This window comes from Aurantibacter sp. UH7, assembly GCF_056839165.1.
Genome location: NZ_CM166388.1, coordinates 2,364,529 through 2,405,000, shown reverse-complemented (window position 1 = coordinate 2,405,000; position 40,472 = coordinate 2,364,529). Strand labels below are relative to the sequence as shown.

Annotated in this window: 31 protein-coding genes, 2 tRNA genes and 2 rRNA genes (2 of these 35 only partly in view); 19 read left to right on the top strand and 16 right to left on the bottom strand. The window is 35.4% G+C overall.

The window, feature by feature from the left end:
- From UH7x_RS10205 to UH7x_RS10185, 5 genes are all read right to left on the bottom strand, one after another.
- Positions 1 to 728, bottom strand: a 23S ribosomal RNA gene (locus tag UH7x_RS10205) (it extends 2,105 nt beyond the left edge of the window).
- 129 nt (positions 729 to 857) lie between these two features.
- Positions 858 to 931, bottom strand: a tRNA-Ala gene (locus UH7x_RS10200).
- Positions 932 to 1,072: 141 nt separating this feature from the next.
- A tRNA-Ile gene (locus tag UH7x_RS10195) sits at positions 1,073 to 1,146 on the bottom strand.
- A gap of 147 nt (positions 1,147 to 1,293) precedes the next feature.
- Positions 1,294 to 2,818: ribosomal RNA gene (locus UH7x_RS10190) — 16S ribosomal RNA — on the bottom strand.
- The 16S and 23S rRNA genes sit together here with 2 tRNA genes alongside, the layout of an rRNA operon.
- Before the next feature lie 672 nt (positions 2,819 to 3,490).
- Positions 3,491 to 5,476 (bottom strand): putative porin, encoded by a 1,986-nt coding sequence (locus UH7x_RS10185; RefSeq protein WP_482359831.1) that lies wholly within the window; start codon positions 5,474 to 5,476, stop codon positions 3,491 to 3,493.
- 357 nt (positions 5,477 to 5,833) lie between these two features.
- Between UH7x_RS10185 and UH7x_RS10180 the strand changes: the two genes are divergently transcribed.
- The 5 genes from UH7x_RS10180 (at position 5,834) to UH7x_RS10160 (ending at position 10,834) form a co-directional block, all read left to right on the top strand.
- The gene (locus tag UH7x_RS10180; protein WP_482359830.1) at positions 5,834 to 6,847 is read left to right on the top strand and encodes a zinc-binding alcohol dehydrogenase family protein; all 1,014 of its coding nucleotides are present in this window, start codon (positions 5,834 to 5,836) and stop codon (positions 6,845 to 6,847) included.
- A gap of 73 nt (positions 6,848 to 6,920) precedes the next feature.
- Complete coding sequence (gene yiaK / locus UH7x_RS10175; protein WP_482359829.1) at positions 6,921 to 7,925, top strand: 3-dehydro-L-gulonate 2-dehydrogenase; 1,005 nt, start codon at positions 6,921 to 6,923, stop codon at positions 7,923 to 7,925.
- Positions 7,926 to 7,948: 23 nt separating this feature from the next.
- Positions 7,949 to 8,551, top strand: coding sequence for a ribonuclease HII (locus tag UH7x_RS10170; protein WP_482359828.1), 603 nt, complete (start codon positions 7,949 to 7,951; stop codon positions 8,549 to 8,551).
- A 227-nt stretch (positions 8,552 to 8,778) separates the two neighbouring features.
- Complete coding sequence (locus tag UH7x_RS10165) at positions 8,779 to 10,122, top strand: OmpA family protein (RefSeq protein ID WP_482359827.1); 1,344 nt, start codon at positions 8,779 to 8,781, stop codon at positions 10,120 to 10,122.
- A 13-nt stretch (positions 10,123 to 10,135) separates the two neighbouring features.
- Positions 10,136 to 10,834: a TapB family protein gene (locus UH7x_RS10160; RefSeq protein ID WP_482359826.1), complete on the top strand. Its 699-nt coding sequence runs from the start codon at positions 10,136 to 10,138 to the stop codon at positions 10,832 to 10,834.
- Positions 10,835 to 10,839: 5 nt separating this feature from the next.
- Here the strand turns inward: UH7x_RS10160 and UH7x_RS10155 are convergent, their stop codons facing one another.
- From UH7x_RS10155 to UH7x_RS10140, 4 genes are all read right to left on the bottom strand, one after another.
- Positions 10,840 to 13,569, bottom strand: coding sequence for a CHAT domain-containing protein (locus tag UH7x_RS10155; RefSeq protein WP_482359825.1), 2,730 nt, complete (start codon positions 13,567 to 13,569; stop codon positions 10,840 to 10,842).
- A 67-nt stretch (positions 13,570 to 13,636) separates the two neighbouring features.
- Positions 13,637 to 14,971 carry a S8 family peptidase gene (locus UH7x_RS10150; protein WP_482359824.1) on the bottom strand — a complete coding sequence of 445 codons (1,335 nt, stop codon included), beginning with the start codon at positions 14,969 to 14,971 and terminating at the stop codon, positions 13,637 to 13,639.
- Positions 14,972 to 15,365: 394 nt separating this feature from the next.
- Complete coding sequence (locus UH7x_RS10145) at positions 15,366 to 16,103, bottom strand: tetratricopeptide repeat protein (protein ID WP_482359823.1); 738 nt, start codon at positions 16,101 to 16,103, stop codon at positions 15,366 to 15,368.
- Positions 16,104 to 16,670 (bottom strand): RNA polymerase sigma factor, encoded by a 567-nt coding sequence (locus UH7x_RS10140; protein WP_482359822.1) that lies wholly within the window; start codon positions 16,668 to 16,670, stop codon positions 16,104 to 16,106.
- A 330-nt stretch (positions 16,671 to 17,000) separates the two neighbouring features.
- On the opposite strand from UH7x_RS10140, the gene UH7x_RS10135 reads away from it, so the two are divergent.
- Positions 17,001 to 17,369 carry a hypothetical protein gene (locus UH7x_RS10135; protein WP_482359821.1) on the top strand — a complete coding sequence of 123 codons (369 nt, stop codon included), beginning with the start codon at positions 17,001 to 17,003 and terminating at the stop codon, positions 17,367 to 17,369.
- 116 nt (positions 17,370 to 17,485) lie between these two features.
- Positions 17,486 to 18,100 (top strand): hypothetical protein, encoded by a 615-nt coding sequence (locus tag UH7x_RS10130; RefSeq protein WP_482359820.1) that lies wholly within the window; start codon positions 17,486 to 17,488, stop codon positions 18,098 to 18,100.
- Positions 18,101 to 18,130: 30 nt separating this feature from the next.
- Here UH7x_RS10130 and lipB read toward each other — a convergent pair whose 3' ends face one another.
- Together lipB and UH7x_RS10120 are read right to left on the bottom strand one after the other, a co-directional pair.
- Complete coding sequence (lipB, locus tag UH7x_RS10125; protein ID WP_482359819.1) at positions 18,131 to 18,847, bottom strand: lipoyl(octanoyl) transferase LipB; 717 nt, start codon at positions 18,845 to 18,847, stop codon at positions 18,131 to 18,133.
- Positions 18,848 to 18,866: 19 nt separating this feature from the next.
- A complete protein-coding gene (locus UH7x_RS10120) occupies positions 18,867 to 19,022 on the bottom strand; it encodes a YqaE/Pmp3 family membrane protein (RefSeq protein WP_153755708.1) in 156 nt (51 codons plus the stop codon).
- Between the two features lie 116 nt (positions 19,023 to 19,138).
- Here UH7x_RS10120 and UH7x_RS10115 point away from each other — a divergent pair, with 116 nt between their 5' ends.
- The 8 genes from UH7x_RS10115 (at position 19,139) to UH7x_RS10080 (ending at position 30,666) form a co-directional block, all read left to right on the top strand.
- A complete protein-coding gene (locus UH7x_RS10115; protein WP_482359818.1) occupies positions 19,139 to 20,188 on the top strand; it encodes a response regulator transcription factor in 1,050 nt (349 codons plus the stop codon).
- A 119-nt stretch (positions 20,189 to 20,307) separates the two neighbouring features.
- Positions 20,308 to 20,868, top strand: a complete 561-nt coding sequence (locus UH7x_RS10110; RefSeq protein ID WP_482359817.1) for a thioredoxin family protein — start codon at positions 20,308 to 20,310, stop codon at positions 20,866 to 20,868.
- Positions 20,869 to 20,965: 97 nt separating this feature from the next.
- On the top strand, positions 20,966 to 21,706 hold the full coding sequence (locus tag UH7x_RS10105) for an SGNH/GDSL hydrolase family protein (RefSeq protein WP_482359816.1): 741 nt from the start codon (positions 20,966 to 20,968) through the stop codon (positions 21,704 to 21,706).
- Between the two features lie 38 nt (positions 21,707 to 21,744).
- A complete protein-coding gene (gene lysS / locus UH7x_RS10100) occupies positions 21,745 to 23,433 on the top strand; it encodes a lysine--tRNA ligase (RefSeq protein ID WP_482359815.1) in 1,689 nt (562 codons plus the stop codon).
- A 58-nt stretch (positions 23,434 to 23,491) separates the two neighbouring features.
- The gene (locus UH7x_RS10095; RefSeq protein ID WP_482359814.1) at positions 23,492 to 26,230 is read left to right on the top strand and encodes a PSD1 and planctomycete cytochrome C domain-containing protein; all 2,739 of its coding nucleotides are present in this window, start codon (positions 23,492 to 23,494) and stop codon (positions 26,228 to 26,230) included.
- A 12-nt stretch (positions 26,231 to 26,242) separates the two neighbouring features.
- The gene (locus UH7x_RS10090; RefSeq protein WP_482359813.1) at positions 26,243 to 27,754 is read left to right on the top strand and encodes a DUF1501 domain-containing protein; all 1,512 of its coding nucleotides are present in this window, start codon (positions 26,243 to 26,245) and stop codon (positions 27,752 to 27,754) included.
- A gap of 3 nt (positions 27,755 to 27,757) precedes the next feature.
- Entirely contained in the window at positions 27,758 to 29,152 is a 1,395-nt protein-coding gene (locus tag UH7x_RS10085) for a c-type cytochrome domain-containing protein (RefSeq protein WP_482359812.1), read from the top strand.
- Positions 29,153 to 29,235: 83 nt separating this feature from the next.
- Positions 29,236 to 30,666: an SLC13 family permease gene (locus UH7x_RS10080; protein ID WP_482359811.1), complete on the top strand. Its 1,431-nt coding sequence runs from the start codon at positions 29,236 to 29,238 to the stop codon at positions 30,664 to 30,666.
- Between the two features lie 58 nt (positions 30,667 to 30,724).
- On the opposite strand, the gene UH7x_RS10075 is transcribed toward UH7x_RS10080, so the two are convergent.
- The 5 genes from UH7x_RS10075 to UH7x_RS10055 all read right to left on the bottom strand — a co-directional run bounded on the left by UH7x_RS10075 (position 30,725) and on the right by UH7x_RS10055 (position 37,884).
- On the bottom strand, positions 30,725 to 31,123 hold the full coding sequence (locus UH7x_RS10075) for a hypothetical protein (RefSeq protein ID WP_482359810.1): 399 nt from the start codon (positions 31,121 to 31,123) through the stop codon (positions 30,725 to 30,727).
- Between the two features lie 455 nt (positions 31,124 to 31,578).
- Positions 31,579 to 33,006 (bottom strand): TolC family protein, encoded by a 1,428-nt coding sequence (locus tag UH7x_RS10070; protein ID WP_482359809.1) that lies wholly within the window; start codon positions 33,004 to 33,006, stop codon positions 31,579 to 31,581.
- Between the two features lies 1 nt (position 33,007).
- Positions 33,008 to 36,259, bottom strand: a complete 3,252-nt coding sequence (locus tag UH7x_RS10065) for an efflux RND transporter permease subunit (RefSeq protein WP_482359808.1) — start codon at positions 36,257 to 36,259, stop codon at positions 33,008 to 33,010.
- Positions 36,260 to 36,283: 24 nt separating this feature from the next.
- Positions 36,284 to 37,360, bottom strand: a complete 1,077-nt coding sequence (locus UH7x_RS10060) for an efflux RND transporter periplasmic adaptor subunit (protein ID WP_482359807.1) — start codon at positions 37,358 to 37,360, stop codon at positions 36,284 to 36,286.
- A gap of 128 nt (positions 37,361 to 37,488) precedes the next feature.
- Complete coding sequence (locus tag UH7x_RS10055) at positions 37,489 to 37,884, bottom strand: hypothetical protein (protein WP_482359806.1); 396 nt, start codon at positions 37,882 to 37,884, stop codon at positions 37,489 to 37,491.
- Positions 37,885 to 38,005: 121 nt separating this feature from the next.
- Between UH7x_RS10055 and UH7x_RS10050 the strand changes: the two genes are divergently transcribed.
- The 4 genes from UH7x_RS10050 to UH7x_RS10035 form a co-directional block, all read left to right on the top strand.
- Positions 38,006 to 38,383 (top strand): hypothetical protein, encoded by a 378-nt coding sequence (locus UH7x_RS10050; protein ID WP_482359805.1) that lies wholly within the window; start codon positions 38,006 to 38,008, stop codon positions 38,381 to 38,383.
- Positions 38,384 to 38,503: 120 nt separating this feature from the next.
- Positions 38,504 to 39,301: an MbnP family protein gene (locus UH7x_RS10045; protein ID WP_482359804.1), complete on the top strand. Its 798-nt coding sequence runs from the start codon at positions 38,504 to 38,506 to the stop codon at positions 39,299 to 39,301.
- Between the two features lie 56 nt (positions 39,302 to 39,357).
- Positions 39,358 to 40,407: a cytochrome-c peroxidase gene (locus UH7x_RS10040; protein ID WP_482359803.1), complete on the top strand. Its 1,050-nt coding sequence runs from the start codon at positions 39,358 to 39,360 to the stop codon at positions 40,405 to 40,407.
- Positions 40,394 to 40,472, top strand: partial view of a transporter family protein gene (locus UH7x_RS10035; protein WP_482359802.1) — the 5' end (the start) only. The gene runs 914 nt beyond the window's last position; 79 of the gene's 993 nt are visible here — the first part of the coding sequence; it begins with the start codon at positions 40,394 to 40,396; its stop codon lies off the right edge, out of view. The genes UH7x_RS10040 and UH7x_RS10035 overlap by 14 nt, the downstream gene beginning before the upstream one ends.

Below are 40,472 nucleotides of genomic sequence, written 5' to 3'. Positions count from 1 at the left end.
CTGCCCATGGGTAGATCGCACGGTTTCGCGTCTACTACTACTAACTATGGCGCCCTGTTAAGACTCGCTTTCGCTACGGCTCCGGTCCTGAAGACCTTAACCTTGCTAGTAAAAGTAACTCGTAGGCTCATTATGCAAAAGGCACGCCGTCACAGTGCAAGCACTGCTCCGACCGCTTGTAAGCGTATGGTTTCAGGATCTTTTTCACTCCGTTATTCACGGTTCTTTTCACCTTTCCCTCACGGTACTGGTTCACTATCGGTCTCTCAGGAGTATTTAGTCTTGGCGGATGGTCCCGCCGGTTTCATACAAGGTTTCACGTGCCCCGCACTACTCAGGATACCACTACATATACAATCTTTACCTATACCGGACTATCACCGTCTATGGTTCCTCTTTCCAAAGGATTCTAGTTCATTATGCACACGATATTGTGGTCCTACAACCCCGATTTTGCCGAAACAAAATCGGTTTGGACTAATCCAGTTTCGCTCGCCGCTACTCCCGGAATCACTTTTGTTTTCTCCTCCTCCGGCTACTTAGATGTTTCAGTTCACCGGGTTTGCTTCCTTGCGGATGACATATCTTCAATATGCCGGGTTGCCCCATTCGGATATCTACGGATCATATCGTGTGTGCCGATCCCCGTAGCTTTTCGCAGCTTATCACGTCCTTCATCGCCTCTGAGAGCCTAGGCATTCCCCATACGCCCTTTTCCAGCTTGTCGCCAGACCTTTTATATTCTAATTCGTACTTCTTACTTAAAAAATTCGTGTTTCTTTTTTCAAAGTATATACCTAAGTATATACCCTGTCCCAATATGTCAATGAACGTTTTTCAGAACTAATTCTGAATTGTGGAGAATATCGGAGTCGAACCGATGACCTCCTGCGTGCAAGGCAGGCGCTCTAGCCAGCTGAGCTAATCCCCCAATTACTAGTAGTTAGCAATTAGTAGTTAGTAGTTAGTACTCTAACCACTACTCAACTTCTAGAATTTCCAATACTTTTATTCTCAATGAACGTTTTTCAAACCCAAAACCCAATCTCTTGAACTTACAATTTGAAAATTGTAGTCCCGGGCAGACTCGAACTGCCGACCTCTACATTATCAGTGTAGCGCTCTAACCAGCTGAGCTACGGGACTGTCCCGGATGCACCATAAGCACACCGTTCCTTTATATTATGATTATAGAGACTACAAAAAATAAAACTTAAATAAATCGAAAAAAACAGGACTGTTAGACTTTCAAAAGTCAAATCTATGTCCACCGGATGGTGAACAATGCTCTAGAAAGGAGGTGTTCCAGCCGCACCTTCCGGTACGGCTACCTTGTTACGACTTAGCCCTAGTTACCGATCTTGCCCTAGGCCGCTCCTTACGGCGACGGACTTCAGGCACTCCCAGCTTCCATGGCTTGACGGGCGGTGTGTACAAGGCCCGGGAACGTATTCACCGGATCATGGCTGATATCCGATTACTAGCGATTCCAGCTTCACGGGGTCGAGTTGCAGACCCCGATCCGAACTGTGACCGGTTTTGTGGATCCGCTCTGCGTTACCGCATGGCTTCCCGCTGTACCGGCCATTGTAGCACGTGTGTGGCCCAGGACGTAAGGGCCGTGATGATTTGACGTCGTCCCCACCTTCCTCACGGTTTGCACCGGCAGTCCCGTTAGAGTCCCCATCATTACATGCTGGCAACTAACGGCAGGGGTTGCGCTCGTTATAGGACTTAACCTGACACCTCACGGCACGAGCTGACGACAACCATGCAGCACCTTGCAAATTGCCCGAAGGAAAATCTATCTCTAGACCTGTCAAAATGCATTTAAGCCCTGGTAAGGTTCCTCGCGTATCATCGAATTAAACCACATGCTCCACCGCTTGTGCGGGCCCCCGTCAATTCCTTTGAGTTTCATTCTTGCGAACGTACTCCCCAGGTGGGATACTTATCACTTTCGCTTGGCCGCCCAGAACTCAAGGTTCCGGACAGCTAGTATCCATCGTTTACGGCGTGGACTACCAGGGTATCTAATCCTGTTCGCTACCCACGCTTTCGTCCATCAGCGTCAATGAATGGTTAGTCACCTGCCTTCGCAATCGGTGTTCTATGTAATATCTATGCATTTCACCGCTACACTACATATTCCGGCAACTTCACCATTATTCAAGACCATCAGTATCAAGGGCAGTTCCACGGTTGAGCCGTAGTATTTCACCCCTGACTTAATGGCCCGCCTACGGACCCTTTAAACCCAATAATTCCGGATAACGCTCGGACCCTCCGTATTACCGCGGCTGCTGGCACGGAGTTAGCCGGTCCTTATTCTTACAGTACCGTCAGCTATCTACACGTAGATAGGTTTCTTCCTGTATAAAAGCGGTTTACGACCCATAGGGCCTTCTTCCCGCACGCGGCATGGCTGGATCAGGCTCTCGCCCATTGTCCAATATTCCTCACTGCTGCCTCCCGTAGGAGTCTGGTCCGTGTCTCAGTACCAGTGTGGGGGATCCCCCTCTCAGGGCCCCTACCCATCGTAGCCATGGTAAGCCGTTACCTTACCATCTAGCTAATGGGACGCATAGTCATCCTTTACCGTAACCTTTAATATTCTAATGATGCCATAAAAATATACTATGAGGTATTAATCCAAATTTCTCTGGGCTATCCCTCAGTAAAGGGTAGATTCTATACGCGTTGCGCACCCGTGCGCCGGTCGCCGGCAAGTAGCAAGCTACTCCCGCTGCCCCTCGACTTGCATGTGTTAGGCCTGCCGCTAGCGTTCATCCTGAGCCAGGATCAAACTCTTCATTGTCGATTCTTAAATATGTTAAAGCTTCAACCTTTGAATAATTCTCCCAGCCCTGTTTCTCGATCTAATTCTTAACTTCTCTAAAATAAATTTTAGAGCTGCTGTTTATCTTTTTAACTCAACTTTATATCGAAATATAAAACTTAAGTTGTCTCTACAATATGTGAATGAACTTTTATATTTTGCTCCGAAACCTTTGCCTCAAAGCGGGTGCAAATATAAAACTGTTTTTTGATCTGACAAACTATATTTTGAAAAAAATTAATCCTCCTTTTCTAATACAATTCAACAAGACTTTTATGAACGTTTACTTTGACCTTTCCACCAAATTCAATACCTAAATATCTCGCTAGCGGGGCGCAAATGTAACACTGTTTTTTAGTTATCAAACAACTATTTGAAATTTATTTTTCAAATAAATTTCAACCCCTTACATTACAGCCTGTTACACATCGATAAAAATTGAAAAAAAATTACGCGATGTATCCACACTCTTTTAAATCCCCATTCCACCCATCAATCTACCGAACATAAGAACTAGAGAATTATTAGCTAAACATAATTAAATTACATGTAGTTTTATTTAAATACACATAAGCAACAGAATAATATCCTTAATTATTTTTCTAAAAAATGATTATTGGAAGACAAAAAAAGCTAATAGGGACAAAATATTTACGAAAAGAAATTCCAAACCAGCCCAAAACGAATTACAAAATCTCGATATGGATAGTTCGGTGCAGCATAAAAATTATTAGTCTTTCCAAAGCTCGAATTAAAATGTTCCGCTTTTAAGTAAATTCTGGTTTGCTGTACTCGTGCATTTATAAAAAAATCGAGCATAGGAAAATTACCCAACTCCTCATCGTTCTGAATATAAAATTCCCCGAGAACGGCATTATAAGAATCCATATTATATGCTGTAAAATATTTTAGGGTTACACCTGTTTGTATATACATTGCTTTTTTAAATACATCTGAAGAGAAATAAAGCGTATTTCTTGTTACCACCTGCGGCAGATTTAAAACTTGATTCGCTTGAGAAACATTCTGATACATTACAGTGTTGTTTAAAGCGAAAGCTCCCAATCTAAATTCTTTATTATACTTAACCTTTGTATAATTAATTACATTACTCTCTTGAAACGGCTTTATAGCAGATTGCTCAAAGTCATCTTGTATTTCATTTTGATCAACACCGAAATACGAATAATTATCAATTGTGGAATAATCTAATGAAAGGTTACCCCAGAACTTTGATTCTAAATCAAACTGAATACCGTTGACCTTTTCATTTTCAAAAACATCAGTATTCTGCCAATTGTAATTTGAATACTCACTCTGATACAATAAAAAATTAAAATCAGGCATTCTTGCAGAAGTATGAACAGTAGCTTTTACATTATTGTTTTCATTTAATTGATATTGTGCAGTAGCCTTCATCATGTTATTTGTTAACTGACCTGAAAGCGTATACTTTACATCTGCATTTAATTTAAAACCTCCTATTTGATTTCTATACTTAGCACCCAAAATGACTTCTTCTCCTTTTAATTGACTATCAATTATTTGGTCTTCAGTAATCAACTTACTATTAAAATAATAGTTATAATTATATAAGGATAAGTTTCCCTCCAAAACACCAAGGGTTGCGTTACTGAATTTCATATTAAATTCATTGTTCATTGTTTTTAGTCTAGCTCTATCGCTAATAACACCTAGAAATGCGGAGCCATAATATGCATTTTCTGCACCATCGTCGAATTGATAATAACGGGTTTCATAATTAAAACCATGACCAATAGCTAATGAAGTCTTCTCTGTTCTGCTCGAATCTTTCGTTTTTCGTAGCAGCTTATACTGATGGTCGATATAATATCTCTTGCCTAATATCTTGTTGCTAACATCTGCAAACAAGACATCGATTCGTTTTCGATCGGAAAATTCGGTATTACCAGATTCAAATTGCTCAACCTTACTATTAATACCACCATTTTCTTCCCCTTCTATATCTTGTGCAACTATGTGCCCTCTTATATTGTAACGTCTATTTTTGGTTTCATAATTAATAGTGGTTCTAAAATTACCAGACTCAGCCTGATTATATTGATACTTACCTAGCGAACGAAACCCTTTATATGCTATTGAAAAATTCAATCGTCTTGATGTATTGAAGGTTAACATGGCATCCAACAGTTGACCTTGCTCAAGTGTTGTTTTAAAAAACAAATCTGTAACCGGAGTAGGCACATTATAATAGTCAATATCTTCAGTTTCAAAATAATTGTAATGCTTCGCTTTTGCTCCAATCTTAGGAAACATATTATTCCGTTCAAAATCTACTCCTAATTTATTATAAGGTTGACCAATATTTGCGAATGGCATTAACTCAAAATTGTCTTTTCTCAGATAATTGTATTTGTATTCTTTCTGAATGGTTAATGAAGTATCAAGAAAGGTAGTATCGCGAGCATGCGAAATAATCTTATAATCTTTAATTGAGATTTCTATTTCTTCTTTTTCTTTAGACTCCCCTGGAGAACGTCTTATTTTATTTTCTGCTTGTGTAGAATCCTTTTCTTTCCTAGGCGCACGAGGACCTTCTTGCGCAAATAGAGAAACTCCGAAAAAAAAGGGAATTAAGAATAAGAAATATCTCATTAATATAAATGAATCCTCATTTGGAGGAAATTAGACTCGACCTGCTCTTCTAGCAGATTTTTATAAGACAGCACAAATACATTCTATCTATAAATTTTGAAATGCTATCTCTGGAACAAAGTTAATTTTTTTGATGTTAATGCGGTGTGAAAGTTTTACTAACTAATTTCATACAATTGTATCTCGAGTCAATTCTCTATTTTAGTAACGCTAATTTTAGTCAATCTAAACGAATTCTGTTTTGTTTCAAACTTATTTTGCGACTTGATGCATAAACCTATAATTTAGACATTCTAAGAATTTGAAGTCAAATCATATTTAAAGACATCAAATCTTTAATCAAAATAGAATAAGCATATGAAATATATTGTCTGTAAAGAACCTGGTACATTTTTAATGGAAGAAAAAGAAGCTCCATCACGTAAGTCTGGAGAAGCTTTACTTAAAATCACTAAAGTTGGTATTTGCGGAACTGATCTTCATGCCTTTCAAGGTAATCAGTCCTTTTTTACGTACCCTAGAATATTAGGTCACGAATTAGCGGCCGAAATTCTAGAAATTGATGCGAACGAACAAAACCTAAAAGTTGGTGACCATGTTATCATCATGCCTTATTTAAGTTGTGGAAATTGTGTTGCCTGTAGAAACGGCAAAACAAATTGCTGTACCGATATTGCAGTTTTAGGAGTTCATACCGATGGAGGTATGCAAGAGATGGTTAGTTTACCAACAGACATTTTAATACCTGCTGGGACTTTAACGGACAAAGAAATTGCAATAGTTGAGCCGTTAGCAATTGGCGCTCATAGTTTAAGAAGGGCAGATATTAAAAAAGGGGAGTCTGTTTTGGTTATTGGATGCGGCCCTATAGGATTTGGCATAATTAAACTCGCACAAGTAGCAGGGGCAAATGTAATTGCTATGGATGTAAATGATCAGCGCTTAAATTTCGCCAAAGAGGCATTTGGTGTTGAGCATTTGGTTAATGCTATTGACAATCCGTTGGAGAACTTATTAGCTTGCAACAACAATGAACTTCCTACGGTTGTAATTGATGCTACTGGCAACAAAAAAGCTTTGGAGTCTGGAGTTAACTATATGGCGCATGGAGGTAAATATGTTCTCGTTGGTCATCATAAAGGTGATTTAACTTTTAACCATCCTTTTATACATAGTAGAGAGACTACACTAATGTGCAGCAGAAATGCTACTATTGAAGATATGCTGAAAGTAAAAGAAGTATTAGAAAGTGGTGTTTTCCCTACTGATGCATACGTTACACATGAAGTTTCGTTTGAAGAAATGATTGAAAATTTCGATTCGTGGTTGAAACCTGAAACCGGAGTTGTAAAAGCGATGCTTAGTTTATAATATAATAAGGTATACCTTTCACCCAATTTTCTTTATACGCTTTCATTATTTATTAATTTAGAACTACTATTTTATGGCTCTTGTTGCTTATAAAAAACTCGTTGATGTTTTTGAAAAAATTCTTTCTGATACCGGATTCTCAAAATCTGAATCTGAATTATGCGCAAAGATATTTGCAGATTCAACCGCAGACGGATATCACTCTCACGGAATTAATCGCTTTCCTGTTTTTATTAAAACAATTACGGATGGCTATGTTCAACTAGGAGTAAAACCAGAACGAGAATTAGCACTTGGTAGTTTTGAAAGATGGAATGGCAAATTAGGGGCTGGCCCTTTAAATGCAGATTTCTGTATTAAGCGCGCTATTGAATTAGCTAAAGAATCTGGAATGGGTTGTGTTGCGCTACAAAATGGAAGTCATTGGATGCGCGGTGGAACGTATGGTTGGCAAGCTGCAGAAGCCGGTTGTATTGCCCTATGTTTTACAAACACCTCACCCAACATGCCTACATGGGGTGCAAAAGAAGCAAACACTGGTAACAATCCACTAATTGTAGCTGTACCAAAAGAAGAAGGTCACATAGTTCTTGATATGTCTTTATCTCAATTCTCTTATGGAAAAATGGAAAATTTAGCCATGAATGGCAAAGACCTTCCTTTTCCTGGAGGATATACTTCTGAAGGTGAACTTTCTACGGATCCACAAGCGATTTTAGATTCTAAAAGATTATTACCAACCGGATATTGGAAAGGGTCTGGACTTTCAATCTTAGTTGACCTGCTTGTAACCTTATTATCATCTGGAAAGTCTACTGCTAAAATTGGTGAGATGGAAGCTGAATACGGACTTTCACAAGTCTTTATTTGTTTCGATGCTAAACAAATGAATAGTGACAATAAGCATAAAGAATTGGTTGATGAGATTATTAATCATGTCACTAATGCAATGCCTGAAAAGGAAGGCGGTACTATTGAGTATCCAGGTAGCCAAACCAGGAAAAGAAGAGCGCAACACATGAAAGATGGAATTGTTGTAAATGATGAAGTTTGGAATAAGTTATTAGCTAGAATTTAACTTCAGAAGGTTATCAACCGAGAATGCTAAAAAGATATTTTAAATATTTTGATGAAGTAGGCACAGATGAGGCTGGTCGTGGCTGTCTTGCAGGTCCGGTTACTGCTGCCGCTATAAAACTTCCGCGTGGATTTAAAAACGAAATTCTTAACGACTCCAAACAACTATCAGAAAACAAACGAAATCTATTAAGACCTTTATTGGAGGATTTAGCAATTGAATATGGAGTAGCACATATTTACCCCACAGAAATAGACGAAATCAATATCTTAAATGCATCCATTTTGGCAATGCATAAGTCTATAGCGCAGTTCAAAACGGAAACTAAATTCATTATTGTTGACGGTAATAGATTTAAACCTTATAAAGAAGTTCCTCACCAGTGTATTATTAAAGGCGATGCTAAATACTTAAATATTGCTGCCGCCTCAGTTTTAGCAAAAACGTATCGTGATGCTTACATGGAAAAAATTCATTTGGAATACCCAATGTATAATTGGAAAAAAAACAAGGGATACCCGACAAAAGAACATCGAGAAGCCATTAGAAAATTTGGCATTACAAAATATCATCGAAAAAGCTTTCGAATGTTACCAGAACAGCTAGAACTCAAAATAAACCAATAAGCCCCTGTATTCTTACATGTAGGAAAAAGTACTTTTTTACCATTCACACATATTCTACTACCATCTAGACAATTTTCAAGTCCAATAAATACAAGTTTTTATTATTAAAAGACTTCATCTTTTAGTTTTGATGTTAACCTTTTACAGGTTTTGTCATTAATTCATATAACTAGTTAAGCTTCTATGAGCTTAACATTAAACTATAGATTGACTAAACCCCGATTAAAATGAAAAAACGAAAACACTTATTTAAACAATTATTATTAATTACTGGCCTTCTTTTAGTATGCCAAACTAGTGAAGCTCAATTTTTAAAAAAATTAGGCAAAGCCGCTGAAAGAGCAGCCGAGAGAACAGTTGAACGCAGAGTAGAACAAGAAACGTCAGAAAAAACAGACCAAGCGTTAGATAGTATTTTTGAATCTGGAGAAGGTAATGGAAATCAAAAGCAACCATTACCAAAGAAACAAGAAACATCTAAACAAACTGATGATTCTGTATCAAATAAACAAAACGAGTCTAACCCATCGATTAATCAAAAAGACGATACTCCTCAAACCATAAAAGTTTATAGTAAGTTCGACTTTGTACCTGGTGATACTCCGATTTTTGTAGATGATTTTTCTAATGATTTCATAGGGGACTTCCCGGCACAATGGAACACAAATGGAAGTGGAGAATTAGTAACGCTTGATGAGTACCCTAACAAATGGCTTAAAATTCTTCCTGGTTATAATACCGCATATATTCCGGATGCGACAAATTTACCTGAAGAATTCACACTAGAATTTGATGTAATTGCTACAGGCTTAGATAACAAAACCTCATCACAATCGTATCTCGGCATCGTAGTAAGCGACAATAACACCTTTAAAAAAGGAGCAAATTTTGGAATAGTGGAATACTCTTTTTGTCAATTTATTGGACGAGGTGTAGTCGTTGAAAACAACATTGCTTCAAAAAGGGTTATCCGAAATGAAGTAAGTGCAGATATTCGAAACATCATAAATAAAAAACACCATATCTCTGTAGCCGTAAATAAAGAACGATTTAGATTATGGATAAACGAAAATAAATTTATTGATGTTCCAAGACTGCTTCCTACGAATACACAAATGCAGGGTATTAAATTCAAGCTTCGCGGTACGGATACCGAAAAAGAATCCATATTTATTGGAAATATCAAGATTGCAAAAGGAGGCGTGGACTTGCGGAGAAAACTACTTGCTGATGGAAAAATATCAACAAATGGTATTTTATTCGATAGTGGGTCAGCTACTATTCAACCGCAATCTATGGGAATAATTCGTCAGATTTATCAAGTACTACAACAAGATAACTCACTTAATCTAAAAATTGTAGGTCATACAGATGCCGATGGTGATGACAGCAAGAATATGCAATTATCTAAAAAAAGAGCCGATGCAGTAAAAAATGCTTTAGTTTCCGTTTATAATGTATCTTCCGAAAGATTATCAACCGATGGAAAAGGTGAAACAGAACCGGTAGGGGACAATTCTTCCGCAGATGGAAAGGCGCAAAACCGACGCGTAGAATTTATTAAACTTTAAAAAACACAAAACCATGAAAAATATCTCATTAACAATAATTCTATCCCTTTTATTTATTGGCGTAACATTCGCTCAAGACAGTTGTAGTAAATTTTATCCATTAAAAGAAGGCAGCACTTTCGAATACACAAATTCAGATAAAAAAGGAAAAGTTGAAGGAACAATAAACTATCTCATTTCAGATGTTCAGTCAGATGGTGCTGCTTCAGTAGCAACTTTCAATCTCAAATTTCACGACAAAAAAGGCAAACAAGCTTTTGAAACTGACTACACTTTTAGCTGTGAAAATGGCATAGTAAAAGTAGATTATCAATCATTATTCCCTTCACAAATGATGAAACAGTATACAGAAATGGGCCTAGAAATGGATATTTCGGGAACTGACATTGAGTTACCAAATGACTTAAATGTAGGGCAAGAATTACCAGATGCTAACGTTACCGTAGCAATGAGCATGTCTGGTATTAATATGAGCGTATCTGTAGACCAAACCAATCGAAAAGTTGAGAAAAAAGAAAGTGTCACAACAACTGCGGGTACTTTTGATTGTTATGTTCTAACGGAAAATTCCACTTCAAAAGTGATGGGAGCCAATATAGAAATGCAAACAAAGACTTGGTTAGCAGAAGGAGTAGGAATGATTAAGAGTGAAACATATAAGAAAAACGGAAATTTAGAAAGCAAATCAGAATTGACTAAGTACAGTAAATAGATGAATTAGGCCTTTCGTTTTTTCACGAATATAATGATAGCTACAACTATAAGTAGAGACAGTATCACCCATTTTAAATTACCTGTCAAGAAACTCGTATTTCGAATGGGTGAATTATCACCAATAACAATTAGCGCACCCCAATAGGCAGGTGAAATATTTGTGACCCTATATTTATTAATATACTCCACTTTGGCATTTCGAAGCGCAGCTGATTTCGTTAAACCTTTATCTAATTCTTTATAAAAGGCAGTCATAATATCTTTACTAGCCTTGTCATTTGTTGTCCATAGTGATGAGACTACACTTTTGGCTCCAGAGTGAAAAAAACCTCTTGCCAAACTCATTACGCCCTCACCTTTTTTAAGTTCACCTAACGACGTATTACATGCACTTAAAACTACCATATCTGCCTGGTTTTTATTTGCATAAATCTCATTTAGATATAATTTTTCATCATTTAGTGCTATCCAGTGGTTCTGTTTCTCACTAATATCAGCATGAGTAGAAAGATGAATAATCCGATAATCATTTAAATTATCAAGCAACCGCTGTTTTGTGGCCGCTTCTCGTAAGAAAGATTGCCCTTCAAATATTTTTTGCACTTCCGTAACTTCTTCGCCGCTAAATGCCAAATCCGGAAGAAGCAAAGCTGCAAAACTAACAGGTGCTATGCCTAACAGTTCCTTTTCTGGATGAATAGCAATTTCATTTTTAGCTTGTAAATAAGACATGGAATATGCGTATCGAATATCTGAATCTTCTATCAAATAATGACTTGTGTCCACATTAGTTACTAAAGTTTCGAAAGGAAGCTGTTGTAAAATATAATCACTAACAATAGTTAACTTTTTACCTTTAATTTTTTCATAAACAGTATCAGGAATCAACTCCTTAAAAACAAAATTAGAATTTGTATTAAATTCTTTTATTTTTTCACGACTAGACTTTAAATCTGTTAATTGCCCATACAACTCTATTATTCTCTCATTTATCACTTCGATATTTTCTAACTCATAAAAAACAGTTTCTGCATTAGTTGTCAATAACCCAAAACCTTGTTCGTCATTTAAAATGTATTGTAAAACAACCTCATCTTCAGAAATAAAAGCATTCTTAAAAGTCTGATGTGATAGTATTTCTACATTCTTCTTCAGGTTAGCGTAATTCGGAAAATTTGTTGCCAATGAATCTGAAAATTGTTCGAACCGTCTTTTACTTTTATAAACTTCATCCTTCAGTTCAGATACCTTGTTCGCGGTCAATTCGCTATTCTGTAAATCGTTTTCAGCCAGAAAAATAGCGCGCTTTAATTCAAATTCTCGTTTGGCAATAGAATCTGGCAGGCTTGCAATTTCTTTTGCTTGTTCGTTAGTCACGTTTTCCAATAATAGTAGTGCCTTATTTCGTTCCATAAAGTAGTATGCTCGCTCAGGCTTTTTAAGTAGAAAACAAGCTTCAACTGCTTTCATATATAACGAAGATCCTTTTTCACGCCAAAAAAGTTTCGATTGTTGTTCGGTACTCAATGCCCGAATGATATCTACTAATTGATCCGCTAGATCAAATGTCTCCAAAGCATGTTCAAGATGGTTTTTATTACCATCATATTCATGGTATTGTAGCCAACCATTTGCTTTGGTCACGATATGGTTTAAAAGTGAAACTTTATTTGCTGAGAGTTCCAATTCTTCTGTTGTAAGCAAGTTGTCATAAACAACCTCCTTATTTCTGTCACTTGCCCAGACCAATGCTTTTTGATAAAAATAAAGCCCCTCTTCAAATTTGTTTTGTGCAATGTGCCAATCGCCAAGATTTTCATAAGGGTCACTGTAGGTCGAATCTAGTTCAATTGCTTTATCTAGATATTTTTTTGCGAGGTTATATTTTTCTAATTTCAATTGAGAGAATGCGATGCTATTAACAACACGAGCTAAGTCATATGAAGATAATTCCATAGAATCAACAAGAATTTTAGAATGATATTGAATAGCTACCTCATATTTTCCAATACTTAGAAGTCGATTACCTTCTATTTGATTAATTTGCTCTTTAAAACCATAATTATCATTTTGAGTAAGTGTTAATATAGAATCAGCTTTATTTAGATAAGTACGTATTTCGGATGAATTTTCTTCAAGTCCCATTTCAGCATAGGTCACTGCTAGTCCAAAATAAGAATCAAATAATTCGTTTAAATTTTCATTATCGTTCTCATAAAACGATTTTACTTCATTGAAACTTTTTAGTGCTTTGTGAAAATCTCCAATAAAACTATAACTTTTACCTAATTCTCTATTGGCATTTTGAGTCCGTCTGTCTTCATAACCAATATCCAATATACTTATATAAGCCTCAATAGATTCAAATATATTATCATTTATAGAATAAAAACGCCCCAGATTGTACAATGTTTTCTTTAAGGAATCATGGTCTAAATTATCTAACTCTTTTTTAAGAGTTGCAGCTTTCTGCGTTACCATAATGGCATCTTGAATATCGTTCTTCCGATAAAGAGACCTCCAATTTTTAAAGTACCATTTACTACCTAAATCGTGGTAGCAGTCTGCCAAAATACTTTTTGATAGACTTTTTTGATGTACTAATAAAAACGAATCTATCTTCTTTTGTATCACTTCAATTTCAGCATCCGAATTTATAATGCTCAATAATTCATCATGTTGTCCGTAACAAAAAGTAGATATCAATAAAAAAGGTAAGAATAAGTTCTTCATATGTTAAATATAATAAACGTAAAAAGCCCATGCAATTTGCACGGGCTTAATACTTTGTATGAAAAAATCAATTTACCTCAATGGCTTTACTGTCTTTTATTTTACCATCTAAACCAGATTCAGTTTTTGTAACATTACCATCATTTAAAATTTCGTTCTTCAGTTCTACTCCCTCTGGACCTCGCATGATATAATAATTACCAGCAAAACCACTAATATATGCTGCACCGTAAGAGGTCCCCGTTAACATAGCTTGTACAACTTCATTCGAAGCATTAACAAGCTCTACCCCATAGCCTCCAAAAGGAACAGCTACGTCAATACTTTTATTACCGAAATTTGATTCTGATGACACCTCTATGGTTCCACTAGTATCATCATAGCCACCAACTGCAAAAATATTGTCCGCAGAATTACCCGAAATAAAATGTCCCATTGCTCCTGCATCATTATCTTCCCCTTTATTCCCGGCAGAGGCTACTACTAGCACACCCTTATTCTTCAGATTATCCAGAATTTGATTCAAAACAACGTGCTTTTCAATGTCTTCTTGTAACATAGCTCCACCGAAACTAGCATTTACAATATTAATATCACCACCTTTATCTTGTATGTCACGTACATAACCTAATGCACAGATTACATTAAATAACGAGCCTTCGCCACTACCATTGAAAACCTTTAGCGGTAAAATATTATAGCCGACCCCCGCGTCTTCCAAAACGGACATCGCTAACTTGGTAACATAAGTACCATGCCCATGCTGATCCAAAACATTATCCGTTCCTTCAGTAAAATTCCATCCTGAAAAAGTGCCAAAACAAACTGAATTTGGCACCCCGTATAACAAATCAGTTCCAAAATCATAGTTCAAATAATCTAGACCTGTATCAATCACCGCAATGTTAACTTCATTAGCCATTGGTGTAAAATTCACTATTACTTCCTGATTATTAGGATCAAAGTCGTTAGGACCAGCAAAATTTCCTAATACTCTTGGTAGCACGATATCAAAATCTTGATCACCTTCTACATCTTTATCTCCCGAATTATCTTTTAACCTACTTACGGCTCTTTCAATTTCAAGCACATCTGTATCTATGGTCCAACGTTCAATATTGGTATCGCCACAATTACAGCTTTCTGTTACAATTACTGAAAAATCATCACGAATTTCTTGTCTTTGATTAGGATTTAAACCAGAATCAAAACTAATAACTAATTTATTGGGAGACATAATGATATTTGGACCTTGGTCTTCTAATCCTTCATCAACAACAACTCTAATAATATCATCATCGTCATGACCGTGACCATGTCCATGATGTTTCCAAAAATCTTTAGTACAACTTTGTAGACAAATAGCCCCAATTGCAAGTACTACTAATACACTCTTTCTCATAATTTAATTTTTAGGTTGACTTATTTCAACAAACTTAAAATGACATATTTATTCAGCACAAAATAGCATGACCAAAGGCATTATAGCACTACTATGTAGGCCACTATTTTGCAGTTCGATATATAGTTAATTTTAAGAATGCTACTACTTAATGGGAGAATCTTTGTGGGGTTAACAAGTAGTGCATCGAAATATAAGAAATCTTAAGAAACTAGTGGTTTAGAAATCATTATTTTTCATTATTTGAAGGTATAATCTTTCAAAAGAGACAGAAAATTAAATTTAAAAGTGTATATATTGCAAAAAGACTTCTTAAAAAGAAGCCTTTTAAATACCGAAGTAACTTAAAATCATTACTTTAATAATTATTCAATAAAGTAAAAACACTTTTAGATTATTCTAATTCTTGAATTAACTCAAGAGCCTTATCTTTTTGAAAATCATACTTAGAAGTGAGTGCTTTTAAACTATTCACAGCACTTTCTTTATCTTTTTCTTTGATAGCAATTAAAGCTGAATACCAAAGTGCCTCAGGCGTATATTCCGAATTTGATGAAATTAAATTATTAAAATAAATTCTGCTTTCCTGTAAATCACCTAGTCCTAAATAGGACAGACCTATATATAAGGTCAAATATTCTTCGCGATTATCAGAAGGAATTTTATTAAACTCATCAATAGCTTTTTGATAATTTCCAGATTCATAAGCCACAAAAGCATCTCGCTCAATAGATTCTATTGTTTCCCCTCTGGTTATCGCAAAAACTGTATTCGGGTATTCTTGATAGTTCTCATCGAACATCGAATTATAATTAGGACCAGAAAAGTTGTTATATCCTAACCAACCAAGTGTTACGACTAAAGCTATTGAAGCCGCCATAGCCCATTTTCGATAATTGGGCTTTAGTGTCCGTACTGGCACTTCTTTTACGCGCTCATTTTCAAAATCTACTAGTTTCGATTTTAAATCGTTAGATTCTTTTTCACGTATAACAATTTGCAAATCTTTTTCAAAATCGAATTGTTGCTTGAATTCCGAATCAGTTGACAACAGTTCATTGAATTGTTGTTCTTGTTCGGGGGTCAAGTTTTTTGCGAAATAATCTAAAAGCAACTGTTCTTTATCCATCATTTACCTATTTTCTGTAATTCTTTCTTTTAAGGTTTTCATACAACGAGACTTTTGACTTTTTACGACATTCTCGCTATTGTATCCGCCAGTTTCCATAATCTCTTGTATGGTAAAACCACGGTAGTAAAACAGGGTTAATAATTCTTGACATTTCTTTCCGAGCGTACTAAAGTATTTTTTCAATAGCTGCTGCTCTGTAGTTAGACCTGGCTGCTCCATTTCAAAAGTACTTACCAACTCGTCGGACTCTCCAACTCTAGATAAATCAAAATTACTGCCCACTGTTTTTTTATTCTTTCTCATTTGATCAAAAATCAAATATTTACCAACTCCGAATAGATAAGTAGAAATACTACTAGTAAGGGTTTCTAACTTTCCACTCATTACATTATCATAAAAAATGACGTATGCATCTTGATAAACATCTATGTTCTCTTCCTCTGTTAAATTATAACGTCTGGCAAAATTTAAAAACTTGTCTCGGTTCTCTTCATATACTTTCTTAAGTACTGCATCTGAACCTTTTCTTAAGTCTTCAAGTGTTATCGCTGCTATTTCATTTTCCATTTAATGTGTTTCAATTGAGAAGGTTAACAATGGACGAAGCTAATTTAACATTTTTTGTTGGCGCTGAACTTCTTAATATGTGATAATTGCAACGAACATCGACTCTTGTAGTGTTTTTACTACAATATTTTTTTGAAAAAATCATACGCCATGTTAACCCTATAGTATATGCTTACATAAAAAAGCGAATTAAAAATATACTACAATGGAAAATTATGAAAAACTAGAAGTTTTAAAACACTTACTTTTTGCCGCCCTAGGAGCAATAATATTACTGTTGCTAATTGTATTGACTTCATAAAAACCCATCGAAAACTAAATTATTTAACTATGAAAACTATCATCACATTATTACTAGTTAGCTTTTTAGGTGCATTTACAGCTTGCAATGCACAAACGACTAACTCCATTTCTAAATCAGACACGTTAAAACAAATGAATTTGCTCGATGAACAAACCAAAATGTATGGTGATGTTTTTAAACTCGCTGGATTGAGCGATAGTGAAAACCCGACTGGAGGTGCCGATAATTATCTTGAAATGATAGAAAATATGGAAGTATCCGAAGAACTAAAAGAACAAATTCGAGAAATGTATGACCTTTACGCTACTAGTTTAGATGCTACCAAAAAAGAAGAACTAAAAATAAAGGTCTCTAAAATGTTGGATAAAGGGGTTGTGGATGCTCAAAGCGAGTAATAGAACACTTTAAATTTTAATAACCTCGGCACTAAGTCGAGGTTTTTTTATACCTAAATGTTAACCTATAAATTTTAAGCTCATTAAAGCGCTATAATCTTTAAAAATAAAATAAGATGAAAACAAAAATGAAATTTATGATGAGTCTTTTATTAGTTATTTCAATTGCAATTACCTCTTGCTCCAAAGATGGAGATGTGGGTCCTGCAGGACCCGCTGGAGTAGCAGGAACAAATGGTATTGACGGAGTAGATGGAACAGACGGAGTTGACGGCACCCATGGTGTAGACGGAGCTGATGGTGAAGATGGTAATGCAAATGTAATAGCATCTGCTTGGGTTGAAATTGATTTTGGAACTGAATGGGAATCTTCCCTATTTACAGGCCAATATGCTTCAGATGAAATTCTTGATGATCGTATTACACAGGAAGTTCATGATAGTTATGTAATGTTAGCCTATTTAAAGAATACAACTGGTACAACAGCTAGTATGTTACCAGTTGATTACACCTTTTTAAATGATGTTACTATTGATGGTTATTTTTATGTTGGATCTATAACTGTACAAGCCACCAAAAATAGCGAAGCAGGATCGGATGCACCACCAACACAAAAAAGCGTGCGTTATGTACTAATTGAACCTTCTAGCTTGTCCGCTAAACAAGCTTCACTAGATTATTCTAGTATGACATATGAAGAAGTAATGGATCATTTTGGTCTTGAATACTAAAATTATATTTTTAAATTTAAAAACCTCGGCTCACACCGAGGTTTTTTGATTTATTATATCAGCCTCAAAAAGTACTTGAAAATGATTGAGCAATTTTTGCTTCACCTCATTAACATCAACATTTTTCTGTCCTAACTCTATATTTAAAGAAGTAACTGCTTTGTCTTTTATTCCACAGGGAATCATCAAATCAAAATAACCCAAATTCGTATTTACATTCAATGCAAAACCATGCATAGTCACCCATCTGCTAGCTCTAACTCCCATGGCACAAATTTTTCGTGCAAATGGAGTACCAACATCTAACCAAACTCCAGTTTCACCTTTTGACCGTTCTGCTTTTAATCCGTATTCGGCTAAGGTCAGAATTACCATTTCTTCCAAAAGCCGTAAAAACTTATGTATATCTGTGAAAAAGTTATCCAAATCCAAAATCGGATAGCCTACTATTTGACCGGGACCATGATATGTAATATCACCTCCTCTATTTATTTTATAAAACTTTGCCTGTTTTTCTTCTAGTTGTTGTTCATCAACTAAAAGATTACTCATGTCACCACTTTTACCTAAAGTATATACATGCGGATGTTCTACAAATAAAAAATGATTGGGTGTTTTGTGATGTGAAGTTTCGCGGCGGTTTTTAATTTTAAGGTCAACTGTTTTTTGAAAAAGAGATTCTTGAAAGTCCCAAGTTTCCTTGTAGTCTTTCAAACCTAAATCTTGTATGTGCACCTGCTTATTCATCTAAGCAAAGATACAGTGATCAATTCGGATTATTTAATATGATTAATGCTGCTATCACACCGGGAATCCAACCGCAGAATGTCAACAACAATACAATTAAAAAAGAACCGCAACCTTTACCTATTACAGATAAGGGCGGAAATATTATAGCTAATAGTACTCTAAAAAAACTCATTTCAATTTGATTTTATTCTCAATTTTCATCGAGACTGATTGATTGATGTATTTATAGGTCGCTAGAATAACCAATTTGTTACAAATTCGCTTATTTTAGGGGCTCAAACTTACTTCATGAAATTGAAATTATTCTTATTATTCTTGACTTTTACCACCGTCATAAGCGCGCAATATAATTTTAGTGGCCAGGTAGATGAGAATATTGAAGGCAAAATAGTATATCTTTCTGTTATTGAAGATTATCGAAAATTATCCCGTATTTCATTCGATCAAATCATAAAAAAAACTTCTATTGATTCCCTCGGACACTTCTCATTTGCTGGAAATAACCTACCAGATTCCAATAGAATTTATCGTATTCATCTTGATGAATGTGATGCGCCTGAACAAAATCCGAATCACTTTTTTGGAAAATGCGAAAACAGTAAAAGTGTACTTTTTATCGCCAACAATAACGACACTGTAAGTTTCCCAACAAGTTTTGGAGACCAAGTATTATGCGAAATTACTTCTACCAATAAAAAATCGTCAGTATTTCTTGAAATCGACATCTTGAAAGAAGAAATGGCTTTCGATTTTAATGACTTTCATAGTACTGCAAATAAAAAGCTAAATTCTAAAAAATGGTTTTCCAATTTTCAATCTTTTGGCCAAACCCTCAATGAGCCCCTAGCTGAACTCTATATCTTCGATTTCCTTTCTGACAAAAGAAATGAAACCTACTCCTATTATATAAAAGATGTAGTTGACAACTCTTATTATTCCCAATTATCGGAACGTCTGCAGGAAAAATATCCCAATGAAATATTTACCCAATTGTACGAATCTGAAATTGCTTCAGACAAAATACTAACTACTGGAAACAAAACTCAATATGCCAATTGGAAATGGGTATTAGGAATTCTTCTCGGACTTTCGATTTCCTTAAATATCTTTTTAATCTGGCAACGAAAATACGCTACACAAAAAGCAAAGAATAACGCTCTAGACAAACTTACATCACAAGAACAAAAAATCGTTGATGAAATTTTAAATGATAAAACCAATAAAGAAATAGCTGCAGAGTTATTTATCAGTCTCAGCACTGTAAAAACACATATTAATAATCTCTACAAAAAACTTAATGTTACTTCGCGAGAAGAAATTAAACAACTTCTGAGCTAGTAATATTTCCGTTACTTTACAAAATTCAACCGGGGTACTAGAACCGAAATCCATCCTACAATTCCATTTTTCAAGACACATTTTCAACAACTTTCGGCAATAATTTAAAACCGAAATTTATGAAAACTAGTATCTTGACTATGCTGTCACTTTTTATTCTTAACACTACTCTAGCCCAGAAAATCAATCAAGAAGTTTTAGTAGAAAATCAACAACCATTTTTAATTGGTCCAATAAATATTGAAGCCTTTAATTCTAATTCTTATAAAACTTGGTATAGAAATAATTTCGACAATTACAAAGAAGATGTCGAAACCATAGACCCCATATCTAAAGAATTATCGGAGCACAAAATACTTTTATTTATGGGTACTTGGTGTGGTGATAGTAAACGTGAAGTACCTCGATTTATAAAAATCCTTGAATCGGCTAATTTCCCATTGGAGAACCTAAAAATAGTCGCAGTAGATAAAAGAAAAGAATTCTATAAAAAAAGTCCGACAGGTGAAGAATGGGCCTTAAGTATAAAACGCGTGCCCACTTTTATTTTTTATAAAGATGGCAAAGAAACGAACAGAATTATCGAAAGTCCAATTGAAACTTTGGAAAGCGATATTAATAAAATTGTAACCCAGAAACCGTACACTCCCAATTATCCTAAATCACTCCATTTTGATTGATTTGTTAGATATTTGATTCAAAAAATCATTTTTTTAAAGGTTTTTAGCTATTTTACCTCATAATGAACCTCTTAAAAAAAACTTCGTAAATAGCAGTATGATACGATTAAACATACATATTGGAATACTTTATCTACTGCTATTTAGCTTTTTGAATTTAGGCTGCAGCAAAAAAGTCTTGCCTTCCCAAGTAAATAATAAAATAGAGCCTATTAACACTGGGGCACAAATAAAAACCATTAATTATTTAGCATTGGGAGACAGCTATACTATAGGTACGAGTGTAGCACCTGAATCAAACTACCCTGCTCAACTTGCTTCGGAATTAAGCAACAATTTAAATGTTTCCGTAAATCATAAAATTATTGCGACGGCAGGCTGGCGAACAGATGAACTATTAAACGCTCTTGACACAAATACCATAGCTTCTTCTTATGATTTAGTTACTTTATTAATTGGTGTAAATAATCAATATCAAGGTTTGTCTTTTGCCAAATACGAAAAGGAATTTACAGAACTCTTTGAGCGTTCATTAAAATTAGCCAACAACAATAAAGATCGGTTAGTAATCATATCCATTCCAGATTGGGGATTTACCCCTTTTGGTCAAGGTTTTGATCGGGATAAAATTTCAAAAGAAATTGACCAATATAATTCTTTTGCGGAACAAATAGCTGACAAAAACGGTGTCAGTTTTATTGATATTACAGATATTACCCGTAGAGGATTAGAAGAAAAAGAGCTTGTCGCATCAGATGATTTACATCCGTCAGCGGCGGCTTATAAAAAATTCGTAGACCGCATGCTACCAATAATTGTCTCTCAATTGAAAAATTAGCGCATAGTACCTATATTTGCAGGCTTAATAAACCACGCATGCAATTATCAGAACAGGAGCTTATTCGTAGAGAGAAATTAACGAAATTGAGAGAAATGGGCATAGACCCATATCCAGCAGCATTATACCCCGTTGATGCTACCTCAGAAAATATTAAACAAAATTATTCTGAAGGGAGAAAAGTAGTTATTTCTGGCAGACTAATGTCTCGTAGAATACAAGGCAAAGCCTCTTTCGCAGAATTGCAAGATAGTGAAGGACGTATTCAGGTTTACTTCAATCGAGATGAAATTTGCCCTGGTGAGGATAAAGTACTCTATAACGATGTTTATAAGAAATTGCTCGACATCGGTGATATAATCGGAATTGAAGGCGAACTTTTCACAACACAGGTTGGTGAAAAAACAGTGATGGTGAAAAATTTTACGATCTTATGTAAAACGCTTCGTCCGCTTCCGCTTCCTAAAAAGGATGCTGAAGGAAATGTTTTTGATGAGTTTAATGATCCGGAAATGCGCTATCGTCAACGTTATGTTGATTTAGTAGTTAATCCGCATGTAAAAGAAACATTTATAAAGCGAACCAAGATTACCAATAGTATTCGACAGTTTTATAATGACAAAGGCTATTTAGAAGTAGAAACACCAATATTACAACCGATACCTGGTGGTGCTGCAGCAAGACCTTTTTTAACGCACCACAATGCATTGAATATTCCTTTATACTTACGAATTGCTAACGAACTTTATTTAAAAAGATTGATTGTTGGTGGTTTCGATGGTGTTTATGAGTTCTCTAAAGATTTTAGAAATGAAGGCATGGACCGCACGCACAATCCTGAATTTACTGTAATGGAACTCTATGTTGCATACAAGGATTATAATTGGATGATGGATACCACCGAACAATTGCTTGAAAAAATAGCTATTGATTCTAATGGCACATCTAAAGTTACTGTGGGTGAAAACGAAATTGAATTTAAAGCGCCTTATGCACGTGTTCCGATTTTAGAAGCTATTAAAATTCATACGGGTTTTGATGTTGCAGAAATGGATGAAGTTCAACTTCGTGATACGGCTCGCAAATTAGGACTTGAAGTAGATGACACTATGGGTGTTGGAAAACTTATTGATGAAATATTCGGTGAGAAATGTGAGCACTTTTATGTGCAACCTACTTTTATTACGGACTATCCGAAAGAAATGAGTCCGTTAACAAAAGAGCATAGAGACAACCCTGCCCTTACTGAACGTTTTGAATTAATGGTTAACGGTAAAGAATTAGCGAACTGCTATTCTGAGTTAAATGACCCAATTGATCAACGTGAGCGTTTTGAAGAACAATTACGTTTGTCTGAAAAAGGGGATGACGAGGCTATGTTCATTGATCAAGATTTTATCCGAGCTTTAGAATATGGTATGCCTCCAACATCCGGAATCGGAATTGGTATAGATAGACTTGTAATGTTGATGACGAATAATTCTTCGATTCAAGAAGTATTATTCTTCCCGCAAATGAGACCAGAAAAAAAAGCTGTTGAATTAACAGATGAAGAAAAAGCAATTATTGCTATTTTGAAACCTGAAGGCACTATGGAATTGGGTGCTCTTAAAGCTAAAACGGGACTTAGTGGCAAAAAATGGGATAAATCAATAAAAGGACTTGCCAAAAACAATGTTGCCAAGGTTAATAAAACAGATGAAGGTCTTTTTGTAGCTCTAGTTTAGATAACACTTAAATTTCCTATATTTATGAAGGTTAGCCAAACCAGCTTAACTTTCATTGATGCTAGTAAAACAAACATTTCGGAGCTTCCAGCTGCTATTAATAGCTGTTGGTATTTTACTGATACAATCTTGTCAAACTTCTGACCCTGTTGATTTCAGTACTCAAGTAAAACCTATTCTTAACAACAAATGCATTACGTGCCATGGTGGTGTTAAGAAAAATGGTGGCTTTAGTCTGCTTTTCGAATCTGAAGCTTTTGCAGATACTAAATCTGGAAAACCGGCAATTATCCGTGGTGATGCATCTGGCAGTGAATTTATAAAACGCCTGCATGAGGATGACCCAGAACTTAGAATGCCTTATGAAAAGCCTAAACTATCTAAAGAAGAAATAGATTTACTTACAAATTGGGTTAATCAAGGTGCGAAATGGGGTGAACATTGGGCGTATTCCTTACCAGACAAAGTTGAAGTACCCGTATTTCCTTCAGAAGCTAGCTTTGCTCCCAATCCGAAAACAAACTTTTTACAAAATAGTATTGACAATTTTATATTAGCACGTTTAGAAAGTGAGCAGCTTACTCCTAATGAGCCGGCTGAGAAGAATATTTTAGCTAGAAGAGCAGCTTTGGATATTACTGGCCTACCGCCAAGTCTAAGTTTGATGAAGGCTTTTGAAAACGGAAGTATTAGCTATGAAAATTATATCGATAGTCTTCTAAATAAAAACACCTACGGAGAAAAATGGGCAACTTGGTGGTTAGATTTAGCTCGTTACGCAGACTCGAAAGGGTATGAAAAAGATATGGGACGTTCTATATGGCAATATAGAGATTGGGTAATTAAAGCATTCAATAAGGATATGCCGTATGACCAATTTACCATCGATCAATTGGCAGGTGACCTTTTGCCAGAGCCATCAATGGACCAATTAATAGCAACTGCATTTCATAGAAATACCATGAATAATGACGAAGGCGGCACCGATGATGAAGAATACCGGGTAGCTACAGTTATTGATCGAATTAATACAACATTTTCGGTATGGCAAAGTACTACCATGGAATGCGTACAATGTCACAGTCACCCATATGATCCTTTTACACACAAGGATTATTACAATTTAATGGCATTTTTTAATAACTCTAGAGATGAGGACACCCCAAGCGAATCTCCAGTTTTAAAATTTTACACGCCTAAGCAACAAAAAAAAGTTGATAATGTTCTTAATTGGGTCTCGCAATACGGAAATAAAAAATCCCTAAAAACCTATAAAGACTTTATTCAATTTACTGAACCCGTTTACAAATCACATTTTTTTAAAGAATTTGAGAATAGTGTTTATGATGATCATGCGTCGGTCGTATTTTGGGATGATGGTAATTTAATAGCGGAGAATGTATTTACAAACAAGGCAAATTATGTGTATTTAAATTATCGTTCACATTATAACGGTACTAAAATGATCATCCGTAAAAATAATGCAGAAGGTGAAATTTTAGCTGAATTTACAATTAACAAAACCACAGAAAATACTACGGCCCAATTTGCACTAAAAGAGATTTCAGAACAAACCAATCTCTATATTGAAACTCAAAATAATTCGGTAGCCAAAGAGGTAAATATTCTCAATTTATATTGGGTAGGGTTTATTGAAGATATGCCAGGAAAAAATGAATCTGGCTGGTCTAGCATTAATGCTGATTTCATAAATGTTCTAAACGCTACAACGGAGACTGTTCCTATTTTAGCTGAGAATCCGGAGTATATGAAACGAACTACTCAAGTTTTTGATAGAGGTAGTTTTATGACTAAAACGGACACCGTAGAACCAGGTACTCCCGAAACCTTAAATGACTACCAAAAAGAATGGCCAAAAAATCGATTAGGATTATCACATTGGATTGTAGATAAAAAAAACCCGCTTACAGCACGTACATTAGTCAATCGTGTGTGGCATCAAATTTACGGCCGCGGACTGGTATCAACCATTGAAGATATTGGTTCTCAATCGGATGCACCTTCACACCCGGCGCTTTTAGATTGGCTAGCCCTACGTTTTATGAATGAACATAACTGGAGCATAAAAACCTTGATTAAGGAAATTGTATTATCTGGTACATATAGACAAAATTCAAAAGGCACGCCAGAAATGTATACGCTAGATCCAGGAAATGAGTTGTATGCACGGGGACCTAGAATTCGCTTAGGAGCCGAAGCAATTCGTGATCAAGCCCTTGCTGTATCTGGAATTTTAAGCGACAAAATGTATGGCCCTGGCGTTATGCCGCCACAACCGGATGGCGTATGGCAAACAGTGTATAACGGCTCTCAGTGGGAAGAGAGCAAAGGCGAAGATCGCTACAGAAGAGGTGTTTACACCTATTTAAAACGCACAAGCCCCTACCCTTCATTTTTGACCTTCGACGCTGGCAGTAGAGAAGTTTGTACGATTAGAAGAACAGTGACCAATACGCCATTACAGGCATTAGTTACATTAAATGACCCTGTATTTTTAGAAGCAGCATATCAATTAGCAAAGAAAAATGAAGTAGCCGGGGATATAAAAGAAAGTATATCGGCTGCTTATGAAAAAGCGACTTACTCGAAAATTGAAACTAGTACTTTAGAAGCATTGTATGAGCTCTATGATAAGTCCTTAATTGCATTTAATGAAGACCCAAAAGGAACTAATCAATTTTTACATTTTGATGAAAAACCAACAGCAGAATTAAGTGCTTTAACAGTTGTTGCAAATGCAATTATGAACTTGGATGAATTTTTAACTAAGGGATAAAATATTTAAGCAGTGAAAGACCTTATTGATAAACTAATACAAGAAAAACTAGCTCGAGAAGCTGAGGCTAAAACACGCCGGCACTTTATTAAAAATTGTGCTCAAGGTATTGGTGGTCTTGCATTAAGTTCAATATTCGCTGGATGCGACCCGTTAACCACTTCACCAAAAAAAACACAAGCTGTATTTTCTGAACGCGATTTAAATCCCCTAGCTACTTTAGCACCACCCTATAGCTCAAAAGTTAAATCTGTTATTTATTTGCATATGGCCGGTGCACCTTCGCAATTGGAAATGTTCGATTATAAACCCGAACTTCATAAATTTGATGGTCAAGATTGCCCACAATCACTATTAGAAGGTAAGAAATTCGCTTTCATAAAAGGAACGCCTAAACTTATGGGTCCGCAAGCAAAATTCAAACAAGAAGGGGAGTCCGGTAATTGGGTTTCGGATTATATGCCGCATTTTAAAAAAGTAGTTGACGAAGTTGCTTTCCTTAAAGCCGTTCATACAGATCAGTTTAATCATGGACCTGCACAATTATTTATGCATACTGGTAGTGCACGACTTGGAAGACCTAGTATAGGGTCGTGGGCTACATACGGACTCGGTTCAGCAAATCAAAACTTGCCCGGTTTCGTGGTTTTAACTTCTGGTGGTAATACTCCAGATGCTGGTAAAAGTGTTTGGGGTAGTGGATTTTTACCTTCCGTTTATCAAGGAGTGCAATGCCGCTCTAAAGGAGACCCGGTACTTTATATCAAAGATCCGGATGGTGTTACACGTGATTTAAAAAAGAGCACAATCGATGCCATCAATAAAATAAATAAACAGGAGTATCTTAAATATGCGGATCCTGAAATTCTAGCTCGAATCAATCAATACGAAATGGCCTATCGCATGCAAATTGCAGTACCAGAGGTTATGAACATTAATAGCGAGCCAGAAAACATAAAGCAAATGTATGGAGTAGAACCTGGCAAAGAATCTTTTGCTAACAACTGTTTATTAGCAAGAAAACTAGTTGAAGATGGGGTGCGGTTTGTTCAACTTTTTGATTGGGGCTGGGATACTCATGGCAATATAAGATCCGGCTCAATAGATATGGGCCTACGAAATAAATGCCGCGAAATTGATCGGCCGATAACTTCGTTATTACTCGATTTAAAACAAAGAGGTTTGCTCGATGAAACTTTAGTAGTTTGGGGCGGAGAATTCGGCAGAACACCAATGCAAGAAAACCGAGGTAACAAAAAAATGGCTTATAAAGGTCGAGATCACCACGGTGATGCTTTCACGATGTGGATGGCCGGTGGCGGAATTAAAAAAGGAGCATGTCATGGAAAAACAGATGATATTGGATTCTCAGGTATTGAAGGTAAGGTTTCTGTTCATGATGTTCATGCTACTATTTTGCAACAATTAGGATTTGATCATGAACAATTTACCTATGAATTCCAAGGCAGAAATTTTAGATTAACAGATGTAGAAGGAGAAGTCATTAAAGAAATTTTAGCCTAGTTAATGGACGTTTTAAAACAACTTTTAGGCAGATTACATCCGCTATTAGTGCACTTACCCATCGGATTTTTAATCTTTGGATTACTATTACAATTCCTGGACCGTAAGAAAAAAGCATACACCCAACTTATTCCCGTTGCATATTTTTGGGGTGGTATAAGTGCCATAGCTGCGTGCATAACAGGTTACCTTCAATATTTAGGTGAAGGGTATGGATTTGACACTATTAAATGGCATTTATGGTCGGGTATCGCTACCGCATTATTTTCTTTTTTGATGTATTTTAAATTGAGTGGCGCGAAAAACTTTTCATTTTTAACCAAAGTGCCATTTATTATGCTCTCCACTATTTTCTTTATCCTAATTTCCTTTACGGGACACCAAGGAGGTAATATTACACATGGCAAAGATTATCTCGTTGAACCTTTACCAAATTCCGTAAAATCAGCTTTAGGAATTGGAACGTTTGAAGCAAAAGAAATAAATCTTTCTGAAGATAACTGGGAGACTGCTCTAATTTATGAAGATGTAATTCACCCCATTTTAAATAACAAATGTGTAAGCTGTCATAATCCTAAAAAAGCTAAAGGTGACTTACTGCTACATACCCCTGAAGATATTTTAAAAGGTGGTGAAAATGGTGAGATTATTAACGCTAAAAATGCTCCAGATAGCGATTTATTTGTCCGGATGAAACTCCCCATAGATAATGACGACCATATGCCACCCGAAGGCAAAACCCAACCTACAAAAGAAGAAATTAAACTTGTTGGCGCATGGATTGATGCAGGTAATCCTTTTGAAGGGACGATAAAAAATTCGGGATTAGACAAAGAATTATTCGCTTCGTTTTTTCCTAAAAAAGACGACAATGATTACCCTAATATTGAAATCACTTCGGCATCTCAAGACAGTATTTTAGCAATTGAAAAAACTAGAATCCATGTCGATTTAATCAGTAAATCTTCTAATTTTTTAAATGTATCATGTATTAATAAACCTGATTTTACCGATGCCGATTTCGAAAATTTATTATCCATAAAATCGAATATTGCAAGATTAGATTTGGGCAACACAAAGATTACTGATGCTATATTTAAAAAATTAGCACTACTTCCTAATTTGACAATTCTAAAATTAGATAACACCTCTATTAGCGGAAAAAACATTAAACACTTATCGTCTTTAAATCATGTAAAATCGATTAATCTTACTGCTACTAATTTTGAAAGTGAGTATCTATCTCAATTATCTGATTTTCCAAAACTGCAAAAAGTATATCTGCACAAAACAAAGGTAACTTCTCAAGATGTTAAGTCATTAAAAGATGGCCAGATTAGTATTGATTATGGCGGATATGAATTACCTACAATTCCTACTGACTCTATTATATATTAATTTGACAATATTTTATCTTGATTGATTTTATACTTTCTAAAACCAAAGAAAAAACATAGTTTAGAGCATCTTTATTATACTTTATGGAATTTAGCAAAAAAGCGGGCCTTTTTATTGGTCCAATTCTTTTTTTAATCATTCTCAATTTACCCTTCGATCTAGTATCTGAAAAAGGCGATGCAGTTATTGCCGTTGCCACGTGGATGGTTATTTGGTGGATAACTGAGGCAGTCTCTATTTCTGTTACCGCTTTATTGCCACTTTTATTGTTTCCTATTTTAAAAATTATGGATATAGGGGAAGTGGGTGCTAATTATGGCAGCCCCATTATTTTCCTGTTCTTTGGTGGTTTTGTCTTGGCGTTGGCATTAGAGAAAGTAAATCTTCATAAACGTATAGCTTTAAATATCATTAAGTTAACAGGCACAACCCCAAACAAAGTAGTACTTGGATTTATGATTGCCACGGCATTTTTAAGCATGTGGATAAGCAATACGGCAACCACTGTTGTAATGCTGCCAATTGCAATGTCCGTTATTAGCTTATTGGTAAATGATTCTGATGGATTTACCAAGAGCGACAAAAATTTCGCCCTTTGTGTAATGCTCGGTATTGCATTTTCTGCCAATGCAGGCGGCATTGCTACTGTTATTGGAACACCACCAAATTCAGTTATGATTGGTCTTCTGGAAAACGAATATAATATTGAAATCTCATTCTTAAAATGGATGGTTATTGGAGTGCCCTTTGCTACGGTTATGATTTGGATTAGCTATTTGGTATTGGTAAAATTGATGTTCCCAAACAAGCAACTAAAATTTAGCGCCTCTAAGGATGTAATTAATGACGAATTACACAAATTAGGACCTATGAGTGGTAAAGAAAAAATGGTGCTATCCATATTTGGTGTCACTGTTTTTTTCTGGATTTTCAGAACAGTAATTAATGATATTTTTCCAGATTTAAAACTAAACGATAGTATAATAAGTATTGCAGCGGCTATTACGATGTTCGCACTTCCTTATAATCTAAAAAAAGGAGATTTTATTATTCATTGGAAAGATACCCAAAAGCTTGCATGGGGTATTCTTATACTTTTCGGAGGTGGTTTAGCACTTGCTAAAGGAATGTCTGTAAGCGGCATTGTTGATCTAGTATCTAGTGCCATTGCAACAAGTAATATAAGTGTACTATTCACAGCCATTTTACTAATCACCTTAATGCTTTTTATGACCGAACTAATGAGTAATGTGGCACTTACTGCGGTATTAGCACCAGTTGTTGCAGGTATAGCGATTGGTTTAGAAATTCCGATATTATATTTATTAATACCCGTAACCATGGCTAGTAGTTGTGCGTTTATGCTGCCAATGGCAACACCACCAAACGCAATAGTATTTGCTAGTGGTTATATTAAAGTAAACGAAATGGCTCGTGTTGGTGTTGTCTTAAACTTTATTGCCATCGGTTTACTAATTTTAATGTTTCAATTTGTAGTTCCGTTTTTCTTCTAAACAAAAAAAGCCCCGACTAAAAGTCGAGGCTACTATAATTTAATATTGTTCGCTTTATTTATTTGAAAGCATTAAAACCTTTCGGTAAATTGTTTTTAGTATTGATGTCTAATACGATATCATCATTTATATTAATATAATTGATTCCTTCTATTCCCTTAGGATTGGCATATGCATCGAAATTTTGAGGTAGATTATTTTTAACCTCTAAATTTTCTAAATCTGCATCCTCTACATATTCAATCCAATTAAGGTTATAGTAGTATGCATATGGGTCAAAATTCTCAGGAAGATAATCGGCAGTATCAAAACCTAATACAATTACTTCCTCATCTTCTATATATTGAACTGAATCAATGTCAAAATCTTCAATTTCTTTTTCGATATTATTCGCGAAAGCACCTTGGATTAACAATCCAATAAATGCAAAACTTAATAGTATATTTCTTTTGTTCATAACACTTTAGGTTAATTTCTACTTCAGTATAACAATGCTTAAGTCGTAATATTGCACATACCTTAAAGCACATTAACTGTCAAAAACACCCAAATTACCAAATTCGTAATTTTGGCAACAAAACACTGATTATTTGATATTTTGGTAATTATATTCTTACGGAGGCATCACTTTTATAGCTTCATTTTTATCACAAAAAATAACACCATTCATCGAGTTATTTTATTGATTTTTAATGACTTATGCATTTCGTCGATATTCTTGCATTTTATCGGATGTAATTTTTAGTAATTAGACAATAGTATTAATACACTTAAAGATGTACAATCATCACTATTTTAGAAATAAAGTTATTTATATTAAAATATAAACTCCTCACCTCTTGTATAAAATTGAAATGGGTTCACCTTTCGGATGAACCCATTTCAAAACATAAATCAACTTTCGCCAATTAATTAATTCCAACCACCACCTAAGGCACGATAAACTCCTACTCTAGCAATTAATTGATTCTTTTTAGTCTCTACCAATTCTATTTTTGCCTCAAGAGCATCTCGTTGCGTTAATAAAACTTCCATATAATCTGCCCGAGCAGACTGAAAAAGCTTGTTTGAAATTTCTATAGACGCATTAAGTGCATCTACTTGTTCAATTTTTAAATCATAATTCAATTTAAGATTTTGAACATTTGACAGTTCATTAGCTACCTCTATATACGCATTCAGTATTGTCTTTTCATATTCATAAACGACTTGTAACTGCCTATCATTCGCACTATTATATTCAGCTTTAATAGCATTTCTATTTATTAGAGGACCTGCCACATCACCCGCTAAACTATACAACAAAGATTCTGGAGTTTCAGTCAAAAATTTTGGCTTAAAAGCTTCTAAACCTACACCAGCATTAATTCCAAATGAAGGATAAAAATTTGCTCGGGCCACTTTAACATCTAATTTAGCTGCTGCTAAGTCATACTCAACCTGCTTTATATCTGGCCTGTACTGTAATAGCTGAGCAGGAATACCCGAGAATACTGTATCTACTTCCTTCTCAATAAAAGCATTAGCATTACGATTTATTGAGACTGGTTGTCTACCTATTAAGAAATTAATCTTGTTTTCGGTTTCTACAATCTCTTGCTTTATCTCATAACGCTCACTCCTATTCTTATAAACCTCAGCTTCAAACCTTTTTACGGCTAATTCGGTGGCACGAGCTGCCTGTTTTTGAAGTTTTACAATTCTCAAAGCATTTTTCTGGATGTCAAGATTTTCTTCTATAATTGCCAACTGGTTATCTAGTGCAATAAGCTCGTAATATGCATCTGCAATTTCTGACACCAAATTAGTTACCATAAAATTTTTGCCTTCTTGCGTAGCGAGATATTCCATAACTGCCGCTTTCTTAGAATTTCGAAGTTTTTTCCAAACATCGAGTTCCCAGGAAGCAAATAAGCCCGTTGAATAATTAGTTAAAGGATCAGGAAATGCCTCTTCATCCAAATCTAACCCCTCTTCAACTGCTCCATTTCGAGTATACTCCCCTACCTTTTCTACTTCGGCTCCAGCTTTAAAATTCACAAAAGGCAAATACTCTCCTTTCCGTACTCGAATTTCATTTTTCACCATTGCTATCTGTTGTAGAACAATATTCAACTCTTGGTTTTTAACCAAAGCGATATCGATTAAATCTTTCAGTTCTGGATCAGAAAAGAAATCTGTCCATTTAACCGTTGCACTTGTGAGCGTATCTGTTATTTGATTACTATAGCTTTCGGGCATTATTACTTCAGCATCTCTAACTTCCCTTGTAGGTACACAAGAATGCATAATAACCACCAGAAGACTACATACGATGTATTTCTTATTATTTCTGAACATTTTATTCTTTTTTATTTTTCTTGCTTCTTGACATTAATTTTTGAAGACGCTCTCTAAGCACACTCACCTCTTTCTTCATCGCATTTTGTTCTGCGTAGGAACGAACGATTTCTTCAGAGACTGGCTCCGCAGTTTCATTTTTAATTAAGCCACGACCATCTGCTAACTTGGCAAATAGATAATAAAGACCAGGTATTGCTACAACACCTAAAATTGTACCTAAAAACATGCCACCCATGGCTGAGCCCCCAATAGTTCTATTACTAATTGCACCTGCACCAGATGCGAGAACTAAAGGAATTAAACCAGCTATAAAAGCAAATGAAGTCATTAAAATAGGCCTAAAACGCATTCGAGAACCCTCAATAGCCGCTTCTTTAATACTAGCGCCTTCACGTCTTTTTTGCACTGCAAACTCGACAATTAGTACTGCATTTTTACCTAATAAACCAACCAGCATTATCACTCCTATTTGAGCATAAACATCATTTGAAAGTCCCATTAACTTTAGCAGTAAAAATGAGCCAAATACTCCTGCTGGTAATGAAAGTATAACTGCTAATGGGAGTAAAAAACTTTCATATTGAGCAGCCAATACCAGATACACAAAAATTAATACTATAATAAAAATATAAATGGATTCATTACCTCTTCTAGATTCATCATAAGAAAGACCTTCCCATGCTATATCATATCCTCGAGGTAAGTTTTCAGCTGCTACTTCCTGAATAGCTTTAATAGCATCTCCACTAGTAAATCCTGGCGCAGGTAGCCCTCTTATTGCTGCAGAATTGTACAAATTATACCTCGTAATCTCATTAGGACCTAATGATTTTTCCATTGTCATAAAGGCTGAATATGGTACCATTTCGCCTTCTTCATTTTTAACAAACAATTTTGCTAAATCTGAAGGCATACCTCTATACTCGGGTGCCGCCTGGGTATATACTTTGAAAAATCTGCCAAAACGAATGAAACCTTGTTCATACGTACTACCAATTAGGATATTTAAATTCTCCATGGCCTTACCTATGGTCACCCCTTTTTGCATAGCAGCCTTATTGTTTATTTTTAATTTATACTGCGGATAATTGGCGGCAAAAAATGTAAACAAGCCTGATAATTCTTCGCGCTCATTTAAGGCTGCCATGAAATCATTATTAATGCGTTCAAACTCTTGATAATCCGTACCATTTGTTTTATCAAGCATACGCATTGCAAATCCACCCGAAGAACCAAAACCTGGTACAGCTGGCGGTTCAAAATATTCTATGATTGCCCCGAGGTCTTTGGTCTCTTCTTCTAACTCCTCCATTATTTCATGAACCGAATTATTTCTTTCAGACCAAGGTTTTAGATTAATTAAACAAGTACCAGCATTGGACCCTCTACCCTCAGTCATTATTTCATATCCAGCCAATGAAGAAACTGATTCAATACCTTCGGTCTCCTCACATATTTTCAATAGTTTTTTTGCTACTTCATTTGTTCGTTCGAGTGTAGCACCAGGTGGTGTTTGAATTATCGCGTAGATCATTCCTTGATCTTCATTTGGAATAAAACCGGCTGGTAAAACCTGATTGGTTAAGAAAATACCAGCACAGAATGCGATTAACATACCGAAAGTAATTATTCTTCGGGTTACTATTTTATCGAGTATTTTAATATACCGTCCTGTGATTTTTTCGAATCCATTGTTAAACCAATCTATAAATCGATTGATAGGTGTCTTTCTTCTTTCCTTACCATGATTGTTTTTTAACAACATTGCGCAAAGCACCGGTGTTAATGTTAATGCCACAATTGCAGAAATCACAATAGACCCTGCCATGGTAATACTAAATTGCCTATAAAAAACACCTACAGGACCCGTCATGAACGAAATAGGAATAAACACCGAAACCATAACTAATGTGATGGCAATAATTGCACCCCCAATTTCCTTTAAAACCTCAGCCGAGGCATTATAGGGTGTGAGATTTTCTTCTTCCATTTTAACATGGACGGCCTCCACCACCACAATCGCATTATCAACCACAATACCAATAGCAAGCACTAATGCGAATAGTGTAATCAAGTTTATGGATAGTCCAAACAGTTGCATTACAAAAAAGGCACCTATAAGCGATACAGGTACTGCTATTATCGGTATTAGTGTTGAACGCCAATCTCCCAAAAAGAGAAAAACTACTATCGCCACCAGTATAAATGCATCTCTAAGTGTATGCACAACTTGCTCTATAGAGGCATCTAAAAATGTAGACACATCATAACTAATCTTATAATCAATTCCGGGAGGCAAATCCGCTTCTAGCTCATCTAACTTAGCTTTTACTAAATCAATAACATCACTACCATTACTACCAAATGTTTGTTTTAAAACTATTGAAGCAGACGGATTACCATCGAGATTGGAATATATATCGAAAAACTCACTACCGAGTTCAACATCGGCTAAATCACCTAAGGTTAATATCTCACCTTCTTCATTAGCTTTTATAATTATGTCTTTATATTGTTGCGGCTCATTATATCTATCTTGGTATACCAACACATATTCAAGAGATTGTGCTTGTTTACCAGAACTTCGCCCTAATCGGCCTGGTCGAGCCAAAATACTTTGATCTTCCATAGCCTCAAGTATTTCTTCGGCTGAGACATTATATGCGCGCATACGATCTGGTTTTAACCAAACGCGCATTGCATATTTTCTACTACCTAGAATTTGAGCACTAGCTATACCATCTATTCGCTGAATTTCTGGTATTATCTTAGTGTATGCATAATTGTAAAGGAATTTCTCATCATTACTCTTATCCTCGCTAAACAAGTTCACGTACATTAACATACTCGGCTGAACGGGTGTTATAATTACACCTTCGCGCTGTACTAATTCAGGGAGTAGCGGCATCACTTGATCCACCCTAGTTTTTACACGTACTACGGCTTGGTTTGGATCCGTACCTGGTTCAAATATAATACGCAATGTGCCTTCACCTGCACTTGTTGCATCTGAGGCAATATACCGCATACCTTGTACTCCATTTATTGAAGTTTCAAGGGGAATTAGTGTCGATTTCACTAACACGTCTGAACTAGCACCAGGATAAGCAATAAAAATATTTACCGTAGTTGGCGCTATTTGAGGAAATTGTGATATCGGCAACTGTTTTATGGCCAACAATCCGACGAAAATGAGAACCACAGAAATAACTATAGCCAATACTGGCCTTTTAATGAATTTTTTAAACATCTTGTTGAAGTTTGAAGGTTTGAATTACTCTGCGTAAAGCGCTAAATGTGACAAAACCGACTGTGGTTTTTCAAACTTATAATCAATGTGCTCTCCGCTCTTGACCATTCTGATACCTTCCAATAATATTTTATCATTCTCAGCAAGACCTGATTCTACTGCAAAGAGATGTGGCAACTCTGCGCTTATTGTAATTTCTTTTTGCTGTACATTATTTTCGTCATCAACTACAAAAACAAACTTTTTATCTAATACCTCGAAAGTGGCTTTTTGTGGAATAAGTAATGCATTTTTTAATGGAACCGTAAGTATTACACTCCCTGTCTCGCCATGACGTAAAATACGATCCGGATTTGGAAACGTAGCTCTAAAAGCAATATTACCAGTCTCGTTATTAAACTCTCCTTCGATGGTCTCTACAATGCCAATCTGATTAAACAGCTTATTATTTGCCATTAATAGCTTTACCGATTCTTTACTATCTTTAGCAGTACTCGTAATATAATCTAGATACTCAGATTCTGGGACATTAAAGTACACCCACATTTTACTATTATCTGATAAACTAGTTAGCATTTCACCCTCATCTAAAAGACTTCCTTCTCTAACATGAAGATGATTCATTAAACCGTCGAAAGGTGCCGATATATTGGTAAAACCTAGGTGTGTTTTAGCCATTGTAACTTCAGCTTGTGCTTTTGCATATTCTGCCTTAGACATTGCCAATTCATTCTGTGATACAACATCACTATCTGCTAATAACTTTGTGTTTTTGTACTCAATTTCTGCAACATTAGCTTCGGCCTCCGCTTTAGATAACTCTGCCTGATACACGTTAGGCATAATTTGAAACATAGGCTGACCTTTTTTCACCAGTTGACCTTCATCAACAGATATTTTTTTCAAATATCCCTTTTCTAAGGCACGTACTTCTATATGCCGAATTGAATGTATTTGACAGACATAATCTTTAGTAATTACTGTATCTAATTTAATGGGACTAGAAACTAAATGCTTTATTGATTTATGTTCCTCTTTTTTATGGTGATTGCAACTAACAAATAACAAGTTTGCAACCAAGAATAATAATATTGGCTTCATTTGGATTGTAATTTAAATGTATTGGGATAATTAAAATTGAGCACAAGAAAGAATGAATTTCAATCTTATAGAACTCTAAAGTTTAAATGCAGGTATCTATAAAAATATAGAACCCTATCGCAATAAAATCACAATCTAAAAACCTGAAATTGAAGATATAGTTGGTTTGATACTTTGTTTTTAGGAGTATCAAATTGTTTTTCTGAAGTATATAAATCTAAAAGTGAAAAACTTAAAAAAGAAGTAAAATAGGCATGAGAAATAGCTCCATTTGCATCGGCATCAATAGCAGTTTCCTCTTCCTCTTTATCGAACTCAGCCATCTCTGCCAACAGCTCTAATGACCTTGTGTTGTGTACTTTTGCCTCTGTTTTAAAATATAGCGTTGATACGCTTGTATCAGAAGATGACAATTCAGTATTCGCCGTGGTAGAATCAACAGCCGCATAACCTTTAGCGGGTTGAAAACCAATTACTAACAAAAAGATTGTTAGCAGCATAAAATGCTTCTGCAACTTTAACATATGAAGCGCTAATTTATAGCGAATTACTTTTCTACTACAAATAAACGTGATAATTTTTTGTTAATGATATTTATCATACTTTTTATTCGAAAAAATAATAACTTCGCGAAAATTATTTCTTTTGCATCGATTTATCGCCATATTGCTACTTATAAGTTTTCATGCCCAGCCGGCTATGGTGCTTTCTGTTTGGGTTGATTATTGTGCAAACAATGATTATATAAAAGAAGTGCTTTGTATTAACAAAGAGAAGCCTAAATTAGAATGTAATGGCAAATGCTACCTTGCCACTATGCTTAAAAAGGAAACACAAAAAAAAGAATCTAAAGAAAAAGCAATCTTTAGTGAAGCAAATATTACACCGGTATTCTTTGTTTCATATCCTGAAATAGTTTTTAATTCTATTGAATCTCCTGAAACGGTTGAAGCTGTTATTTACACGAACAATTACAAATTACTTCTACTCACAAAAAGTGATAGACCTCCTATCCACGCTTAACTTCTTCAAATTATCAGCATCTAGCTGAATATCATCCAAATACTTTTAAAATTTAAAACAATCATTACAGATGAATAGAGGCGTAGTGCTTCATTGCATCTATATATAAAATACTTTAAAATGAAAATCATAAATATTCTTGCATGCCTATTATTTTGTGGCGCAATTCTTTCTTGCTCAAATGATGACAATACTGTTGAATCTTTAGACGGGCAAACTGGTGATGTAGTTATAAAATTCGATAATGGTGTTGGTGACCAAGATTTCATCTTTGATGTTTCTTACGACAAATCATCAAGTGAATTTTATAAAGTTACATCACTAAAATATTTAGTAAGTAATATTGAATTAACTGAAGCCGATGGAACCACTTTTATGTACCCAGTAGACCAAAATGCTTTCATCATTGATGAGGCTGATGCTAATAATGCAGGCGAAATATGGGTTACTTTAACCGATGTACCTGCTGCCGATTATACTAAAATTTCATTTGGTGTTGGTATTGACCAAGAACGATATGCAAAAGGTGCAGACGGCCAAGGAGATTTAATGGCTGTGGCTCAAGAAAAAGAAATGTTATGGTCATGGGCAACTGGATTCCGTTTTATTCGATTAGACGGTGTATACTCTGACGGCACAGTAACCGACGAAGCACTAAACATTCACATGGGTAGTGTAGGCACGAGTTTAGATAACTACCGCGAGGTAAACCTAGATATGCCTAACACTATTCTAATACGAGAAACTTCAACGCCAGAAGTGCACATCAAAGCTGATATTGCAAAAGTTTTTGATGGTCAAACTTCAGTTGTATTATCTGATGGTTACAGCCAAGTACATACCGATGAAGCTACCACTCCAGTAATTGCCAATAACATCCAAGGAATGTTTATGGTACATCATGTACACAACGAATAGTTTATAAATTAAGTGCCGTAGTATAAAACACTGCGGCATTTTATATCATTTATACTATGGATAATAAAATCTATTTAGCTATTAGCTGTATGATTTTTTTATGGAGTTGTGATACTGACACTCCAGAAATAAGTTATACGCCAATATATTTACAAGTTGAGCAACCCGATAATTTTCCGGAAGTAAAATATGCCCTAGAAAATAATCCGGTTACACAAGCAGGTTTCGATTTAGGTAAAAAATTATTTTATGAAGGAAAACTTTCATCCAACAATGCAATTCCCTGTGCTTTTTGCCACGAACAAGCTTTTGCCTTTACACATCATGGTCATACGTTAAGCCATGGTGTTAATGGTGGCATCGGATTTCGAAATTCACCACCAATTCAGAATCTAGCTTATTTTTCCGATTTTATGTGGGATGGTGCTGCTTCTCATTTAGATTTACAGCCCATTATTCCAATAACTAGCGAATTAGAAATGGATGAAACGCTTTCTAATATCGTAGTCAAACTAAAAGAAGATCCTTACTATCTATCTCAATTTCCATTGGCTTTTGAAGACGGCAATATTAATAGCGAAAATATTCTTAAAGCATTATCACAATTTATGTTGATGATGGTCTCTTCGAATTCAAAATATGATAAATATGTACGAAACGAAGAAGGTGTTACATTTACAGAAAATGAACTTTTAGGGCAAAGTGTTTTTCAAGAAAAATGCATTTCTTGTCATGCAACAGATTTATTTACGGACCAAAGTTACCGAAATACTGGTTTACCTATAAATCCAAAATTAGAAGATAAAGGTCGGTTCAATGTACTTGAGAATCCTGATGATTTATATAAATTTAAGGTGCCTAGTTTACGTAATATCGAAAGAACCTTTCCGTATATGCATGATGGCAGGTTTGCCACTTTAGAAGCAGTTTTAAATTTTTATGACAGTGGTATGGTAGACAATGGCAATATTGATGAAAGTTTATTAAGAGCTGACGGAAGTTTTGGTATTTCTCTTTCCGAAAATGAAAAAGTACAGCTTATTGCATTTTTAAAAACATTTACCGACGACGAATTTTTAAACGATACACGATTTGCAGAATATTAAAACCTCAATAAGCATATTTATACTTTTAGCAGTAAGCTATACTTGTGTTGCAACTGAACCAACAC

Excerpts from the sequence above, each read along its gene's own strand:
- UH7x_RS10040 (WP_482359803.1), top strand. The coding sequence starts at position 39,358 with ATGGATAATAAAATCTATTTAGCTATTAGCTGTATGATTTTTTTATGG.
- UH7x_RS10070 (WP_482359809.1), bottom strand. The coding sequence starts at position 33,006 with ATGTTCAGAAATAATAAGAAATACATCGTATGTAGTCTTCTGGTGGTT.
- lipB (WP_482359819.1), bottom strand. The coding sequence starts at position 18,847 with ATGAATAAGCAGGTGCACATACAAGATTTAGGTTTGAAAGACTACAAG.
- UH7x_RS10145 (WP_482359823.1), bottom strand. The coding sequence starts at position 16,103 with ATGATGGATAAAGAACAGTTGCTTTTAGATTATTTCGCAAAAAACTTG.
- lysS (WP_482359815.1), top strand. The coding sequence starts at position 21,745 with ATGCAATTATCAGAACAGGAGCTTATTCGTAGAGAGAAATTAACGAAA.
- UH7x_RS10120 (WP_153755708.1), bottom strand. The coding sequence starts at position 19,022 with ATGAGTTTTTTTAGAGTACTATTAGCTATAATATTTCCGCCCTTATCT.
- UH7x_RS10110 (WP_482359817.1), top strand. The coding sequence starts at position 20,308 with ATGAAAACTAGTATCTTGACTATGCTGTCACTTTTTATTCTTAACACT.
- UH7x_RS10060 (WP_482359807.1), bottom strand. The coding sequence starts at position 37,360 with ATGAAGCCAATATTATTATTCTTGGTTGCAAACTTGTTATTTGTTAGT.
- yiaK (WP_482359829.1), top strand. The coding sequence starts at position 6,921 with ATGGCTCTTGTTGCTTATAAAAAACTCGTTGATGTTTTTGAAAAAATT.
- UH7x_RS10170 (WP_482359828.1), top strand. The coding sequence starts at position 7,949 with ATGCTAAAAAGATATTTTAAATATTTTGATGAAGTAGGCACAGATGAG.
- UH7x_RS10180 (WP_482359830.1), top strand. The coding sequence starts at position 5,834 with ATGAAATATATTGTCTGTAAAGAACCTGGTACATTTTTAATGGAAGAA.
- UH7x_RS10045 (WP_482359804.1), top strand. The coding sequence starts at position 38,504 with ATGAAAATCATAAATATTCTTGCATGCCTATTATTTTGTGGCGCAATT.
- UH7x_RS10105 (WP_482359816.1), top strand. The coding sequence starts at position 20,966 with ATGATACGATTAAACATACATATTGGAATACTTTATCTACTGCTATTT.
- UH7x_RS10085 (WP_482359812.1), top strand. The coding sequence starts at position 27,758 with ATGGACGTTTTAAAACAACTTTTAGGCAGATTACATCCGCTATTAGTG.
- UH7x_RS10185 (WP_482359831.1), bottom strand. The coding sequence starts at position 5,476 with ATGAGATATTTCTTATTCTTAATTCCCTTTTTTTTCGGAGTTTCTCTA.
- UH7x_RS10055 (WP_482359806.1), bottom strand. The coding sequence starts at position 37,884 with ATGTTAAAGTTGCAGAAGCATTTTATGCTGCTAACAATCTTTTTGTTA.
- UH7x_RS10080 (WP_482359811.1), top strand. The coding sequence starts at position 29,236 with ATGGAATTTAGCAAAAAAGCGGGCCTTTTTATTGGTCCAATTCTTTTT.
- UH7x_RS10065 (WP_482359808.1), bottom strand. The coding sequence starts at position 36,259 with ATGTTTAAAAAATTCATTAAAAGGCCAGTATTGGCTATAGTTATTTCT.
- UH7x_RS10130 (WP_482359820.1), top strand. The coding sequence starts at position 17,486 with ATGAAAACAAAAATGAAATTTATGATGAGTCTTTTATTAGTTATTTCA.
- UH7x_RS10075 (WP_482359810.1), bottom strand. The coding sequence starts at position 31,123 with ATGAACAAAAGAAATATACTATTAAGTTTTGCATTTATTGGATTGTTA.
- UH7x_RS10165 (WP_482359827.1), top strand. The coding sequence starts at position 8,779 with ATGAAAAAACGAAAACACTTATTTAAACAATTATTATTAATTACTGGC.
- UH7x_RS10160 (WP_482359826.1), top strand. The coding sequence starts at position 10,136 with ATGAAAAATATCTCATTAACAATAATTCTATCCCTTTTATTTATTGGC.
- UH7x_RS10150 (WP_482359824.1), bottom strand. The coding sequence starts at position 14,971 with ATGAGAAAGAGTGTATTAGTAGTACTTGCAATTGGGGCTATTTGTCTA.
- UH7x_RS10140 (WP_482359822.1), bottom strand. The coding sequence starts at position 16,670 with ATGGAAAATGAAATAGCAGCGATAACACTTGAAGACTTAAGAAAAGGT.
- UH7x_RS10115 (WP_482359818.1), top strand. The coding sequence starts at position 19,139 with ATGAAATTGAAATTATTCTTATTATTCTTGACTTTTACCACCGTCATA.
- UH7x_RS10135 (WP_482359821.1), top strand. The coding sequence starts at position 17,001 with ATGAAAACTATCATCACATTATTACTAGTTAGCTTTTTAGGTGCATTT.
- UH7x_RS10155 (WP_482359825.1), bottom strand. The coding sequence starts at position 13,569 with ATGAAGAACTTATTCTTACCTTTTTTATTGATATCTACTTTTTGTTAC.
- UH7x_RS10095 (WP_482359814.1), top strand. The coding sequence starts at position 23,492 with ATGCTAGTAAAACAAACATTTCGGAGCTTCCAGCTGCTATTAATAGCT.